The organism is Streptomyces naganishii JCM 4654 (assembly GCF_014650575.1).
GTDB lineage: Bacteria > Actinomycetota > Actinomycetes > Streptomycetales > Streptomycetaceae > Streptomyces > Streptomyces naganishii.
In genome coordinates this window covers 169,940-225,284 of sequence record NZ_BMVF01000010.1, presented here as the reverse complement: position 1 = coordinate 225,284, position 55,345 = coordinate 169,940, and the positions used below count along the sequence as shown (strand labels likewise).

The 55,345-nt window shown below is 73.0% G+C and carries 53 protein-coding genes and 3 pseudogenes (2 of these 56 cut by a window edge); 23 read left to right on the top strand and 33 right to left on the bottom strand.

What is annotated here, in order from left to right:
- On the bottom strand, positions 1-986 hold the beginning of the coding sequence (locus IE217_RS20305) for a bifunctional FO biosynthesis protein CofGH (protein WP_190179319.1). 1,600 nt of this gene lie to the left of the window's left edge; 986 of the gene's 2,586 nt are visible here — the first part of the coding sequence; the start codon lies at positions 984-986; its stop codon lies off the left edge, out of view.
- Between the two features lie 113 nt (positions 987-1,099).
- On the opposite strand from IE217_RS20305, the gene IE217_RS20300 reads away from it, so the two are divergent.
- Positions 1,100-1,495, top strand: a complete 396-nt coding sequence (locus tag IE217_RS20300) for a nitroreductase/quinone reductase family protein (protein ID WP_190179318.1) — start codon at positions 1,100-1,102, stop codon at positions 1,493-1,495.
- Positions 1,496-1,498: 3 nt separating this feature from the next.
- Here IE217_RS20300 and IE217_RS20295 read toward each other — a convergent pair whose 3' ends face one another.
- From IE217_RS20295 to IE217_RS20270, 6 genes and pseudogenes are all read right to left on the bottom strand, one after another.
- A complete protein-coding gene (locus IE217_RS20295; RefSeq protein WP_190179317.1) occupies positions 1,499-2,950 on the bottom strand; it encodes an aldehyde dehydrogenase family protein in 1,452 nt (483 codons plus the stop codon).
- Positions 2,947-4,692, bottom strand: a pseudogene (locus IE217_RS20290) (N-acyl-D-amino-acid deacylase family protein); the annotation flags it as partial. The gene IE217_RS20295 and the pseudogene IE217_RS20290, both read right to left, overlap by 4 nt.
- Before the next feature lie 25 nt (positions 4,693-4,717).
- Positions 4,718-5,836, bottom strand: a complete 1,119-nt coding sequence (locus tag IE217_RS20285; RefSeq protein WP_190179315.1) for an LLM class flavin-dependent oxidoreductase — start codon at positions 5,834-5,836, stop codon at positions 4,718-4,720.
- A 120-nt stretch (positions 5,837-5,956) separates the two neighbouring features.
- A complete protein-coding gene (locus tag IE217_RS20280; protein WP_190179314.1) occupies positions 5,957-6,727 on the bottom strand; it encodes an SDR family NAD(P)-dependent oxidoreductase in 771 nt (256 codons plus the stop codon).
- 8 nt (positions 6,728-6,735) lie between these two features.
- Complete coding sequence (locus IE217_RS20275) at positions 6,736-7,644, bottom strand: LLM class F420-dependent oxidoreductase (protein WP_190179313.1); 909 nt, start codon at positions 7,642-7,644, stop codon at positions 6,736-6,738.
- 62 nt (positions 7,645-7,706) lie between these two features.
- The gene (locus tag IE217_RS20270; RefSeq protein WP_190179312.1) at positions 7,707-8,966 is read right to left on the bottom strand and encodes an amidohydrolase family protein; all 1,260 of its coding nucleotides are present in this window, start codon (positions 8,964-8,966) and stop codon (positions 7,707-7,709) included.
- A gap of 208 nt (positions 8,967-9,174) precedes the next feature.
- Between IE217_RS20270 and afsR the strand changes: the two genes are divergently transcribed.
- Both afsR and IE217_RS20260 read left to right on the top strand, forming a co-directional pair.
- Positions 9,175-12,168 (top strand): SARP-family global regulator AfsR, encoded by a 2,994-nt coding sequence (afsR, locus tag IE217_RS20265; protein ID WP_190179311.1) that lies wholly within the window; start codon positions 9,175-9,177, stop codon positions 12,166-12,168.
- A 240-nt stretch (positions 12,169-12,408) separates the two neighbouring features.
- Positions 12,409-12,597, top strand: a complete 189-nt coding sequence (locus tag IE217_RS20260; RefSeq protein ID WP_190179310.1) for a hypothetical protein — start codon at positions 12,409-12,411, stop codon at positions 12,595-12,597.
- Positions 12,598-12,664: 67 nt separating this feature from the next.
- On the opposite strand, the gene IE217_RS20255 is transcribed toward IE217_RS20260, so the two are convergent.
- The gene (locus IE217_RS20255; protein WP_190179309.1) at positions 12,665-14,266 is read right to left on the bottom strand and encodes a FadD3 family acyl-CoA ligase; all 1,602 of its coding nucleotides are present in this window, start codon (positions 14,264-14,266) and stop codon (positions 12,665-12,667) included.
- 110 nt (positions 14,267-14,376) lie between these two features.
- On the opposite strand from IE217_RS20255, the gene IE217_RS20250 reads away from it, so the two are divergent.
- From IE217_RS20250 to IE217_RS20240, 3 genes are read left to right on the top strand one after another with little or no spacing between them, the layout of a single operon-like run.
- A complete protein-coding gene (locus tag IE217_RS20250) occupies positions 14,377-15,531 on the top strand; it encodes a lipid-transfer protein (protein WP_190179308.1) in 1,155 nt (384 codons plus the stop codon).
- A gap of 10 nt (positions 15,532-15,541) precedes the next feature.
- On the top strand, positions 15,542-15,958 hold the full coding sequence (locus tag IE217_RS20245) for a Zn-ribbon domain-containing OB-fold protein (RefSeq protein ID WP_190179307.1): 417 nt from the start codon (positions 15,542-15,544) through the stop codon (positions 15,956-15,958).
- Complete coding sequence (locus tag IE217_RS20240; protein WP_190179306.1) at positions 15,955-16,728, top strand: enoyl-CoA hydratase/isomerase family protein; 774 nt, start codon at positions 15,955-15,957, stop codon at positions 16,726-16,728. The genes IE217_RS20245 and IE217_RS20240 overlap by 4 nt, the downstream gene beginning before the upstream one ends.
- Positions 16,729-16,776: 48 nt before the next feature.
- Here the strand turns inward: IE217_RS20240 and IE217_RS20235 are convergent, their stop codons facing one another.
- From IE217_RS20235 to kbpA, 3 genes are all read right to left on the bottom strand, one after another.
- Positions 16,777-17,328, bottom strand: a complete 552-nt coding sequence (locus IE217_RS20235) for a hypothetical protein (protein ID WP_190179305.1) — start codon at positions 17,326-17,328, stop codon at positions 16,777-16,779.
- Between the two features lie 216 nt (positions 17,329-17,544).
- The gene (locus IE217_RS20230; RefSeq protein ID WP_190179304.1) at positions 17,545-19,884 is read right to left on the bottom strand and encodes a serine/threonine-protein kinase; all 2,340 of its coding nucleotides are present in this window, start codon (positions 19,882-19,884) and stop codon (positions 17,545-17,547) included.
- A 199-nt stretch (positions 19,885-20,083) separates the two neighbouring features.
- The gene (gene kbpA, locus IE217_RS20225) at positions 20,084-20,812 is read right to left on the bottom strand and encodes an AfsK-binding protein KbpA (RefSeq protein WP_190179303.1); all 729 of its coding nucleotides are present in this window, start codon (positions 20,810-20,812) and stop codon (positions 20,084-20,086) included.
- A 134-nt stretch (positions 20,813-20,946) separates the two neighbouring features.
- Here kbpA and IE217_RS20220 point away from each other — a divergent pair, with 134 nt between their 5' ends.
- Positions 20,947-21,582 carry a TetR family transcriptional regulator gene (locus IE217_RS20220; RefSeq protein ID WP_190179382.1) on the top strand — a complete coding sequence of 212 codons (636 nt, stop codon included), beginning with the start codon at positions 20,947-20,949 and terminating at the stop codon, positions 21,580-21,582.
- Positions 21,583-21,752: 170 nt separating this feature from the next.
- Here IE217_RS20220 and IE217_RS20215 read toward each other — a convergent pair whose 3' ends face one another.
- Positions 21,753-23,162: an MFS transporter gene (locus IE217_RS20215; protein ID WP_190179302.1), complete on the bottom strand. Its 1,410-nt coding sequence runs from the start codon at positions 23,160-23,162 to the stop codon at positions 21,753-21,755.
- 138 nt (positions 23,163-23,300) lie between these two features.
- On the bottom strand, positions 23,301-23,753 hold the full coding sequence (locus IE217_RS20210) for an Lrp/AsnC family transcriptional regulator (protein ID WP_190179301.1): 453 nt from the start codon (positions 23,751-23,753) through the stop codon (positions 23,301-23,303).
- A gap of 82 nt (positions 23,754-23,835) precedes the next feature.
- On the opposite strand from IE217_RS20210, the gene IE217_RS20205 reads away from it, so the two are divergent.
- The gene (locus IE217_RS20205) at positions 23,836-24,468 is read left to right on the top strand and encodes a LysE family translocator (protein WP_190179300.1); all 633 of its coding nucleotides are present in this window, start codon (positions 23,836-23,838) and stop codon (positions 24,466-24,468) included.
- A 92-nt stretch (positions 24,469-24,560) separates the two neighbouring features.
- Here IE217_RS20205 and IE217_RS20200 read toward each other — a convergent pair whose 3' ends face one another.
- Positions 24,561-25,040, bottom strand: a complete 480-nt coding sequence (locus IE217_RS20200; protein ID WP_190179299.1) for a nitroreductase family deazaflavin-dependent oxidoreductase — start codon at positions 25,038-25,040, stop codon at positions 24,561-24,563.
- Positions 25,040-26,239, bottom strand: a complete 1,200-nt coding sequence (locus IE217_RS20195) for an acyl-CoA dehydrogenase family protein (protein WP_190179298.1) — start codon at positions 26,237-26,239, stop codon at positions 25,040-25,042. Before IE217_RS20195 ends, IE217_RS20200 begins: the two co-directional genes overlap by 1 nt.
- Positions 26,240-26,371: 132 nt before the next feature.
- Here IE217_RS20195 and IE217_RS20190 point away from each other — a divergent pair, with 132 nt between their 5' ends.
- On the top strand, positions 26,372-27,544 hold the full coding sequence (locus IE217_RS20190) for a thiolase C-terminal domain-containing protein (protein ID WP_190179297.1): 1,173 nt from the start codon (positions 26,372-26,374) through the stop codon (positions 27,542-27,544).
- A 28-nt stretch (positions 27,545-27,572) separates the two neighbouring features.
- The gene (locus tag IE217_RS20185; protein ID WP_190179296.1) at positions 27,573-28,238 is read left to right on the top strand and encodes a pyridoxine/pyridoxamine 5'-phosphate oxidase; all 666 of its coding nucleotides are present in this window, start codon (positions 27,573-27,575) and stop codon (positions 28,236-28,238) included.
- 14 nt (positions 28,239-28,252) lie between these two features.
- Here IE217_RS20185 and IE217_RS20180 read toward each other — a convergent pair whose 3' ends face one another.
- Together IE217_RS20180 and IE217_RS20175 are read right to left on the bottom strand one after the other, a co-directional pair.
- Positions 28,253-28,465: a DUF397 domain-containing protein gene (locus IE217_RS20180; RefSeq protein WP_190179295.1), complete on the bottom strand. Its 213-nt coding sequence runs from the start codon at positions 28,463-28,465 to the stop codon at positions 28,253-28,255.
- A complete protein-coding gene (locus IE217_RS20175; protein ID WP_190179294.1) occupies positions 28,462-29,340 on the bottom strand; it encodes a helix-turn-helix domain-containing protein in 879 nt (292 codons plus the stop codon). Before IE217_RS20175 ends, IE217_RS20180 begins: the two co-directional genes overlap by 4 nt.
- 325 nt (positions 29,341-29,665) lie before the next feature.
- Between IE217_RS20175 and IE217_RS20170 the strand changes: the two genes are divergently transcribed.
- The 4 genes and pseudogenes from IE217_RS20170 (at position 29,666) to IE217_RS20155 (ending at position 31,773) form a co-directional block, all read left to right on the top strand.
- Positions 29,666-30,532, top strand: coding sequence for a helix-turn-helix domain-containing protein (locus IE217_RS20170; protein WP_190179293.1), 867 nt, complete (start codon positions 29,666-29,668; stop codon positions 30,530-30,532).
- Positions 30,533-30,599: 67 nt separating this feature from the next.
- Positions 30,600-30,947: a hypothetical protein gene (locus tag IE217_RS20165; RefSeq protein WP_190179292.1), complete on the top strand. Its 348-nt coding sequence runs from the start codon at positions 30,600-30,602 to the stop codon at positions 30,945-30,947.
- Positions 30,944-31,201 carry a hypothetical protein gene (locus IE217_RS20160; protein WP_189705949.1) on the top strand — a complete coding sequence of 86 codons (258 nt, stop codon included), beginning with the start codon at positions 30,944-30,946 and terminating at the stop codon, positions 31,199-31,201. Before IE217_RS20165 ends, IE217_RS20160 begins: the two co-directional genes overlap by 4 nt.
- Before the next feature lie 3 nt (positions 31,202-31,204).
- Positions 31,205-31,773, top strand: a pseudogene (locus IE217_RS20155) (Uma2 family endonuclease).
- Between the two features lie 15 nt (positions 31,774-31,788).
- Here the strand turns inward: IE217_RS20155 and IE217_RS20150 are convergent.
- The 4 genes from IE217_RS20150 to IE217_RS20135 form a co-directional block, all read right to left on the bottom strand.
- Positions 31,789-32,652, bottom strand: coding sequence for a GNAT family N-acetyltransferase (locus IE217_RS20150; protein WP_190179291.1), 864 nt, complete (start codon positions 32,650-32,652; stop codon positions 31,789-31,791).
- 117 nt (positions 32,653-32,769) lie between these two features.
- The gene (locus IE217_RS20145) at positions 32,770-33,381 is read right to left on the bottom strand and encodes a GNAT family N-acetyltransferase (protein ID WP_190179290.1); all 612 of its coding nucleotides are present in this window, start codon (positions 33,379-33,381) and stop codon (positions 32,770-32,772) included.
- A 4-nt stretch (positions 33,382-33,385) separates the two neighbouring features.
- Positions 33,386-33,868 (bottom strand): Zn-ribbon domain-containing OB-fold protein, encoded by a 483-nt coding sequence (locus IE217_RS20140; protein ID WP_229865428.1) that lies wholly within the window; start codon positions 33,866-33,868, stop codon positions 33,386-33,388.
- Positions 33,856-34,308 carry a DoxX family protein gene (locus tag IE217_RS20135; RefSeq protein WP_190179288.1) on the bottom strand — a complete coding sequence of 151 codons (453 nt, stop codon included), beginning with the start codon at positions 34,306-34,308 and terminating at the stop codon, positions 33,856-33,858. Before IE217_RS20135 ends, IE217_RS20140 begins: the two co-directional genes overlap by 13 nt.
- 201 nt (positions 34,309-34,509) lie before the next feature.
- Between IE217_RS20135 and IE217_RS20130 the strand changes: the two genes are divergently transcribed.
- The 4 genes from IE217_RS20130 to IE217_RS20115 all read left to right on the top strand — a co-directional run bounded on the left by IE217_RS20130 (position 34,510) and on the right by IE217_RS20115 (position 39,674).
- Entirely contained in the window at positions 34,510-35,733 is a 1,224-nt protein-coding gene (locus tag IE217_RS20130) for a flavin-containing monooxygenase (protein ID WP_190179287.1), read from the top strand.
- 138 nt (positions 35,734-35,871) lie between these two features.
- Positions 35,872-38,184 (top strand): acetate--CoA ligase family protein, encoded by a 2,313-nt coding sequence (locus tag IE217_RS20125; protein ID WP_190179286.1) that lies wholly within the window; start codon positions 35,872-35,874, stop codon positions 38,182-38,184.
- Positions 38,181-39,005, top strand: a complete 825-nt coding sequence (locus IE217_RS20120; RefSeq protein ID WP_229865427.1) for an enoyl-CoA hydratase/isomerase family protein — start codon at positions 38,181-38,183, stop codon at positions 39,003-39,005. Before IE217_RS20125 ends, IE217_RS20120 begins: the two co-directional genes overlap by 4 nt.
- Positions 39,006-39,068: 63 nt before the next feature.
- Positions 39,069-39,674, top strand: a complete 606-nt coding sequence (locus IE217_RS20115) for a flavin reductase family protein (protein ID WP_229865425.1) — start codon at positions 39,069-39,071, stop codon at positions 39,672-39,674.
- 57 nt (positions 39,675-39,731) lie between these two features.
- Here the strand turns inward: IE217_RS20115 and IE217_RS20110 are convergent, their stop codons facing one another.
- Both IE217_RS20110 and IE217_RS20105 read right to left on the bottom strand, forming a co-directional pair.
- A complete protein-coding gene (locus tag IE217_RS20110) occupies positions 39,732-40,205 on the bottom strand; it encodes an SAM-dependent methyltransferase (RefSeq protein WP_190179285.1) in 474 nt (157 codons plus the stop codon).
- A 382-nt stretch (positions 40,206-40,587) separates the two neighbouring features.
- Positions 40,588-41,013, bottom strand: a pseudogene (locus IE217_RS20105) (MFS transporter); the annotation flags it as partial.
- Positions 41,014-41,060: 47 nt separating this feature from the next.
- Here IE217_RS20105 and IE217_RS20100 point away from each other — a divergent pair.
- From IE217_RS20100 to IE217_RS35265, 3 genes are all read left to right on the top strand, one after another.
- A complete protein-coding gene (locus IE217_RS20100; protein WP_190179284.1) occupies positions 41,061-42,470 on the top strand; it encodes a recombinase family protein in 1,410 nt (469 codons plus the stop codon).
- A 593-nt stretch (positions 42,471-43,063) separates the two neighbouring features.
- Positions 43,064-43,312 (top strand): recombinase family protein, encoded by a 249-nt coding sequence (locus IE217_RS34765; RefSeq protein WP_229865424.1) that lies wholly within the window; start codon positions 43,064-43,066, stop codon positions 43,310-43,312.
- A complete protein-coding gene (locus IE217_RS35265; protein ID WP_308432745.1) occupies positions 43,278-43,430 on the top strand; it encodes a helix-turn-helix domain-containing protein in 153 nt (50 codons plus the stop codon). Before IE217_RS34765 ends, IE217_RS35265 begins: the two co-directional genes overlap by 35 nt.
- Before the next feature lie 21 nt (positions 43,431-43,451).
- Here the strand turns inward: IE217_RS35265 and IE217_RS20090 are convergent, their stop codons facing one another.
- Together IE217_RS20090 and IE217_RS20085 are read right to left on the bottom strand one after the other, a co-directional pair.
- Complete coding sequence (locus tag IE217_RS20090) at positions 43,452-44,081, bottom strand: class I SAM-dependent methyltransferase (RefSeq protein WP_190179283.1); 630 nt, start codon at positions 44,079-44,081, stop codon at positions 43,452-43,454.
- Positions 44,082-44,156: 75 nt separating this feature from the next.
- Positions 44,157-44,657 (bottom strand): glycine-rich domain-containing protein, encoded by a 501-nt coding sequence (locus IE217_RS20085; RefSeq protein ID WP_229865422.1) that lies wholly within the window; start codon positions 44,655-44,657, stop codon positions 44,157-44,159.
- A gap of 320 nt (positions 44,658-44,977) precedes the next feature.
- Here IE217_RS20085 and IE217_RS20080 point away from each other — a divergent pair, with 320 nt between their 5' ends.
- Positions 44,978-45,751, top strand: coding sequence for a helix-turn-helix domain-containing protein (locus IE217_RS20080; protein ID WP_190179282.1), 774 nt, complete (start codon positions 44,978-44,980; stop codon positions 45,749-45,751).
- 241 nt (positions 45,752-45,992) lie between these two features.
- On the opposite strand, the gene IE217_RS20075 is transcribed toward IE217_RS20080, so the two are convergent.
- From IE217_RS20075 to IE217_RS20060, 4 genes are all read right to left on the bottom strand, one after another.
- On the bottom strand, positions 45,993-46,493 hold the full coding sequence (locus IE217_RS20075) for a GNAT family N-acetyltransferase (protein WP_190179281.1): 501 nt from the start codon (positions 46,491-46,493) through the stop codon (positions 45,993-45,995).
- 75 nt (positions 46,494-46,568) lie between these two features.
- Positions 46,569-47,618, bottom strand: a complete 1,050-nt coding sequence (locus tag IE217_RS20070) for a Zn-dependent alcohol dehydrogenase (RefSeq protein ID WP_190179280.1) — start codon at positions 47,616-47,618, stop codon at positions 46,569-46,571.
- Positions 47,619-47,630: 12 nt separating this feature from the next.
- On the bottom strand, positions 47,631-48,794 hold the full coding sequence (locus IE217_RS20065) for an acyl-CoA dehydrogenase family protein (RefSeq protein ID WP_190179279.1): 1,164 nt from the start codon (positions 48,792-48,794) through the stop codon (positions 47,631-47,633).
- 46 nt (positions 48,795-48,840) lie between these two features.
- Entirely contained in the window at positions 48,841-49,755 is a 915-nt protein-coding gene (locus tag IE217_RS20060) for an SDR family NAD(P)-dependent oxidoreductase (protein WP_190179278.1), read from the bottom strand.
- A gap of 86 nt (positions 49,756-49,841) precedes the next feature.
- On the opposite strand from IE217_RS20060, the gene IE217_RS20055 reads away from it, so the two are divergent.
- Positions 49,842-50,768 carry a cyclase family protein gene (locus tag IE217_RS20055; protein ID WP_190179277.1) on the top strand — a complete coding sequence of 309 codons (927 nt, stop codon included), beginning with the start codon at positions 49,842-49,844 and terminating at the stop codon, positions 50,766-50,768.
- Positions 50,769-51,184: 416 nt separating this feature from the next.
- On the opposite strand, the gene IE217_RS20050 is transcribed toward IE217_RS20055, so the two are convergent.
- The 4 genes from IE217_RS20050 to IE217_RS20035 form a co-directional block, all read right to left on the bottom strand.
- Positions 51,185-51,670, bottom strand: a complete 486-nt coding sequence (locus IE217_RS20050) for an ATP-binding protein (RefSeq protein ID WP_190179276.1) — start codon at positions 51,668-51,670, stop codon at positions 51,185-51,187.
- A 494-nt stretch (positions 51,671-52,164) separates the two neighbouring features.
- Complete coding sequence (locus IE217_RS20045; RefSeq protein WP_190179275.1) at positions 52,165-53,049, bottom strand: acyl-CoA dehydrogenase family protein; 885 nt, start codon at positions 53,047-53,049, stop codon at positions 52,165-52,167.
- Positions 53,050-53,054: 5 nt separating this feature from the next.
- A complete protein-coding gene (locus tag IE217_RS20040; RefSeq protein WP_190179274.1) occupies positions 53,055-54,191 on the bottom strand; it encodes an acyl-CoA dehydrogenase family protein in 1,137 nt (378 codons plus the stop codon).
- Positions 54,191-55,345: the 3' portion of an amidohydrolase family protein gene (locus IE217_RS20035; protein WP_190179273.1), read on the bottom strand. 48 nt of this gene lie beyond the right edge of the window; 1,155 of the gene's 1,203 nt are visible here — the last part of the coding sequence; its start codon lies beyond the right edge, outside the window; it ends in the stop codon at positions 54,191-54,193. Before IE217_RS20035 ends, IE217_RS20040 begins: the two co-directional genes overlap by 1 nt.

Below are 55,345 nucleotides of genomic sequence, written 5' to 3'. Positions count from 1 at the left end.
CGTTCGTACTCGGCGTCGACCAGGTTCGGCGGGGCCTGGAGGCAGGCGGAGGGGCCCATGATGTGGCGGGCGACGGCGACGGTGGCGATGAGGTCGTCGAGTTCGGCGTCCGGCATGCCGCGCATGGCCGTGTCCGGCTTGGCGCGGAAGTTCTGGATGATGAGTTCCTGGATGCCGTGGTGGGCCCGTGCGACCTTGCGCAGCGCGAACAGGGACTCGGCGCGCTCCTCGTGGGTCTCGCCGATGCCGATGAGGATGCCGGAGGTGAAGGGGACGGAGGAGCGGCCGGCGTCCTCCAGCACCCGCAGCCGTACGGCGGGTTCCTTGTCCGGGGAGCCGTGGTGGGGGCCGCCGGGCTCGGACCACAGGCGGGTGGCGGTGGTCTCCAGCATCATGCCCATGCTCGGCGCGACGGGCTTGAGGCGCTGGAAGTCCGTCCACGTCAGCACGCCCGGGTTGAGGTGGGGCAGCAGGCCGGTCTCCTCCAGGATGCGTACGGAGACGGCGCGGACGTAGGCGATGGTGTCGTCGTAGCCGTGCGCGTCGAGCCATTCGCGCGCCTCGGGCCAGCGGTCCTCGGGCTTGTCGCCGAGGGTGATGAGGGCTTCCTTGCAGCCGAGGGCGGCGCCCTTGCGGGCGATGTCCAGCACCTCGTCGGGGGACATGAACATCCCGTGCCCGGCGCGGCGCAGCTTGCCGGGGACGGTGACGAAGGTGCAGTAGTGGCACTTGTCCCGGCACAGCCGGGTCAGCGGAATGAAGACGCTCTTGGAGTAGGTGATGACGCCGGGCCGCCCGGCCGCCTCGAGGCCCGCGTCGCGCACCCGGGCGGCGGAGGCGGCGAGGTCGTCGAGGTCGTCGCCGCGGGCCTGGAGCAGCACGGCCGCCTCGGCGGTGTCGAGCGCGACGCCCTCCCGGGCACGCCTGAGCGCGCGACGCATGGAGTTCTCGGTGGGTCCGGTTCCGGAGGCCGCGGAAGTCGTCATCCCCTGAGCATACGATCGCCGTGATCAGCACCGGAGGGAGTCACCGGTTCCCACCCGTCCCCCACCCGACCCACAATGGGCGGTGACCGGACGCCGACGCAGGAGGCCCGCAGATGTCCCGCACCGCCGACCGCAAGCACCGGGCCGTCACGGCCCTCCAGCGCCATGTCGTCAATCCGGTGACGCGCCGGCTGCCGTTCCAGACGCTCCTGGAGACCACGGGCCGCACCTCCGGGCTGCCCCGCCGGACCCCCCTGGGCGGCCGGCGCACCGGCGACACCTTCTGGCTGGTGTCGGAGTTCGGCGAGCGTTCGCAGTACGTGCGCAACATCCGCGTCCACCCGGAGGTGCGGGTGCGCATCCGGGGCCGCTGGTACGCGGGCACCGCCCACATCCTGCCCGGCGACGACCCCGTGGCCCGGCTGCGCACCCTGCCCCGGTACAACAGCGCGGCGGTGCGGGCGCTGGGCACGGACCTGCTGACAGTGCGGGTGGACCTGCGGCGGTGAGCCTCAGCCCGGCCAGACGATCGACTGCACCTCGCTGTAGGCGTGCAGGGCGTACACGCCGACGTCACGGCCCACTCCGCTCTTCCTGAAGCCGCCGAAGGGCGCCTCCATGTTGCGGCCGACGGTGTTGACGCCGACGCCACCGGTGCGCAGCCGCCGGGCCACGCGGAAGGCGCGGGCCACGTCCGCCGACCAGACGTAGTCGATCAGGCCGTAGTCGCTGTCGCCGGCCAGGGCGACGCCCTCGTCCTCGTCGTCGAAGGGGACGACCGTCACCACCGGGCCGAAGATCTCCTCCCGGCACACCCGCATGTCGTTGGAGCAGTCGGCGAGGAGGGTGGGGGCGACGTAGAACCCCCGCTCCTGCGGGGGGCGTTCGCCGCCGGTGACGACCACCGCGCCCTCCTTGCGGCCGAGTTCGACGTACGACTCGACGCGGTCGCGGTGGGCCGCCGAGATCACCGGGCCGACGACCGTCCCCGGCTCCCGGGGGTCTCCCACCGGCAACCGGCCGGCGTACCCGGCCAGTCGCCGCACCAGGCGGTCGTACACCCCGCGCTGCGCCAGCACCCGGGTCGGGGCGGTGCAGATCTGGCCGCTGTAGAAGGAGAAGGTGGTGCCGATGCCGGCGACCGCCGCGTCGACGTCCGCGTCGTCGAAGACGAGGGCCGCGCCCTTGCCGCCCAGCTCCATCAGGGTGCGTTTCATGTCCCTGCCGCACACCTCGGCGATGCGCCGGCCGACGGCGGTGGAGCCGGTGAAGCTCACCATGTCGACGTCCGGGCTCCCCACGACCGCCTCGCCGACCGCGACCGACCGCCCCGACACCACGTTGACCACTCCGGGCGGCACGCCCGCCGCCTGAAGGGCCTCGGCCATCCGGTAGACGGACAGCGGGTCCTGCGGGGCGGGTTTCACCACCACCGTGTTGCCCATCGCGAGCGCGGGCGCGATCTTCCCGGCCGGGTTGGCCCAGGGGTTGTTGTAGGAGGTGACGCAGGCGACGACGCCGACCGGCTGGCGCACCGCGAGCGCGCCCAGCACGGCCGCCGGGCCCATCGGCCCGGCCTCGTTGATCTGCGGCTCGACCGCCCACTGGGCCGGCTCCACGCGCGCGTACCGGCGGAAGCGGGCCGCGGCCACGCCGACCTGCATCGCGCGCGCGGTCGCCGTGGTCGCGCCGGTCTCCGCCACCGCCAGTTCGGTGTACGGGCCCATGCCGGACCGGATGGCGCGGGCCGCCCGCGCGAGGATCTCCGCCCGCTCCTGAGGTGCCGTGCGCGACCACGGCCCGAACGCCTCGCGGGCCGCCGCGCAGGCCGCCCGCGCCTGCTCCGGGGAGGCCTCGGGCGCCAGGCCGACGACCGCCTCGGTCGCGGGGTCGACGACCTCGTAGTGGCCGCCGTCCGGCTCCACCCACTCCCCGCCCACGAACAGCCGTTGCGGCTCGCTCACCGGGTGCTCACCGTCCTGGTGTCCCGCCCCGAGCGCAGCACCCTGCCGGGCACGGCGCCGGTCACCTCGTCGTCGCGGATGGCCTCGACACCGTTGACCCAGACCGCGCGCACGCCCAGCGCCCTGGAGTCCAGCCGCGGGCTGTCGCCGGGCAGGTCGTGCACCAGGGTGGCCGGGCCCGCGTCGATCCGCTCCGGGTCGAACAGGACCAGGTCGGCGTGCCAGCCCTGCTGGATCCGGCCGCGCTCGCGCAGCCCGAACAGCCGCGCCGGCTCGTCGGTGAGCATCCGCACGGCCTGCTCCAGCGTGGCGAGCCGGCGGCCGCGCAGGCAGTCGCCGAGGAAGCGGGTGGTGTACGGCGCCCCGCACATGCGGTCCAGGTGGGCGCCGGCGTCGGAGCCGCCGAGCAGGACGTCCTCGTGCTGCCAGGTCTGCGCGCGCAGGGACCAGGACGCGGGGTCGTTGTCGGTGGGCATGGGCCACAGGACCGTACGCAGGTCGTCGGCCGCGCAGATGTCCACCAGGCAGGCGAAGGGGTCCTGGCCGCGTTCGCGGGCGATGTCGCGGACCACGCGGCCGGTCAGTCCGTCGTTGCGGGCGCTGTAGGTGTCCCCGATGACGTACCGCCCGAAGTCCGCGAGCCGCCGGAAGACGCCCGCCTCCTTGGAGCGGGCCCGCCGCAGCATCTCCTCGCGCACCTGTGGATCGCGCAGCCTGGTGACGCGCTCGGGCAGGGGCAGGCCCAGGATGTCGCCCCAGCCGGGGATGAGGTTGAGCGCGCAGAACGTGCCGAGCGACATGTTCATCGGGGTGAGGATCGGCATGGTGAGGGCCACCACCCGGCCGCCCGCCTTGCGGGCGCGTTCGCTGGCCAGGAGCTGGCGGGGCACGCGTTCGGGGACGGAGGCGTCGACGGTGAGGACGTTCCAGTTCAGGGGGCGTCCGGCCGCCGCGCTCAGCTCCGCCAGCAGGTCGATCTCGGCGTCGCTGAACTGGTCCAGGCAGCCGGCGACGATCGCCTCGATCTGGGTGCCCTCGTGCTCGCCCACCGCGCGGGACAGGGCGAGCAGTTCGGCGGGGCGGGCGTGGCGGGAGGCCACCGGCCGGCCGTCGCCGTCGGAGTGGGTGGCGGACTGGGTGGTGGACAGGCCCCAGGCGCCCGCGTCCATCGCCTCGTGGAAGAGGGCGAGCATCTGGTCCAGTTGCTCGGATGTGGGCTGCCCGCCGACCGCCTCGGGTCCCATCACGTACCGGCGCAGCGCGCAGTGGCCCGCCATGAAGCCCGCGTTGACCGCGATGCGGCCCTCCAGCGCGTCCAGGTACTCGCCGAAGGAGTGCCAGTTCCAGGGCGCGCCCTCCTCGAGCGCGACCAGGGACATGCCCTCCACCCTGGACATCATCCGCCGGGTGTAGTCGGCGTCCTCCGGGCGGCCCGGGTTCAGGGGCGCGAGGGTGAAGCCGCAGTTGCCGGCCGCGACGGTGGTCACCCCGTGGTTGAGGGACGGGGTGGCGTAGGGGTCCCAGAACAGCTGGGCGTCGTAGTGGGTGTGCGGGTCGACGAAGCCGGGGGCGAGGACGAGTCCGGCCGCGTCCGTCCGCGTGCGGGCCGGTTCGGTGACCGTGCCGAGGGCGGCGATCCGGCCGTCGCGCACCCCCAGGTCCGCGGTGTACGCGGGCGCGCCCGTGCCGTCGACGACGGTCGCGCCCTTGATCACGTGGTCGAGCATGTCCCCTGCGCCCTCCTTCGCGCCCTCCTCCTGGGCCGCTTCACGCCGCCTGGCGGAAGCGGGTCGTGCGGTGCACCGGGTCGGTGTCGATCTTCGGCACGACGTGCTCGCCGATGAGCCGGATGGTCTGGAGGGTCTCCTCCTTCGGCACCCCGACCGGCAGCCCGAAGCTGAGCTGGTCGGCGCCCGCCTGCTCCCAGCGCTTGCACTGCCGCAGCACCTCGTCGGGGTCGCCGCAGATCAGCAGCTCCTCCTCGATCAGCACCTCCACGAACTCCGCCGTGTACTCGGGCAGCGTCTCGGGCCAGACGGGGAAGCCCTCGGGGCGGGGGAAGGTGTCGTGGTAGCGGAAGACGAGGGAGGGCAGGTAGTGCAGTCCGCCGTTCACCGCGATCTGGATGGCCTCGTCGTGGGTGGGGGCGCAGATGGCGGTGGTGGTCACCATGACGTTGTCGTTGACGAAGTCGCCGACCGGTTCGGCGTCCACGACCGCCGTCTTGTACTGCTCCAGCACCCACTCCATGTCGGAGACCTTCTGGATGCTGAAGCCGAGCACGCCGAGCCCCTTGCGCGCGGCCATGGCGTACGAGGGCGGGGACCCGGCCGCGTACCACATCGCCGGGTGGGACCTGCCGTACGGCTTGGGCAGGACCTTGCGCGGCGGCAGCTGCCAGTGCTTGCCCTGGAAGCCCTGGTACTCGTCCTGGAGCCACATCTTGGGGAACTCGGCGATCGTCTCCTCCCAGATCTCCTTGGTGTGGTTCATGTCGGTGATGCCGGGGAGGAAGCCGAGGATCTCGTGCGAGCCGGCGCCGCGTCCGCTGCCGAACTCGAAGCGGCCCTCGCTGAGGTGGTCGAGCATGGCGACCTTCTCGGCCACCTTCACGGGGTGGTTGACCTGGGCGAGCGGGTTGAAGATCCCGGAGCCGAGGTGGATGCGCTCGGTGGCGTGGGCGAGGTAGCCGAGGAAGACGTCGTTGGCGGAGAGGTGGGAGTACTCCTCCAGGAAGTGGTGCTCGGAGGCCCAGGCGTACTTGAAGCCGGAGCGGTCCGCCTGGATGACGTACTCGGTCTCCTCCATCAGTGCCTTGTGCTCGGCGAGCGGGTCGGTCTCGGCGCGCTTGCCCACGTATCCCTGTACGAAGAGCCCGAATTCCAAGGCGGTTCACCCTCCCCAGTTCCCAGTTGCACGTTTCTGACGGACCGTCAGTTTCGTTCGTTGGCCGACTGTGACACCGGGCGCGCGGACCGTCAATAGCGGACGGCCGGCGGCCGGCGCTCAGACCACCGTGACCCCGGCCAGCCAGCCGCCGTCGATCACGAAGGGCTGACCGGTGATGTACGAGGAGTCGGCGCAGGTCAGGAAGAGGGCGAGCCGGGCCACCTCCTCGGGCCTGCCGATCCGCCCCAGCGGCACGAGCCGGCGGTAGAGCTGGTCCAGGGCCCGGCTCGTCTCCTCGGCGTCCGCGTCCGGGTCCAGCCGGGCCGGGTTGGACATCGGGGTGTCGATCGCGCCCGGGCAGACGGCGTTGACCCGGATCCGGCGCGGAGCGAGCTCCAGGGCGGCGACCCGGGTGAGCCCGAGGATCGCGTGCTTGGTCGCCGCGTAGGCGCCCACGGCCGCCATGCCCGTGATGGCCGTGTAGGAGGCGGTGTTGACGATCGTGCCCCCGTCCTCCATCTCGGGCGCCACGCTCCTGATCCCGAGGAAGCAGCCCACCTGGTTGACCTGCACCACCTGGAGGAACTCCTCCAGAGGCGTGTCCACCAGGGAGTTGAAGCGCAGGATGCCGGCGTTGTTGACGAGCCCGTCCACGCGGCCGTACGCGCCCTTGACCGCCCGCACGGCCGAGCGCCAGTCGTCCTCGCGGCCCACGTCGAGGTGGACGTAGAGCGCCCCGATCTCCTTGGCCAGGGCCTCGCCCCGGTCGTCGAGCACGTCGGCCACTGCCACGCGCGCGCCCTCGGCGGCGAACAGCCTGGCCTCCTGCTCCCCCTGCCCGCGCGCCGCGCCGGTGACGATCACGACACGGCCGTCCAGCTTGCCCATGGCTCTCCTCAGTCGAGACAGGGGGCGACCTCGGCCCCGAACGCGGATATCTGGTCGGTGAGTTCGGTGCGGCTGCGGCTGCGGAAGCGCACCTGGATCCGGTGCACGCCCATCGCGCGGTAGGCGCGCAGGGACTCGGCGAGCGCCTCCGGCGTCCCGGTGAGGGTGCGGTGCCCGACGTCCCAGGCGGGCGTGCCGACGTGGAGGGGCTCGGTGATCGCGCCGATCACGAAGGGCTGTCCCGAGATCCCCGCCTTCTCGCGGAGCTCGCGGATGCGGGCGATCTGCGCGGGCAGCCGGTCGCGCGGGTCGCCCTGCGGCAGCCAGCCGTCGCCCTTGAGCGCTGCCCGGCGCACGGCGGCGGGCGAGGAGCCGCCCACCCACAGGGGTACGGCGCCCTGCGCGGGCCGGGGGCGCTGGCCGAGGCCCTCGAAGCGGTGGAACTCGCCGTGGTGGGAGGGGAACTCCTCGGGGCCGAGGGCGGCCCGCAGCGCGTCGACGCACTCGTCGAGCAGCGCGCCGCGCCGGGCGAAGTCCACGCCCAGCGCCTCGAACTCCTCGCGTACGTGTCCGGCGCCCACGCCGAGGATGAGGCGCCCGCCGGAGAGGTGGTCGACGGTGGCGTACTGCTTGGCGGTGATCAGCGGGTGGCGCAGCCCGACCACCGCGACATGGCTGAGCAGCCGGACGCGCTCGGTGACGGCCGCGAGGTGGGCGAGGGTGGCGACCGGGTCGTACCAGACCGTGCTCATCGCGGCGGCGAGCCGGCGCGGAATGGCCACGTGGTCGCAGCTCGCCAGGTAGTCGAAGCCCGCCCGCTCGGCGGTCCGGGCGATCTCCACCAGGTCCTCCGGGCCCGCGGCCGCCTCCCAGGGTTCGGCGTAGAGCGTGGACTGGGACTGGACGGGCAGCTGCATGCCGTAACGGAGGGGCCCGGCGGCGTGTCCGGCGGTGAGGCCGGCGGTGGGCCCGGCGGTCGTCACCGGGCACCGCCGGGCCACAGGCCGTCGTCGGTCAGGCCGAGGAGACCGATGGCGTTGCCCCGCACGATCCGCTCGACCACGTCCGGGGCGAGGTGGCCCATCTGGGCCTCGCCGATCTCACGGGACTTCGGCCAGGTGGAGTCGGAGTGGGGGTAGTCGGTCTCGTACAGGACGTTGCCCGCGCCGATCGCGTCCAGGTTGCGCAGGCCGAAGGCGTCGTCGAAGAAGCAGCCGTAGACGTGCTCGGCGAACAGCTCGGACGGCGGGCGGTGGACCTTGCCCGCCACCCCGCCCCAGCCGCGGTTCTCCTCCCAGACCACGTCGGCGCGCTCCAGGATGTACGGGATCCAGCCGATCTGGCCCTCGGCGTACATCACCTTCAGGCCGGGGAAGCGCTCGAACTTGCCGCTCATCAGCCAGTCGACCATGGAGAAGCAGCAGTTGGCGAAGGTGATGGTGGAACCCACGGCGGGCGGGGCGTCCTTGGAGGTGCTGGGCATGCGGCTGCTGGAGCCGATGTGCATGGCGACGACGGTCCCGGTCTCGGCGCAGGCGGCGAGGAAGGGGTCCCAGTCGTCGGTGTGCACCGAGGGCAGGCCCAGGTGCGGGGGTATCTCGGAGAAGGCGACGGCGCGGACCCCGCGCTCGGCGTTGCGCCGGACCTCGGCGGCGGCGAGCCCGGCGTCCCACAGGGGGATGAGGGTCAGGGGTATGAGGCGTCCGTGCGCCTCGGGTCCGCACCACTCCTCCACCATCCAGTCGTTGTAGGCCCGCACGCACAGCAGGGCGAGGTCGCGGTCGGCGGCCTCGGTGAAGGTCTGGCCGCAAAAGCGCGGGAAGGTGGGGAAGCACAGGGCGGACTGGACGTGGTTGACGTCCATGTCGGCGAGGCGGTGCCCGACGTCGTACGAGCCCGGGCGCATCTGCTCGTAGGTGATGACCTCCAGCCTGATCTCGTCCCTGTCGTACCCGACGGCGGTGTCGAGGCGGGTGAGGGGGCGGCGCAGGTCCTCGTAGACCCACCAGTCGCCGAGCGGGCCCTCGTCGCCCAGGTCGCCCATGACCGGCTTGAAACGGCCGCCGAGGAAGGTCATCTCCTTCAGCGGGGCGCGGACGATGCGCGGGCCGGTGTCGCGGTGGCGGCGGGGCAGGCGGTCCCGCCAGACGTCCGGCGGCTCCACGGTGTGGTCGTCCACCGAGATGATCAGGGGAAACGCGCTGTCGTGCGCGTCCGCGGGGGTCTTCGTCGTCTCCATGGGCGTCACCGTAGCGCCGATCTGACGAACCGTCAGCTACCGCGCCGGGGCCGTACGGCGGTGACGTCCGCGCCCGCCGGTACGCGGGGCATGTGAGGGCTTTGTGAACTCCCGTGTGCCGCCGTGTGATCGGCGTCTCCGGCGGCTGACGCCCGCGGCCGGAACAAGGCAAACTGACGTGGTTGGTCGGAATGTCTAGGGGGACGGCATGGACGGTGTACCGCGGGACTCCGGCGCCGCGCCTGGTGGCCCGGACGGCGGGCCGCGAGTGCCGGAGCAGCGGCGTGCGGACTCCCCGGCGGAGCCGGACCGGCTGCGCTTCGGCGTGCTCGGCCCGGTGCGCGCCTGGCGGTGCGGTCAGCCGCTGCCCACCGGTTCCCCCCAGCAGCGGGCCCTGCTGGCCGCGCTGCTGCTGCGCGGGGGCCGTACGGCGACCGCGTCGGAGCTGATCGACGCCGTGTGGGGCGAGGAGCCGCCCTCGCAGGCGCTGGCGGCGCTGCGGACGTACGCCTCCCGGCTGCGCAAGGTCCTCGATCCGGGCGTGCTGGTCAGCGAGTCCGGCGGGTACGCGGTGCGCGGGCTGGGCGAGGGCGCGCTGGACCTCGCGGTCGCGCAGGAACTCGCGGCCGAGGGCGAGAAGGCGCGGTCGGCGGGGGACCTGTGCCACGCGCGCGAGGCGCTGGGGCGGGCGCTGGACCTGTGGGAGGGCGAGCCGCTGGCCGGGGTGCCGGGTCCCTACGCCGAGGCCCAGCGGGTGCGCCTCGAGGAATGGCGGCTCCAACTGCTGGAGTCCCGCCTCGAGATGGACCTGGAGCAGGGCTACCACGCGGAGGCGGTCTCCGAGCTGACCGCGCTGACGGCGGCCCATCCGCTGCGGGAGCGGCCGCGCGAGCTGCTGATGCTGGCCCTGTACCGCAGCGGCCGGCAGGCGGAGGCGCTGGCCGTCTACGCCGACACCCGCCGGCTGCTCGCCGACGAGCTGGGCGTGGACCCGCGGCCCGAGCTGCGCGAGCTCCAGCAGCGGATCCTGCGGGCCGACCCGGTGCTCGCCGAGCCGCCCTCTCCCGTGGCCGCGGCCCCGGTGGCGGCCGTCAGGCCCGCGCAACTGCCCGCCACCGTTCCCGACTTCACCGGGCGGGCGTCCTTCGTCGCCGAGCTGGGCGAGGTGCTGGCCTCGGCGGAGGGCCGCGTGATGGCGGTGTCCGCGCTCGCGGGCATCGGCGGGGTGGGCAAGACCACGCTCGCCGTGCACGTGGCCCACCGGGCACGGGCCGCCTTCCCGGACGGACAGCTCTACGCCGACCTCCAGGGCGCGGGGCCCAGGCCCGCGGAGCCGGAGACGGTGCTCGGCGCCTTCCTGCGCGCCCTCGGCACGGCGGACTCGGCGGTGCCGGACTCGCTGGAGGAGCGGGCGGCGCTGTACCGGTCGGTGCTGGACGGGCGCCGGGTGCTGGTGCTGCTGGACAACGCGCGGGACGCGGCGCAGATCAGGCCGCTGCTGCCGGGCACGGAGGGGTGCGCGGCGCTGGTGACCTCGCGGGTGCGGATGGTGGACCTCGCGGGCGCGCACCTGGTGGACCTGGACGTGATGTCGCCCGAGGAGGCGCTCGAGCTGTTCACGCGGATCGTCGGCGCCGAGCGGGTGGCCGGCGAGCGCGAGGCCGCTCTCGACGTGGTGGCGGCCTGCGGTTTCCTGCCGCTGGCCATCCGGATCGCGGCGTCCCGGCTCGCGGCCCGGCGCACCTGGACGGTGTCGGTGCTGGCGGCCAAGCTGGCCGACGAGCGGCGGCGGCTGGACGAGCTCCAGGCCGGCGACCTGGCGGTGAAGGCGACCTTCGAGCTGGGGTACGGGCAGCTGGAGTCCGCCCAGGCGCGCGCCTTCCGGCTGCTGGGCCTGGCCGACGGCCCGGACATCTCCCTGGCGGCCGCGGCGGCCGCGCTGGACCTGCCGGCGGACGACACCGAGGACCTGCTGGAGGCGCTGGTCGACACCTCGCTGCTGGAGTCGGCGGCGCCCGGCCGCTACCGCTTCCACGATCTGGTCCGGCTCTACGCGCGTGCATGCGCCGAGCGCGACGAACACCCGCCGAGCGAGCGGGACGCGGCGCTGTCGCGGCTGCTGGACTTCTACCTCGCCACCGCGGCACGGGTGTTCGCGATCGACCGGCCCGGGGACCGGCTGGTGGACCACCTGGAGGAGACCGGCGCGGTGGGGCTGGAGTTCGCCGACGGGCCGGCCGCGCAGGACTGGCTGTACTCGGAGGCCGTGCCGCTGCTGGCCTGCGTACGGCAGTCCTCCGGCGGCGCCGCGCTGCGGCGGGCGGTCGACCTGCTGTGGGCCGCGGTCGACCTCGCCGAGTCGGGGGCCAACGCGCGGGAGTACGAGGCCGCGGCGGCCGCCCTGCGTGATGCGGCCCGCGCCGCCGGGGACGCCCGCACGGAGGGGCGGGCCGTGCTCGTGCTGGCCAACGCCCGTCACTGGTCGGGGCAGTTCGACCAGGCGGACGAGGAGGCGCGGCAGGCGCTGGCGCTGTCGGAGGCGGCGGGCGATCCGCTGCCGTGCTGCTGGGCGGCGAACATCCTCGGCGCGTTCAACTTCTACCGGGGCCGGTTCGCCGAGGCGGAGGAGTACCTGGAGCGGGCCATCGCCGACTTCCGCGCCTGCGGCGACCTGTCCGGCGCGGCCGCCGCCCTGTGCAACCTCTCCCGGCTGCACCTGGAGACCGAGCGCGCCGACAGCGCGGTGCACCTCGCCCGGCAGGGCATGGAGATGTACGAGCAGCTCGGGCACTCCCTCAAGGCCGCCAACGGCCACTACGCGCTCGGCATGGCCCTCGCCAAGGGCGGCCGCCCCGCCGACGCCGGCGCCCACCTCGGCGAGGCGCTCCAGGTGTTCCGGGCCAGCAGGCAGCGGCTGTGGGAGGGCATGGCCCTGTTCCGCCTCGCCGAGGTCGACCTCCTGACCCGCCGCCCCGCCCAGGCCGCGGCCAACGCCGAGATGGCCCTGGCCTCCCTGCGGGGCATCGGCGGCGCCTGGCGCCGGGGCAACGTCCTCACCGTCCTCGGCAAGGCCCTCACCGCCCTGGGCCAGCGGGGCCGGGCGCAGGCCTGCTGGCGCGAGGCCCTGGAGATCTACCAGCAGCTCAACTCCCCGGAGGCGGCGGAGGTCCAGAACCTCCTGACACCGGCCGCGGCAGCCTGAGCCCCGGGGCGGGGCCAAGGGTTGGCGGGTGGGCTGTGTGGGGCGTTCATCGTTCGTTTATCGGCTCACGGCAGGGTGGTTGTCACCGGATCGTCGCGTCGGGGGGCAGGCGAAACGGTGGTGAGGTCGCCGCGCTCGCGATCTAGAGTGGCGACCGCAGTGGGCCCGTCCGGCCGCCCTCGGGGGAGTGGCCGGGCGGGCCCTCGACAACGCAGGCACATTTCAGGGGAGTTCATCACCATGAGCGACACCAGCAAGGACGAGCCGGCCGTCAGGCCGCTCAACACGCACATCACCGACGCCGAGGCGAACGCCGGAATCACGCCGCTCAACACGCACATCACGGACGTCGAGCAGGCCGCCGGCGACAGCGGCGACGGCGGCACCGTCACGCCGGACAACACCCACATCACGTCCGAGCCCAAGTAGGGGTGAGGGAGCGGGCGCCCGCGCGGGCCGCGGCGGATCCGGGGGGAACCGCCGCGGCCCGCGCCGTTCACGTCCGCCGCCGCAGCTCCCCCTTGACCACCTTGCCGCTCGCGTTGCGCGGCAGCAGCCGTACGAACTCCACCGACCTCGGCACCTTGTAGTTCGCCATCTCGCGGCGGGCCCAGGCGATCAGGTCGTCGGCCGTGAGGACGGCCCCCTCGCGGCGGACCACGTAGGCCCGGCCCACCTCGCCCAGCCTGGCGTCGGGGACGCCGATCACCGCCACGTCGGCCACGTCCGGGTGCAGGCCCAACTGCTGCTCTATCTCCGCCGGGTAGGCGTTGAAGCCGCCGACGACGTACATGTCCTTCACCCGGTCGGTGACCCGCAGATTGCCCGCCCCGTCCAGCACGCCCACGTCCCCGGTGCGCAGCCAGCCGTCCGGCGTGAGGACCTCGGCGGTGGCCGGCTCGTCCTCGTAGTAGCCGCGCATGACGTTGAAGCCGCGCACCAGGATCTCGCCCGGCTCGCCCGCCGGGACCGGGGAGCCGGAGGCGTCCACCACCCGCACCTCGGTGCCGGGGATCGCCCGGCCCGAGGTCGAGGCGATCACGCGGGGCGCGTCCCCGCGCCGGCACATCGTGACGATGCCGCTCGCCTCCGACAGCCCGTACGCCGTCAGCACCGTCTCCACGCCCAGTTCCCCGCGCAGCCGCTCGACCAGCCGCAGCGGCACCACCGCCGCACCGGTCACCACCAGCCGCAGCGCCGACAGGTCGTGCGCGTCCCGCGCCGGATGGTCCAGGATCGACTGGTGCACGGTCGGCGGCCCGGGCAGCACCGACACCCGTTCCGCCGCCACGTTCGCCAGCACCGCCGCCGCGTCGAACACCGGCTGCGGGATCATCGTCGCGCCCCGCATCAGGCAGGCGATCACGCCCGCCTTGTAGCCGAAGGTGTGGAAGAAGGGGTTCACGATCAGATAGCGGTCGCCGTGCCGCAGTCCCGCGAGGTCGCTCCAGATCTCGTACGCCCGCAGCGTCTGCGCGTGCGTGATCACCGCGCCCTTGGGCCGGCCGGTCGTGCCCGAGGTGAAGACGATGTCCGAGGGCATGTCCCCGGTCACCGACCCGGCCCGCTCCCGCACCCGCGCCGCGCTCACCGCGTCCCCGCCCGCCAGGAACTCCTTCCAAGTGCGGAAGTCGGCCGGGGCGTCGTCCGAGAGCACCACCACCTCCTGAAGCGCGGGCAGCCCCGGCAGCGGCCCCTCGCCGGGCCCCTCCCCCGCCGCCCTGCGCAGCGAGGCGACGTAGGAGGTGCCGAGGAAGGTGCCGGTCACGAACAGCAGCCGCGCCCCGCCGCGCCGCAGCACGTACGCGGCCTCCCGGCCCTTGAAGCGGGTGTTCAGCGGCACGAGCACCGCGCCCGCCGACACCGCGCCCAGGGCCGCGACCGTCCAGTCCAGCGAGTTCGGGGCCCAGATCGCGACCCGGTCGCCGGCCCCGACCCCGCGCGCCAGGCAGGCCGCCGCCGCCCGCTCCACCCGCGCGCCGAGCTCCGCGTACGAGACGCGGGTACGGCCCTCCACCACCGCCTCGGTGTCCCCGTACCGCCGGGCCGCCGCACGGACCAGCCCGGGGATGCTGCCCCACTCCTCGTCACCGCGCACCGCCGGCCTCCCGAACGCGACGAAACCCGTACCTGACTGACCGTCAGATTAACGGTAACCTGACGGCCTGTCAGCAGCGGCGGACGCAGCCGGCCAGCGGAGGTGCGCGCATGCCAGGACCCGGTCTCAAGGACGCCACGGCCATCGTCGGAATCGGGCAGACGCCCTTCGCCAGACGCCTCCCGGAGGACGAACGCACCCTCGCCTGCCGGGCCGTGCTCGCCGCCCTGGACGACGCCGGCATGGCCCCCGGCGAGGTCGACGCCCTCGCCTCCTACACCATGGAGGAGACCGACGAGGTGGAGCTGGCCAAGGCCCTCGGCCTCGGCGATCTCACCTTCTTCAGCAAGGCGGGCTACGGCGGCGGGGGTTCGTGCGCGACCGTCGCCCACCTCGCCACCGCGATCGCCGCCGGCCAGGCCACCGTCGGCGTCGCCTGGCGCTCCCGCAAACGCGGCAGCGGGCCCCGCCCCTGGACCGGCGCCACCGCGCAACTGCCCACGCCCGCCCAGTGGACGCGCCCCTTCGGCCTGCTGCGGCCCGTCGACGAGATCGCCGTCCTCGCCCGGCGCTACATGCACGAGTACGGCGCCACCCGCGACCACCTGTTCAACGTCGCCCTCGCGTGCCGCAACCGCGCCAACCAGAACCCGGCCGCGATCATGTACGACCGCCCGCTCACCCGCGAGATGTACATGACCTCCCGGTGGATCAGCGAACCCCTCTGCCTCTACGACAACTGCCTGGAGACGGACGGCGCGCTGGCCTGCGTGGTGGTGAGCCGCGAGCGCGCCCGCGACTGCCGGCACCGCCCCGTCCTCGTCCACGCGGCCGCCCAGGGCCTGCCCGCCCAGCACCACGGCATGGTCAACTACTGGAACGACGACCCGCTCAGCGGCCCCTCCTGGGCCGCCGCCCGCCACCTGTGGAAGCACGCCGACCTCACCCCGGCGGACGTGGACGTGGCGCAGATCTACGACGCGTTCACCCCCCTCGTGCCGCTCTCCCTGGAGGGCTACGGCTTCTGCGGCCGGGGAGAGGGCGGGGCGTTCACCGAGGGCGGCGCCCTGGAGACCGGCGGACGGCTCCCCCTCAACACCGCGGGCGGCGGGCTCTCGGAGGCCTACGTCCACGGCTTCAACCTCATCACCGAGGGCGTGAGGCAACTGCGCGGCACCAGCACCGCCCAGGTCCCGGGCGCCGCCGCCTGCCTGGTCACGGCCGGCGAGTGCGTCCCCACCTCCGCCCTGCTGCTGACGAACTGAGGAGACCGGCATGCTCGAACCCGTCACCGACGCCGACGGCGCCCCCTTCTGGCAGTACGCCGCCCAGGGCGAACTGCGCGTGCAGGCCTGCGCCGACTGCGGCGAGGTCCGCTTCCCGCCACGCCCCTGCTGCCCGCACTGCCGGTCCTTCGCGAGCGAGTGGCGCGCGGCCTCGGGGCGCGGCCGGATCTGGTCCTGGGCCGTGCCGCATCCGCCGCTGCTGCCGGACTACGCCGAGCAGGCGCCGTACAACGTGGTCGTCGTCGAACTCGCCGACCACCCGCGCATCCGGCTCGTCGGCAACGTCGTCAGCGAGGTGGGCGCGCGGCTCGACTCGGTGCCCCCGCAGCGCCTCGGGATAGGCGCCCGGGTGACGGCCGTCTTCGACGCGTCCGGCCGGCCGCAGTGGGTCCTGGAGCGCCCGTGAGCCTCGGCGTCCGCACCGACGAGGAGTCCGGCGTCGCCGTCGTCACCCTGGACCGGCCGGACCGGCTCAACGCGATCGACCTCGCCCTCGCCACCGAACTCACCGACTGCTGGCGGGCGTTGCGCTTCGACGACTCCGTACGGGCCGTCGTGCTCACCGGGGCCGGCGAGCGGGCGTTCTGCACGGGCGTCGACCGGGACGCGGTGGTGCCGCAGCCCGCCTCCCCGTACATGCTCGACGACCCGCTGCTGCGGATCGGGCCCAAGGCGAACGACCTGTGGAAGCCGGTCATAGCCGCCGTGCGCGGAATGGCCTGCGGGGGCGCCTTCTACCTGCTGGGCGAGAGCGACTTCGTCGTCGCCGACACCACCGCCGCCTTCTTCGACCCGCACACCACTTACGGCATGGTCAGCGCCTACGAGTCCGTGCTGGCGGCCGGGCGGATGCCCTACGGGGAGGCCGCGCGGATGATGCTCATGGGGACGGCGGAGCGGATCTCCGCCCACCGCGCCCACCAGATCGGGCTGGTCTCCGAACTGACCGAGCCCGGCGGGGCGCTGGCGGCCGCCGTGCGCTGCGCGACCGTCGTCGCCGGGTATCCGGCACAGGCGGTGCAGGGGACGGTACGGGCGCTGTGGGCGGCCGGGGAGGCCGCACGCGCGCAGGCCTACGCGCAGGCGCCGCACCTGATCGCGCTCGGCAACCTGCCGCCCGCGCGGCAGGCGGAGCTGTTCGCGGGGCGGCGGGGCGGGGACTTCCGGGTGCGCTGAGACACCGGGTGCGCTGAGCCACCGCCGGTCCCCCGTCGACGGCGGCCCTCAGCCGACGGCGGCCGCCGTGGGCGCGACCTCGCAGTGGCCGAGCCGGGCGAGGACGCCGGGATCCGCCTCCACCCGCAGGGTCGCGGCCGCCTTCGCGGCCACCTTGGTCACCTCGTAGCGGTGGCCGAGTTCGGCGCCGTCCCGGCCCAGGAAGGTGACCTGGACGCCGAACGACCCGGTGCGGTCATTGGGGTTGCGCACCTCGGCGGTCGTGTACGGCTTCTGGGCGGTGGCGCAGCTCACCAGCCGGGCGGACGCGTCCTGGAGCGGGCGCGCGGTGCCCCGGCCGCCGGAGGGCGTCGCGGTCGCGCGGTACGCGGGCCGGCTGCGGTACGTGCCGCCCGTACCCGAACCGCCCGTGGACGACCCGCGGGACGACGTGGAGGTGTCGTGGTCCTGGCGGGAGTTGCTGCATCCGCCCCCACCGCTCCCGCTCCCGCCCCCGCCTCGGTGCCTGCTGTGCGAGTGCCCGCGCGAGAAACCGGTGAGTGCGAGCACCACCACCGCCAGCACCGCCGTGAACCTGACCCTGCGCCCCCATGTCTTCACGCCGGTCACCCTATCGGCGCAGCGGGCGGGCCGCCGGGCTCCTGTGGCGAGGGGCGCGCACGAACGGTAGCGTCTTGGGTGCGAGCGGTGAGGAACCGGCCGCTCACCAGGACCGACGGCCGCCGTCCGAGCCCTTCCGTGAACCCGTACGACGGCCGTCACCAGACCCCGCCGGGGACGCGCCCCACGCGGTACGGGCCCCCCCGGGGACGCGCCTCACGCGGTGCGGGCCGTCCCGGTCCCCTTCTCCGCGTCCAGGGCGTACACGCAGCGGTCCTTGCTGCACGCGTACACCACACCGTCCCTGACCACCGGGGAGCCGGTGATCTCGCCGCCGGTGGCCAGCTTCCAGCGCAGCCGGCCGTCGTCGGCCTTGAGCGTGTAGAGCAGGTGGTCGGTGGAGCCGAAGTGGATGCGGCCCTCGGCGACCGCCGGGGAGCCGACGATCTCCCCGCCGGACTGGAAACGCCACTTGGGCGTGCCCGTCACCGCGTCCAGCGTGTAGAGGCCCTTGCCGCTGCCCACGTGGACGTGGCCGGCCGCCACCAGCACCGGGTCGACCGAGGCGCGGGACTCGGTGGCGATGCGCCAGCGGTCGCGGCCGTCGGTCGCGTCGAGGGCGTAGACCGTGCCGAGGTAGTCGGCGAGGTAGATGCCGCCGCCGGTGACGGCCGGGCCGGGGGCGAAGGCGGGCGGGCAGAGGAAGACCGCGGGCGCCTCGAAGTGCCAGCGGACCCGGCCGCCGGCGGCGTCCAGCGCGACCACGCGGGTGCCGGCCGAGACGTAGACGTAGCCGTCGGGGGCCGGGGTGAGGCGGACCGGGACCCCGCCGCAGGAGGCCGCGTCGCCGATGGGGTACGACCAGCGCTCCTCGCCGGTGCGGGCGTCCAGGGCGCGCAGCCGGGCGTCCTGCCAGACGTAGACCGTGCCGTCGTGGACGACGGGGCCCGCCTCGGGGGACTCGAAGTCGCTCTGGCAGCCGGTGATCTCCCACAGCTTCTGGCCGCCGGCCGCCTCCCAGGCCTGGACGCCGCCGCCCCGGGTGCCGGTGACGACCGTGCCGCGGTCGGCGGTGAGCGAGTACACCCAGGCGTCCGTCTGCACCCGCCACAGGTCGGAGCCCCCGCGGGCGTCCAGGGCGAACAGGGTGGGCCCGTCGGAGGCGTGCACGCGCCCGTCCGCGACCGCCATCGACCAGGCCACGTCCCGCGTCTTGAAGCGGCGCCGGCCGGTCGCCACGTCCAGGGCGTGCACCTCGAAGGAGGTGACGTAGACGAGGTCGCCCGCGACGGACGGGGTGCCCCAGACGTCGTTGGACATGCGGAAGCGCCAGGGGCGCCAGCCCGAGGCGGTCTCCGGGGGCGCCGGAGGCGCGGCCGTCAGGGCGGGGTCGGCGCCGTTCACGCCGGGGCGGGGCCTGGACCAGGTGGCGGCGAGGCCGGCCTCCGGCGGGGGCGCCTTGACGGCGGCCGCGCGGGCGTCGGCGACGCGCGGTCCGGGGCCGATCGGCACCTGGGCGCCGGCCAGCCGCACCGGTCCGGAGTCGCCGCCGACCGGCGCGGGCAGGGGCGGCGCGGGGACGACCGGGTCGTGCGAGGGGGGCGGCGGGACCTGGGGCCGGCCGCCGCTGCGCGGGCCGGGCGCGGGCCGGCCGGACGGGCGGCCGCCGCGGCGGGACTCGATCAGGCCCACCGCGCGCTCGGGCAGCCAGGCGGAGGCGGTGCCGCTGTCGTCGGAGCCCGAGCCGAACAGGTGCGGGGCGAGCTGCGCCTGGAGGTCGGCCGGGGTGGGGCGGGCCGTGACCTCCATCTGCATGCAGGACTCGATCAGCGGGCGCAGCTCGTCCGGCAGTCCCTCCAGGTCGGGGCCCTCGCGCAGCAGCATGAAGACCGTCTCGACCGGGTTGGCGCCGTGGAAGGGCGGGTGGCCGGTGGCCGCGAAGACCAGCATGGAGCCGAGCGAGAAGACGTCGCTCGCGCCGGTGACGCTGCGGGAGTCCTTGGCCTGCTCGGGGGACATGTAGGCGGGGGTGCCGACGGCGACGTTCGTCATGGTCAGGCGGGTGTTCGAGACGCCCGAGGCGATGCCGAAGTCGATCACGCGGGGGCCGTCCTCGACGACGAGGACGTTGGACGGCTTCAGGTCGCGGTGCACCAGCCCGGCGCCGTGGATGGACTGGAGGGCCTCGGCGACGCCCGCCGCGAGCCAGCGCACCGCCTGCGCCGGCAGCGGACCGCACTCGGTCACTATCTCCTCGAGGGAGGGCGCGGGCACGTAGGCGGTGGCCAGCCACGGCACGGCCGCGCGCGGGTCGGCGTCGACGACGGCGGCCGTGTAGAAGCCGGAGACCGCCCGCGCGGCCTCGACCTCGCGCGTGAAGCGGACCCGGAACAGCTGGTCCTCGGCCAGCTCGGTGCGGACCGTCTTGATCGCCACGCGCCGGCCGGACGCCGAGCGCGCGAGATAGACCAGCCCCATGCCGCCGGCACCCAGCCGTCCCAGCACCTCGAACGGCCCGATCCGCCGCGGATCGTGCTGCGTCAGCTGATCCACCACTTGCCTGCCACCTCCCCGTACGAGCCGCGTCACCCACATATGTACGCGACCCCCGTGCAGCGTCTCACCACCGCACCGCCGTGGCGGCACGCACCCTGATTCTTCCTGTCCCGGGCACTGGTTGCGAACCCGGCGACGAATCGGGATGTCCTGCCGCAAAATCCCCGCAATCCCCCACTTCCGGCGCGGGTGAGGGCTCTCACCTCTGCAGTACGGCGAAGGACGCCCCCTGATTGTCGGCGACGACGGCCGCTGTTCCGTAGGACGTCTCGAAGGGTGACACCTGTACCCGGCCGCCCAGCCGGCTCACGGCCCCCAGGGCCGCCTCGGCGTCCTCGACGCGGAAGTGGACGAGGAAGTGGGGCGGCATCTCGGGCGGGAAGACGTCCGTGACGGGCGCGCGCCCGAAGTCGGGCTCGGCGTCCCGGCCGAAGAGGGCGTCGTGGAAGAGGCCGCCGTAGAAGGCGTTGGCGGTGCCGGTGTCCCGGGCGTAGAGCTGGGCCCAGGCGAAGGTGCCCGGCTCGTGACGGCGGCCGAAGCCGGGGTGGCTGCCGGGCTGCCACAGGCCGAAGACGGCGCCGTCGGGGTCGGCGGCCAGGGCGGCGGTGCCGAATTCCCCGACCTCGCGGGGTTCGCCGACGACCTGGCCGCCCTCCGCGCGGATCCGCCCGGCCAGCGCGGCCACGTCCGGGGTGGAGAAGTACACGGTCCACACGGTGGGCATCCGGCCGTCCGTCTTCGGCGCGAGCGCGGCGACGGGCCTGGCGTCCAGGCGTGCCAGTACGAAGTCGCCGTACGCCGCCTTCTCCTCGAAGGTCCACCCGAAGAGCTCACCGTAGAACCGCTTGCCCGCCTCTACGTCGGGAAGCTGTGCGTCCGCCCAGCAAGGGACGCCCTCTGTGTATGCGGATGCCCTGTTTTCGGCCATGCGCTCAACCTAACCGGGGCGCCCGCGGGCCGCAGACCAGGCACACCAGCCTCTCCACACCCGCGCACCCCATTTGCAGTCGGCCGAATCGCGCTCCCATCACCCCTCGGTAAGCTGACGGCATGACAGGACAAGTGCGTACCGTCGACGGCCGCGTGGCCGGCCGGCGTGGGCAGGCGACGCGGCAGAAGCTGCTCGACTGCCTCAGCGAGATGCTCAGCTCCTCTCCCTACCGGGACGTCAAGGTCATCGACGTGGCCCGCAAGGCGGGCACTTCGCCGGCCACCTTCTACCAGTACTTCCCGGACGTCGAGGGCGCGGTCCTCGAGATCGCCGAGCAAATGGCCGCCGACGGCGCCGGGTTGACCGAGCTGCTCGAGGGCCGCTCGTGGGCAGGCAAGGCGGGCTGGCAGACGGCGCAGGAACTCGTCGACGGGTTCCTGGAGTTCTGGCGCAGGCACGAGGCGATCCTGCGCGTGGTCGACCTCGGGGCGGCCGAGGGCGACAAGCGCTTCTACAAGCTCCGTATGAAGATCCTGAACGCCGTGAACAACTCCCTCGCGGACACGGTCGCCGAACTCCAGTCCAAGGGCAAGGTGGACAAGGACGTGAACCCGGCCGCGATCGCCGGTTCCCTGGTCGCCATGCTCGCCGCGGTCGCCTCCCACCAGAAGGGCTTCTCCTCCTGGGGCGTGAAGCAGGCCGAACTCAAGCCGAACCTGGCCCTGTTGGTCTACCTGGGCATCACGGGCCGCAAGCCGACGAGATAGCCGCGCCCCGGGTTCTTATCCCCAAGTCCTGTCTGGCAGGCGGCGGTTCCGTACAGCGGACCGCCGCCTGCCGCTGTCTGCGGCCGGGGCCCCCGGCCGGCCGAAGTCCCGTGGGCCGGTCGGCCGCAGTCCCGTGGGCCGGTCGGCCGAAGTCCCGTGGGTCCCGCCAGTCACTGCTGTGACGCCCCCGGTGGCGGCGCCGTCGCGGTGCCGGGGGCCGCGGGACGAGCGGTGCGCGGCAGCAGGGCCGCGGCGGTCAGTCCGCCGAGGCCGACGACCGCGAGTGCCGCCATCGCCGCCGCGTACGCGCCCTTGCTGAGCCCCGACACCAGGATCGTGCCGGCCACGGCCGTGCCGAGCGAGGAACCGAGGTTGGAGACGCTGCGCGACAGGCCGGAGATCTCGCCCTGCCGGGCCTCGGGGAAGCACGACTGGACCACGTTCACCGACGGGGTGAGCATCACGCCCAGGCCCAGCCCGATCAGCAGAAGACCGGGGGCGAACGCCCAGGCTCCGGGCTTCCAGGCGACCAGGGCCAGGAGCACGGCGATGCCGGAGATCGTCACGACGAAGCCCGTCATGATCAGGCCGCGCTGGGTGTGCAGCCGGGCCAGTCTCCCCGCGGCGAGCGAGGTGGCGAGGATGCCGAGGGTCGCGGCGGTGAAGATCACTCCGGTCTCGACCGCGTCGTAGCCGCGGACGACCTGCAGATAGGCGGCGACGGTGAACGAGACGCCCATCAGCATCAGCCACTGCGTGTTCTGGGTGACCAGACCGAGGTTCGAGGTGCGGTCGCGGAACAGCGCGGTCGACAGCAGCGCCTCCCGGCCGGCGCGTTCGCGGCCGCGCACCCAGGCGAGGAAGCCCGCCAGCACCAGCGCACCGGCCAGCAGCAGGCCCAGCGCCAGCCAGCCGTTGTTGTCGACGGCCAGGATGCCGGTCACCAGCAGCACCAGGCCCGCCGCCGACAGCACGGCCCCGACCGTGTCGAAGGGCCGGGCCGGGTCGGGCGGCAGCGGATCGGCGAGTCCGCGGCTGAGCGCCACGATCACCACGATCACCAGTGCCTGGAACACGAAAGCGGCCCGCCAGCTGATCGCGCTCGTGATCAGCCCGCCGATCAGCGGACCGGCGGCCGCCCCGATGCCGCCCATCGCCATGATCGCGCCGAACGCGCGCGCACGGGACGCGGTGTCGGTGAACAGCAGCGTGGTCAGGATGTAGACCGGCGGGATCAGCAGCGCCGTGCCCACACCCTCCAGGATCGAGTTCCCGAGGATCAGCACACCCAGCCCAGGGGCGGCCGCGCTGAGCACCGCCCCCACCCCGTACACCGACAGCCCCGCCACCAGGCAGCGCTTGCGGCCCCATTTGTCGGTCAGCTTCCCGCCCGGGATCATCAGCGCGGCCATCACCAGCAGGAAGACCGTGATCGCCACCTGCACGCCCTGCACGGTGGTGTCCAGGTCCTTGCTGATGTCGTTGATCATCACGTTCATGTTCGAGCCGGCGAAGCTGCAGATGAACTGTGCCAGCGCCAGCGGGGCAAGCACCCGCCGGGCTCCCGCCACCGCCGCCATACCGCCACCTGCCCATCCCACCGCGACCCGTGTGCCGTGAAACGGCGCTTGCGTCCGCGAACAGCCCGGCACTCACAGGATGCGGCCGCCGCGACGCCGCCGCACGGCCAGACCACCACCGGAGGGGTGCCGACGACGTCAGGAGGGCAACGGCCGGTCCTTGACCACGTGCTTCATCACCAGGGTCGAGGTCAGCCGCTGGACGCCCGGCAGGGTGGCGAGACGTTCGTCGTACAGCCGCTGGAAGGCGGCGAGGTCCGCCGTCGCCACCCGCAGCAGGTAGTCGGGGTCGCCGAAGAGCCGCTGCGCCTCCAGTACGTGCTCCACCTCCCCGACCGCCCGCTCGAACTCCGCGACCGTGTCCCGGTCCTCCTGGCGCATCGAGACGAAGACCAGCGCCTCGAAGGTCAGCCCCACGGCGGCCGGGTCCACCACCGCCCGGTACCCGCGCACCGCCCCCGACCGCTCCAGCTCGCGCAGCCGCCGGTGGCACGGCGAGACGCTCAGCCGCACGCGCGCGGCCAGCTCGGTCACGGTCAGCCGCCCGTCCTGCTGGAGCTCGGCAAGGATTTTCCGGTCCATGTCGTCCACGGGGTGGATTATCCCCGCAGCGGGCGATCCACGGGCAAATTCAGGGAGCACTTTCGCGCCGATCGCGCCTAATGTTCCCGTCATGCACGCCGGAACGCTTCTCTCCTTCCTCGCCGTCGACCTCCTGCTGGTCTGTGTGCCGGGCGCCGACTGGGCGTACGCCATCACGGCCGGGCTGAGGGACCGCTCGGTCGCGGTGGCGGTGGGCGGGCTCGTCGCCGGCTACGCCCTGCACACCCTGCTGGCCGCCGCCGGCCTCGCCGTACTGGTCGCGGGCTCCCCGGACCTGCTCACCGCCCTGACGGCGGCGGGCGCCGGCTACCTCGTGTGGCTCGGCTGGGGCGTGCTGCGGCGGCCGTCCGCCGTGCCGGCGGCGGAGGCGGAGGCGGGGACGCCCGCCGCGACCGCGCCCCGCGTCTTCCTGCGCGGCGCCACGATCAGCGGCCTGAACCCCAAGGGACTGCTGCTCTACCTCTCCGTCCTGCCGGCGTTCCTCACCACCCGGGGCACCCGGCTGCCGGTCGCCGCGCAGACGGCCGCCCTCGGCCTCCTGCACATGGCGTGCTGCGCCGCCGTCTACCTGACGGTCGGCACCCTGGCCCGCGCGGTACTGCGGGCACGCCCGGCCGCCGCACGCGCGGTCACCCGGACCTCCGGTGCCGCGATGCTGGGAATCGGCGCGTTCCTGCTGGTGGAGCGCCTGGCGACGCTGTGACGGGCGGACGGCGCCTTGCCGCACTCGAGGGAGGCCGCCTCCGCACGACCCGAGGAGGGGGCCACCTCCGCGCGCTTCACCTGCCTACGGGTTCACTTCCGCATGATCCGGAAGACGCGGATCTCCCGTGTCACCCGAGTCTGGTACGCGGCGTACGGCGGCCACAGGGCGAGCGCGGTCCGCCAGGCGGCCGCCCGCTCCTCACCGGTCAGCAGCTCCGCCCGTACCGGGAAGTCCTCGCCCCGCAGGCTGATCTCGGCGTCGGGGTGGGCCAGCAGGTTGTGGCTCCAGGCCGGGTGTTCCGGCCGCCCGAAGTTGGAGCCGATCAGGAGCAGGCCGCGCCCGTCCTCCTCCGGCACACAGGCCAGGGGTGTGTGGCGGGGCAGTCCGGTGCGGGCCCCGGTGGTGGTCAGGACCAGGGCGGGCAGCATGCCCGCGCTGAGCAGCGTCCGCCCGCCGCTGAGCCGGTGCACCGCGCGGTCCAGTGCGGGCACGACGTGCGGGGCGAGCCGGGCGAAGGCGCGCGTGGACGAGACCTTCTGCACGGCCCGCCGCGCACCGTCCTGGAGCATCACACCGCCACCTCCTGCCGCTCGAACAGCCCGGCCGCGCGGGCGGCGTGCTCCCGCAGCCGGTGCACGGGGCCGAACAGCAGTTCGTCACCCGCGGCCCGCTTGAAGTACAGGTGTGCCTCGTGTTCCCAGGTGAAGCCGATCCCACCGTGCAGCTGGATCGCCTCCGAGGCGGCGAGCCGCAGCGCCTGGAGGGCCTGGGCGAGCGCGAGGCCGCCGGCGCGTTCGCCGTGGCCGGCCGCCCAGGCCGCGTAGCAGGCGGCCGAGCGGGCGGCCTGGACCTGGACGTACACGTCGGCCAGCCGGTGCTTGAGGGCCTGGAAGGAGCCGACGGCCCGGCCGAACTGCCGGCGCTGCTTGACGTACTCCACGGTCAGCTCCAGCGCCCGGCCCGCCGCGCCGACCGCCTCGCAGGCGAGCACGGCGGCGGCCGCGTCACCGGTGCCGGCGAGGGCGCCCAGTACGTCGGCGCCTTCGCCGCCCGTCTCGTCCGCGCCCAGCAACTCCGCCCGCACGTCCCGCAGTTGTACGAGTCCCTGCGGGCGGGTGGCGTCCAGAGCGGTCCGCCGGGTCCGTACGACTCCCTCGGCGTCCCCCGTCACCAGGAAGAGCAGGGTGCGCGAGCGCGCGAACCCGCCGGTGTGCGCGGCGACGACGAGCAGGCCGGCCCGGTGACCGTCGAGGACCTGGTCCACCTGCCCGTACAGCCGCCAGCCGCCCTCCGCCCTCCGCGCCTGCACCCCGCCCGCGCGGCCGCCCCCGGCCCAGTCGCCGTCGTTGCCGCCGGTCAGCGCCAGCGCGGTGGTCAGGGCGGGGCCGGGCACGGCGAGGGCGGCGGTGAGGGTGCCGGCGGCGACGCGCGGCAGCAGACCGGCGCGCTGGGCGGGGGTGCCGAGGCGGACGATCAGCGGGGCGGCGAGGACCGAGGTGGCGAGCAGGGGCGTGGGCGCGAGCACCCGTCCCGTCTCCTCGCAGGCGAGGGCGAGTTCGGTCGTGGAGCAGCCGGCGCCGCCGAGGGACTCGGGGAGGGCGAGCCCGGGCAGGCCGAGTCGCTCGGCGAGGGCGGTCCACAGGGCCGGATCGTGGCCGTCCGGGGTGTCCACGGCGGCGCGCACCTCCTGCGGCCCGCACCTCTTGTGCAGCAGTTCGCGCAGGGTGCGGCGGATCTCGTCCTGCTCGGCGGTGAGGCGGGCGTCCATGGCTCTCCTCCGGAAGTCCCCTCCGGAAGTCCCTCCGGAACTGACGGACCGTCATATTAGGGTGGCGGGATGCGGATGCCCAGAGCGCGGACCACTGCCGTCGGGGCCGGTATCTGATGTAGCGTCAGATTCATGACGACGTCCGGGAACCGCAAGGTCGCCGTGGTCGGTGCGGCTCTCTCCGACTGCGGACGGGTGGACGACACCACCGCGTACGCCCTGCACGCCCAGGCGGCCCGCCGCGCGCTGGCGGACGCCGGGCTGGACCGGGACCGGGTGGACGGGCTGGGCTCGGCGGGCCTGGGCACCCTGGCCCCGGTGGAGGTCGCCGAGTACCTGGGCCTGCGCCCCACCTGGGTGGACTCCACTTCGGTCGGCGGGTCGACGTGGGAGGTGATGGCGGCCCACGCGGCGGACGCGATCGCGGCCGGCCGGGCGAACGTGGTGCTCCTCGTCTACGGCTCGACCGCCCGCGCCGACATCAGGGCGGGCCGCCGCACCGGCACCCTCTCCTTCGGCAACCGGGGCCCACTGCAGTTCGAGGCGCCCTACGGACACACGCTGGTCGCCAAGTACGCGATGGCGGCCCGCCGCCACATGTACGAGTACGGCACGACGATCGAGCAGCTCGCCGAGGTGGCGGTGCAGGCGCGGGCCAACGCCGGGCTGAACCCGCAGGCCATGTTCCGCGACCCGATCACGGTCGACGACGTGCTGTCCGGCCCGCTGATCGCGGACCCCTTCACCAAGCTGCACTGCTGCCTGCGCTCGGACGGCGGCGCGGCGGTCGTGCTGGCGGCGGAGGAGTACGCCCGCGACTGCCGTACGGACCCCGTGTGGGTGCTCGGCGCCGGGGAGCACGTGTCCCACACCACGATGTCCGAGTGGCCGGACTTCACCGTGTCCCCGGCGGCGGTGAGCGGCCGCCTCGCCTTCGAGCGGGCCGGGGTGCGCCCGCAGGAGATCGACTTCGCGGAGATCTACGACGCCTTCACCTACATGACGCTGGTGACCCTGGAGGACCTGGGCTTCTGCGGGAAGGGCGAGGGCGGGGCGTTCGTGGAGAAGGGGCGGCTGCTCGTCGAGGGCGGCGGGCTGCCGGTGAACACGGACGGCGGCGGCCTGTCCGCCCAGCATCCGGGCATGCGCGGGCTGTTCCTGCTGGTGGAGGCGGTACGGCAACTGCGCGGCGAGGCCGGCGAACGGCAGGTCCGCCGCACCGACGGCACCCTGCCCCGGCTGGGGCTCGCCTCCGGCACGGGCGGCTGGTTCTGCTCGTCGGGGACGGTGGTGCTGGGACGGTAGGCGGGGCCGCCCCGGCGATACTCAACGTATGGACACCGATCTTCACGAGCTGTTGCGGGGGCTTCGGGTGTGGGAGCCCGGGGTGACCGAGCTGCCGCCCTTCGACCCGGCGGCGGCGCCCGCGGAACCGCTCGCCCTGTTCACCCGGTGGTTCGCGGACGCGGTCGCGGCCGGGGAACGGGAGCCGCACACCGTGTCGCTGGCGACCTCGGACGAGGAGGGCAGGCCGGACGTGCGGATCGTGATGCTGCACGGCGCGGACGCCGACGGCTGGTCCTTCGCCACCCACGCCCACAGCCGCAAGGGCCGCCACCTCGCGGCCCGCCCGGAAGCCGCGCTGGCCTTCTACTGGCCGCTCCGGGGCCGCCAGGTCCGGGTGCGCGGCCCGGTCGCCGTCGCCCCGCCCGAGCAGGCACAGGCCGACCTGCACGCGCGCTCGGCGGGCGCCCTGGCCGCCGCGCTCACCGGCCACCAGAGCGAAGTCCTCGGCTCCTTGGAGGAGTTGGCGCGCGCCTCGGAGTCCGCCTGGGAGCGGGCCCGTTCCGCCCCGCACACCGAGGCCCCGTCCTGGACCCTCTACCGCCTCCACCCCACCGAGGTCGAGTTCTTCCAGGGCGAGACGCACCGCCGCCACGTACGCCTGCGCTACCGCCGCACGGACACCGCGTGGACCCGCGAACTCCTGTGGCCCTGACCGGGCCTCCCCCGTCAGCTCCCGGACGCGTACGCCACGAAGTCCGCCCACGCCTCCGGCGCGAGCGCGAGCCGGGGGCCGACGGCCCGGTACTTGGAGTCACGGACGTGGATGGCGCCGGAGGTGGTGGCGACCTCTACGCAGGAGTCGCCGTCGGTGCCGTCGCTGTAACTGCTCTTGAACCATGCCGGTTCGGAGACATCACCGGCGGAGACCTTGCGGATCATGCTTCTCCCAGCAGTAGTTGCTCGATGAAGGCCAGCGACTCCCGGGGCGTGAGAGCCTGCGCCCGGATGGTGCCATACCGCAGCTCAAGGATGCGCAGTTGCTTCGGGTCAGAGGTCGGCCGGCCGTTGAACGCGCCATCGGAACGCCCCACCGCCGTACCGTCCTGAAACTTCAACACCTCGATCCTGCCGTCCACCCCGGGGTGAGCGTCGGTCTTCGTCGGCATCACCTGAAGTGTGACGTTGTGCAACCGCCCAACTTCCAGCAGACGTTCGAGTTGCTGTCGCCACACCATTGTGCCTCCGACCTCTCTCCGCAGCGTCGCCTCTTCCAGCACGAAGCTGATTGAGGGGGCCGGGTCCCTTTCGAAGACCGACCGCCGGGCCATACGGGCGGCCACCATGCGCTCGACATCATCCGGCGAGTACGGCGGCTGTGCCGCCTGAAAGAGCGCCCGCGCATGTTCTGGTGTCTGCAACAACCCACTGACGCTGTTGCACACGTACAGCCCGATCTCGACCGCCTGCGCCTCCAGTTTCGCGAGGTCCCGAACTGTTTTCGGATACCGGACCTTCTTCACGTCCTCCCAGGCCGCGGCCATGAGCCCACCCGCCCCCAGCACCTCGTCAGCCTTGTCCAGGTACTCCTGTCTCGGGATCCGCTTCCCACTCTCGACCTTGTAGACCAGGTCCTCTCCGTACCCGATCGCGGCTCCGAACTCGCCGGCGCGCATGCCCACCGCCTCGCGCCGCAGCTTCAGTTGCCGCCCCACGGTGGCGACGACGGCCACGCCCCACTCGTCGTCCGGGTCCACCTCCCACCCGGGCTCGTCAGCCTCGGTCGTGAGCTGCCGGACCTCGCCGTCCACCGACATGCACGCACCCCTCCGTCGTACCGCTTCGTATCAGCCGGACTACTCACAGTACGCACAACCGGAACGTGACAGCCCAGTCTCCGGTCCGACCTGCGCTCCCCATGCACTACGAACTGGGGAGAAAGCACCCCGCCAAGCCCCACCCCTCCCTCCCGCCGGGCAAACTCACTCCGGCGAGTGAATATGCCCAAGTGGGCTGGATTCGGCACGGGTTGCCTGCCTTACGCTCAGCGCGACAAGGCACCACCCCCAGACATGCGACGGCCCTCGCCGGGACTGGCATCCCAGTGCGAGGGCCTGACCACCGAGGAAGTAGGGCTTCCCGATGGACACCGAAAACCCTAGCGCGCCCGCGCCCGCCCAGTCCCGTATCCGGGCCAAGAACCACCCCGACGGGCGGCCGTTCGCCGGCGTCAGGCACGACCACGTCCGCCACACCGAGAACTTCACGGTGATCGGGAATGACCTGGCCCAGCACAAGGAACTGTCCCTGCTCGCCATCGGACTGGCCTGCTACATCCAGTCGGTGCGGCCGGGCACCGCCGTCGACATCAAGACCCTCGCCACCCGCTTCCCCGAGGGCCCCACCCGCATCGCCGCCGCCCTACGCGAACTCGAAGCGCACGGCTACCTGCGCCGCACCCGCGAACGCACGGCCACCGGCCGGATCGTCACCCGCACGGTCTCCTGCAACAGCCCAGGCCACAGGGCCGCCCGCGGGACGACCACCCGCAAACCCGCCCGGCGCACGGCACCGGACGAGCCCGCGCCCCGCAAACGCCTCCCCGCCGTCCCCCAGCCCTCGTGCCCCGCCCCCGCCCTCCTCCGGACGGCCGCCGACGTCCTCACCGGCCTCCGTCGCGAGGACCCCCGCCTGCTCCTTTCCGCCACGGACACCGAGCGCCTCGCCCCGGGCGTCGCCGCATGGCTGGAACGCGACCTCACGCCCACCGCCGTACGCCACGCCCTGACCGCCAACCTGCCCAACGAACCCCTGACCCGCCCCGCCGCCCTCCTCGCCCACCGCCTGACCGCCCAACTCCCACCCCCACCACCCTTCCGTCCTCAGACCCCACCGATCCCCGAACCCCGCCACCCCTTCCAGACCTGCGACAACTGCGACCGCGCCTTCCGCTCACCGGCCCCAGGACTCTGCCGTGACTGCCGCACTCCCCACACCACCGCTTCCTGAGACCGTTCTGTCCCGTTCTCTTCCAGCAGGCCCGATACTCTGGCCAGTGCACCCCCAGGAGGACACCATGAGCACTCAGGCCGATCACGGGCACGAGCTGATTCCGCGTCCCGAACTGACTCCTGATGCCCTGCGTGCAGCCCTTACCGTCGTTGCCCCGGGCCGCCTGGAAGAGATGCAGGCCATGAAGGACGAGGCTTTCGCCAAGGCAGTCGAGTGGCAATCACTCAGCCCGGTACAGAGCTGGGTCCTGATCTGGGCCAAGGAGATCGAAATCGCCCGTCGGCCGGACCTCTCCACCCGGTACGCCCGGGCGAAGAACAATCTGGAACACAAAGATCCGGACATCGCGCAGGAAGCCCTCCGTGAGTTGAGCGCGGTCCTCGACGAGGCCCTGAAAGCAGTGCGCGAGTGAGCTGGAAGTGGGAGTACGCCTTCGGCGCCGAAGAAGCCGCTCGTACTGCCCCTGCGGACTTCCTCACCGCCGTGGAACGCAAGGCCGACGAACTTGTCAGGGCGGCCGAGGCCCTCCACATTCACGGCCGGGCCCACGAAGGAATCGACCCGAAGGGCGGCGAAATCATCGTCTCCGGCGGTTGGTTCGGTTACCAGGTTGTCGTACGCAGCGAACGCGTTTACGTCGTCCAGATCACCTACCTGGGCTTCTGAGCCTTGTCCTCACACGTCTACCAGACCTTGCGCGCCTTCGTTCAGTCCGTGGACGACGCCCTCCCCGGCCGGTTCGAGATCGCCGGGGAAGGACTCGTTCACGATCTGAGGGACCCCGGCGGTCTGCATGCGCTGACCACTGTGCGCATCCGGAAACGCCTGGAGAAGGCGATGCCGCAGGAAATCGTGGCCCACACGGGAGTGCCATACGTGGAGGACGAATCCGAAGGCATCATGCGCCGCCCCGACATCATGGTGATCGCCGAGGCGGACATGGAGGGAGAAGGGCCCTTCGACCTCGTACGCTCGTCGCCGCCATTGAGATCGTCTCCCGGTCCAACCCGGACAACGACTGGGTCACCAAGATGCGCGACTACCCCCTGATCGGCATCCCGGTCTACCCCCGCACCGGCACCGGCGCCGTTCTCACCGACATCCACCCCACCCCCGACGGCCCCCGCTACGCCACTCGCAAGGACTTCGTCTACGGCGAGGACGTCACCATCGGGGACTGGACCATCTCCACCGAGGGTCTGCCTCGCTACGAAGAAGGAGGCGGCGAGCGGCGATGAGGGCCGCCGGCCGGGTCAGCCGGTGAAGGTGTGGACCGCGAAGTCGGAGACCGGGCGGTACCCGATTCGCTGGTAGAGGCTGTTGCTGGTGGGGTTGGCGAGGTCGGTGAAGAGGAGGACCTCGTTCGCGCCGGAGGACCGGGCGGAGCGGCTGACCTCCGTCGTGACGGCGCCCGCGTAGCCTCGGCCGCGCAGTCCGGCCGGGGTGTAGACGCCGACCACGCGCACCTGGCCGGCGACCTTCGGGGACGTACCCGCCATGGCGACGGGCTCCCCGCCGGGCTCCTCCCAGAAGGTCATGTCGCCGCGCTCGACCCGGTCGTCCGCCCACTCCAGCGGGTCCCGGGCCGCGGTCTCCCCCACGGCGGCGCAGAACTCCTCGTACCACCGGGCCAGGCGGTCGCGGTCGGCCGCCCCGGCCACCCGCGCGCGGCCCGGGGGCACCGGTCCGGGGGCGGTCAGCTCGCCGAGCCGGTACAGCCGCATCCGCTGGTGGACGGCGCTCGTGGCACCGGTGCGGCGCTCCCAGGCGGCGGCGAACGCGGCGGCGGTTTCGGGGTCGGCGTTGACGCCGGACAGCGTCCGGCCCGCCTGTGCCAGTACGTCCGCCAGCGCCTCGGCCTCCTCCCCGGTCAGCGAGGTCACGGCGAGCGGGTGCGGTGGCGTACGGAAGAAGGTGGCGCGGACGCCGTCCGTGTCCTCCAGCACGCCGAACTCCGGTGCCGCGTCGCCGTACACGCGGCCGCCGCGGGCGCGCAGGCTCTCCGTGACGGTGAGGTGCACCGTGTGCCGGGCGGGGCGGGAGCGCAGGAAGTCACCGGCGCGGGACAGGAATTCCTCGAGGTCGCCGGTCAGGTACCAGTCGTGAGTAGTGGGCATGCCCCATGGTCCGTGCCCTGTCTCCCGCGCGCCTCCGAATTTCGCCGGGTGGAGGCAGCCGTGGCCACGGTCGCGGATCCGTCGTGGTCGCGGTCGCGGCTTCGGGTGCGGCCTCGGTCACCGCTTCGGGTGCGGCTTCGGGGCCGGGTCCGTGGCGAGGCGGGCGTGCAGGTGGGCGTCGCGCCAGGCGTCTTTGCGGCCCGCCTGGAAGACCGCGCCGCGCATGGTCCCCTCGTAGCGGAAGCCGCACCGCTCGGCGACCCGGCAGGACACCTCGTGGCCGACCGCGTGGTCCAACTCCATGCGGTGCAGGCCGAGTTCGCCGAAGCCCCAGTCGGCCACCAGACCGAGGGCCCGGGTGGCCACGCCGTGGCCGCGCGCCTCGGGCAGCACCCAGTAGCCGACTCGCGCGGTGGCCATGAAGGGGCGGATGTCGTTGATCCCGATGTGGCCGAGGGGCGTACCGCTGCCCGCGTCCTCGATCACGAAGGACGCGGCGGAGCCCTCCAGCGCGCGTGCGGTGCGCACCCGCAGCGAGTCCTCGGCGGCGGCCCGGTCGGTGACCGGGGTGATCGGGGTGTTCCAGCGGCGGAACTCCGGGTCGGTGTTGCCGCGCAGCCACGCCTCGACGTCCGCGCCGGAGTCCGGGTCCCAGGGGCGCAGCAGCAGCCCGTTCCCGGTCACGCGCGCGGTGGACAGGATCTTGAGGTCGCGGAGGTTGGCGGTCATCGATTCATTGAACAACGCCCCGCGCCCGTCCGCCGCCGGAAACCGGACGGAACACCGGCACCATGTACTCCCCCCTCTCCCCGTGTTCCCGCCGCTCCCCCACCGCCCTGAACGCCACCTCCAGGTCCATCCCGGCCCACAGGCCCCCGCCTCCGTCCCCGGCGCCCACCACCTCCGTCATCATCCGCGGCCCCTCGGGCAGTTCGACCACGGCGGCGACGTAGGGCGTACGGGCCGAGAAGGGCGGCAGGTCGTTGCGGTGGACGACGGACCACGTGTAGAGGGCCGCCCGGCCGCTCGCGGGCTCCCAGGTCACGTCCTCGCTCCAGCAGTACGGGCAGAACTCGCGCGGCGGATGGTGCGCGAGCCCGCACGCCCCGCAGCGCCGCACCAGCAGCCGCCCCTTCGCCGTCGCGTCCCAGTAGGCGCGGGTGAACGCGTCGGGCTCGGGCAGGTCGAAGCGGTCGGCGCCGGTCACCCGAACCACCCCGCCGCGGCGTCCACCGACCAGGTCTGCCAGCACATGCCGAACAGCCCCACCACCGAGATCAGGGCCATCATCGAGTTCTGCCCCTGCTCGGCCCAGTCGTGGATCATGAGCGTGAAGTAGAGGAGGTTGAGGACGAGACCTCCGACCAGCGCGACCGGGGTCAGGAACCCGGTCACCAGACCGGCGCCGACCGCGAGTTCGGCGTACACGACGACGTACGCCATCGCCTTCGGCCGGGGCGCGACGACCGCCTCGAAGCCGGACCGCACGGCCGGCCAGCGGTGCTTCGCGGCCACGTCCGCCGCCCAGGCGATGCCGGTGCCGCGCTCGAACCAGCCCTTCCTGTCCTTGTGCCGCCAGCTCTCCAGCCACCACAGCCCGAGTCCGACGCGCAGCACGGCCAGCCACTGCGGACCGGTGAGCCAGATCGTGTCCATGGGATCTCCCGCCGACGCCGACGAACGGCATCTGACGGTACGTCAGCTCAATCCCGTCCGCCAGACCGCCCGCCAGACCGTCCGCCAGACCGCCGCTCCTCCCCACTCATCTCCCTTTCACCACTCACCCGTGATCAATCCGCAACCAATTCCGGTCTTGACCGAGACCCATCAACGGGGTGCCGGATTACGCTCGCGCTCATGACCGACTCGTCCGACTCCTCCACACCCTTCACCGCACCGCACGCCGACCGCCCCGTCTACGTCATCGGCGGTGGCCCCGGCGGTCTCGCCGTCGCGTACGCGCTGCGCACGCGGGGCATACGCGCCGTCGTGCTGGAGCGGTCCGACCGGGTCGGCGCCTCCTGGCGCGGCCACTACGACCGGTTGCGCCTGCACACCACCCGGCGCCTGTCGGCCCTGCCCGGGCTGCCGGTACCCCGCCGGTTCGGCCGGTGGGTGGCACGCGACGACGTGGTCCGCTACCTGGAGAAGTACGCCGAGCACCACGAGCTGGAGATCGTCACCGGGGTCGAGGTGTCCCGCGTCGAGCGCACCGCCGACGGCACCGGCTGGCTGCTGCGCGCCAGCGGCGGGCGGGAGCTGACCGGCGGCGCGGTGGTCGTCGCCACCGGCCACAACCACACGCCCCGTGTGCCCGACTGGCCGGGCCGCGACACGTACTCCGGCGAGTTCCTGCACGCGTCCGCGTACCGCGACCCCGGCCCCTACGCCGGCCGGGACGTCCTGGTCGTCGGAGTCGGCAACACCGGCGCCGAGATCGCCGTCGACCTGGTGGAGGGCGGGGCCGCGCGGGTGCGGCTGGCCGTGCGCACCCCGCCGCACATCGTGCGCCGCTCGACGGCCGGGTGGGCCGCGCAGTACACGGGTGTGCTGTGCCGCAGGCTCCCGGTCGCCCTGGTCGACCGGCTGGCCCGGCCACTGGCGAAGCTGAGCGTGCCGGACCTGTCGGCGCACGGCCTGCCCCGGCCCGAGACGGGCCTGTACTCACGGGTCAACGAGGGTTCGATCCCGGTGCAGGACGTCGGCCTGATCGACGCGGTGCGTCGGGGTCGGGTGGAGGTCGTGGCGGCGGTGGACGGTTTCGAGGACGGCAAGGTCGTCCTCGCCGACGGCAGCCGTATCGAGCCGGACGCCGTCATCGCGGCCACCGGCTACGTGCGCGCCCTGGAGGGCCTGGTGGGCCACCTCGGCGTACTGGACTCGCGCGGCAGACCCGCGGTGCACGGCGCGCACACCCCGCCCGGCGCGCCCGGCCTGTACTTCACCGGCTTCACGAACCCGATCAGCGGCATGCTCCGCGAACTGGCCATCGACGCGGAGAAGATCGCCAAGGCGATCGCCAAGAGCGCGGGCGGGGAAGGGGATGGGGACGGGCGGGGGATCTCCCGGCTTCCCGGGTGACCCGGGGCATCTCCCCCGGTTCTTTGCCTGCACGACCATTTCCTGACGCTGTGTCAGTTCAGTAATCTGACATGGCGTCAGTTGTGTGTGTCGCTGTCGCGCTGCCACGTAGCCGTCAGGACAGGAGCGGGCGGAACGATGCTTGGATCAACCCACGGCACCCTGACCACCGACTCCCGCCGGGCCCGCGTCCTCGCGTGCGAGCAGCCGCGGTCCGGGCCGGTCACCGTCCACGGCCGGGCGGTGGACGCCCCCGGCAATCCCGGCGCACCCGGCGCGTCCGGCGCACCCGGCGCGTCCGGCGCACCCGGCGCGTCCGGCAACACGGTCGCCGCCGAACTCGACGTCAGCGGCCGCCCGCTGCACGCCGACGTGCCCGACCTGGACCGCTTCTTCCGTCCCGAGTCCGTCGCCGTGATCGGCGCCTCGGACGCCGAGGGGCGGCCCAACACCGGCATCACCCGGCAACTGCTCGCCTGGGCCGAGCGCGTGGGGGCACGGCTGCACCCGGTGCATCCGAGCCGCGGGGCCGTGTTCGGCGTCCCGTGCGTGCCGTCCGTCGCCGCCCTGCCCGAGCAGGTCGACCTGGCCGTGCTGCTGGTCGCCGACCCGCTGCCCGTGATCGCGGAACTCGGCGAGGCCAAGGCGAGGTTCGCGGTCGCCTTCGCCTCCGGGTTCGCGGAGACCGGCGAGGCCGGGGCGCTCGCGCAGGACCGGCTCGCGGCGGCCGTACGGGAGTCCGGGATGCGGCTGCTCGGGCCGAACACCAACCTCAACGCCTTCGAGGAGTTCCGCACCGACCTCGACGGCCCGGCCATCGCCCTGATCACCCAGTCGGGACACCAGGGGCGGCCCGTCTTCGCGCTCCAGGAGCTCGGCATCCGGCTCTCCCACTGGGCCCCCACCGGCAACGAGGCCGACCTGGAGACCGCCGACTTCATCTCCTACTTCGCCGAGCGTCCCGAGGTCGGCGCCATCGCCGCGTACGTCGAGGGCCTCAAGGACGGCCGCGCCTTCCTGCTCGCGGCCGACCGGGCCGCCCGGCGCGGGGTGCCCGTGGTCGCGGTCAAGGTCGGCCGCACCGAGGCCGGCGCCCGCACCGCCGCCTCGCACACCGGCAAGCTGACCGGCGCGGACGACGTCGTGGACGCGGCGATGCGGCAGTACGGCGTGATCCGCGTCGACGGCCTGGACGAACTCCAGGACACCGCCGCCCTGCTCGCGCGGGCCCGCCCCCCGCTCGCCGACGGTGTGGCCGTCTACTCCATCTCGGGCGGCACCGGCGCCCACGTGGCGGACCTGGCGTCCGCGGCCGGGCTGCGGCTGCCGCCCCTGTCCGACGCCCGGCAGGCCGAACTGCACCAATGGATACCGGAGTTCCTGAACGTCGCCAACCCCGTCGACAGCGGCGGCCACCCGGTCGGCGACAGCCGCGGCCGGAAGATCATCGACGCGATCCTCGCCGACCCCGGGATCGGGGTGCTGATCTGCCCGGTCACCGGCCCCTTCCCGCCGCTGAGCGACCGGCTCGTCCGCGACCTCGTGGACGCGGCCGAGCGGACCGACAAGCTGGTGTGCGTGGTGTGGGGCTCGCCGGTCGGCACCGAGGCGGCGTACCGCGAGGTGCTGCTCGGCTCCTCCCGCGTGGCCACCTTCCGCACGGTGGGCAACTGCCTCACCGCCGTACGCGCCTGGCTCGGCCACCACCGTTTCGTACGCGAGTACCGCTCCCCCTTCGACGAGGCGCCCCGCACCACCTCGCCGTCCTTCCGCAAGGCGTCGGCGCTGATGCGGCCCGGCGAGCAGCTCAGCGAGCACGCGGCCAAGCAGCTGCTGCGCGCCTACGGCATCCGGGTGCCGCGCGAGCAGCTGGTGACCAGCGCGGCGGCGGCTGTGCGCGCGGCCGGGCAGGTGGGCTACCCGGTGGTGATGAAGGCCTCCGGCGCGCGGCTCGCGCACAAGACCGAGCTGGGCCTGGTGCGGATCGGGCTGACCTCGGCCAGCCAGGTACGGGACGCCTACCGGGAGCTGACCGACACCGCCCGTTACGAGGGCGTGGAGCTGGACGGCGTACTGGTGTGCCAGATGGTCGAGCGGGGCGTGGAGATGGTCGTCGGCGTCACGCACGACGAGCTGTTCGGGCCGACGGTGACCGTGGGGCTCGGGGGCGTACTCGTCGAGGTGCTGCGGGACGCGGCGGTGCGGGTGCCGCCCTTCGGCGAGGAACAGGCGCGCGCGATGCTCGCGGAACTGCGGGGGCGGGCCCTGCTGGACGGGGTGCGGGGGCGGCCGCCGGCCGATGTGGAGGCGCTGGTCGAGGTCGTGCTGCGGGTGCAGCGGATGGCGCTGGAGCTCGGCGGCGACCTCGCCGAGCTGGACATCAACCCGCTGGTGGTCCTGCCCAGGGGCCAGGGCGCGGTGGCGCTGGACGCGCTGGCGGTGTGCCGGTGACGCGGGAGACGGGGGCCGTGGGCGTACGGCGGGAGGTCCGCGGGCAGGTCCTGCACCTGACCCTCGACCGCCCCGAGGCCCTGAACGCGCTCGCCCCCGCCGACCGGGACCGTCTGATCGCCCACCTCGACGGCGCCTGCGCCGACCCGGACGTACGGGCGGTCGTCCTGACGGGGACGGGCCGCGGCTTCTGCGCGGGAGCGGACCTGCGCGCCGGCGCCGGGGGCGGGGACCGGGTGGCCGTGGACGTGGCCCGGGCGGCCGGGGACGTGGCCCGGATGCTGCGCCTGGGCGCCCAGCGGCTCATCGCCGCCGTACTGGACTGCGAGAAGCCGGTGATCGCGGCGGTGAACGGCGTGGCGGCCGGGCTCGGCGCCCATCTCGCGTTCGCCTGCGATCTGGTCCTGGCGGGGGAGTCCGCGCGGTTCGTGGAGGTGTTCGCGCGGCGCGGGCTCGTACCGGACGGGGGCGGCGCGTACCTGCTGCCCCGGCTCGTGGGCCAGCGGCGCGCGAAGGAGCTGATGTTCTTCGCGGACGCGCTGCCCGCGGCGGACGCCGAACGGCTGGGCCTGGTCAACCGGGTGGTCCCGGACGGGGAGCTGGCGGCGACGGCGGGGGCGTGGGCGGCACGCCTGGCCGCCGGGCCGACGCGCGCGCTGGCGCTCACCAAGCAGCTGGTGAACGCCTCCCTCGACGGCGACCGCGCCGCCGCCTTCGCCGCCGAGGCCGCCGCGCAGGAGGTCAACATGACGACGGCGGACGCCCGGGAGGGCGTGGCGGCCTTCGTGGAGCGCAGGGAGCCGAAGTTCACCGGCCGGTGAGGTCCGCCGGGCCGGTCCTGGGGCTTACTATCTGACGCTGCGTCAGCTTCAATGGTGGACGTGATGGGACAAGCAGGAATGGCCGAGGCCGCCGTCCGCTATCTCAGGCTGAGGACGGGCGCGGGCGCCGAGCGGCCCGTGGACCCGCTGCCCCGCCCGGAGCTGCGCTGCGTGCGCGAGGACGAGCGGGCGCCGGTCGACCAGGGCGAGTTCCGGCGCGTGCTCGGGCAGTTCGCGACCGGCGTGACCGTGGTGACGGCCCCGGCGGCCCCCGGCGAGCCCTCCCCCGCCGGCTTCGCCTGCCAGTCCTTCGCATCCCTCTCCCTGGACCCGCCCCTGGTCGCCTTCATGGTCGGCCGTACGTCGTCGACGTGGCCGCGCATCGCCCGCGCCGGCGTCTTCTGCGTCAACGTCCTCGGCGCCGGGCAGGACGCCCTGTGCCGCGCCTTCGCGGTGAGCGGCGCGGACAAGTTCGCGGGCGTCGCGCACGACGCGTCCCCGGTCTCCGGCTCCCCCCGCCTGTCGGGCGCACTGGCGTGGATCGACTGCGCGATCCACGCCGTCCACACCGGCGGCGACCACCTGATCGTGGTGGGCAGGGTGAACGCCCTGGGCACAGACGCCGACACCGAACCGCCTCTGCTGTTCCACCGGGGCCGCTTCGTCTGATCGCAGGCGGGCTCTTGATCGACGGGAGCACGAGTACGGAACCGCGCTCCTGCCGGGTCAGCCCTTCTTCTCGGCCCAGTACTCCTTGAGCATCTCGCCGGGCCACTCGGGCTCGCGGATCTCGCCACGCGGACCCATCTCCGCGAAGTACGGCGCCAGGTCGTAGACCGGGGTTCCGTCGACCGCGTCCAAGTCGGTCACGTGCAGATCCAGGCCGTCGACCTCGAGCAAACGCGGGAAGCTGGTGGCGAGTTGGTTCGGCCGCCGGTGGTTGCGGTGCGCGAAGGTGCCGGAGGGCTTCCAGCGGGGGTCGTTCCGCGGACTGCGCGCGTGCAGGGCGACGTCAGCCGGCGTCGCCCTGCTGAAGTGCCAGGTGACGACCAGGTGGGAGAAGTCCGCGAGGCCCTTCACCACGTCGAGCGGAAACCTCTGATCCAGGCGGATGACGGATTCGACGCCGCCCCAGTGATCGTCGGCCACTTCCTCGCGCCCACCGACCACGATGCCGATGGGCTCGATCTCCAGCACCATTGAGTCCCCCTTCGTCCTTCGACGTGTCGCGATCAATCTACGGCGCACAAATAGGCGGTGGCCCTTGACGCCAACTCGACGGCGACCGGGATGCCCCGCCGACGGTACGGCGACAGGAGCTGACGCATCTCGACGACCCGCTGCCGGGCGCGTCCGGAGCAAATGCCTTCGTCCATCGCATCGAGTGCGCTGGACCAGGTGGCACATGCCTCTTCCACGCTGCCGGCCGACAACTGCGAACCGCCACCAGGTCGATCAGGCCCTTGCGGTGGCCGACGATCACGCCGGGCGACGACCGCTGTTCCTGTTCGTCAACGTCAGCGCCACTCATGTTCCCCACGGTCACTACCTGGGTCGAGCGACGACACGACCGCATCCCAGGCGGCAGCCCTGTCGTATACCGAAGCGCATCCGGGCCGACTGCTGGACGGGCCCGGACGGTCCAGGACAGCACCGGCAGGAAGATCAGCTGCCCGGAGGCGAAGGCGGAGGTGAGGATGCCGCTGACCACCCCGCGCCGCTGCGTGAACCAGCGGTTGGTGACGGTGGCCGCGAAGGCCAGCGCCATGGAGCCGGAGCCGAGGCCGACCAGCAGGCCCCAGCACAGCCACAGCTGCCAGGGCGCGGTCATCCACACGGTCAGGCCCGCGCCGACGGCGATCACGGTCAGCGCGGCGGCGACGACCCGGCGGATGCCGAAGCGGTCCATCAGCGCGGCGGCGAAGGGCGCGGTGAGCCCGTACAGGGCGAGGTTGAGCGAGACCGCCGCGCCGATTGTGCCGCGCGACCAGCCGAACTCGTGGTAAAGTATTGGGGCACAAAGGCGGTGAGCAGGAACAAGGGGGGGCACGACAGGTGGGCGTCACCATCTACGTACGACTCAGCCTCGATCAGCACGGCGACGAGTTGGGCGTTCAGCGGCAGGAGGCCGAGTGCCGGGCCTACGCCGAAGCCCGTGGCTGGGCCGTACGCGAGGTGATCCCGGACAACGACATCAGCGCCACCTCGGGCAAGGTCCGCCCGGGGTTCGAGCGACTGTTGGCCTCCAAGCCGGACGCGATTCTCTGCTGGCACACTGATCGACTCGTACGCAAGACGGAAGACCTGTTGCGAGTGATCGCACTCGGGGTCAACGTCCACGCCATCCACGCCGGACACCTGGACCTCTCGACTCCGGCTGGTCGAGCTACGGCCAAGACGGTCACTGCGTGGGCGGAGTACGAGGGTGAGCAGAAGGCACTACGGCAGAAGGCATCGAACCTTCAGGCGGCCAAGAACGGCACGCCGCACAAGACAGGCTTGCGGCCGTTCGGATACGCCGACGACTACGTGACCATGGTCGAAGCTGAGGCGGAAGCGATCCGCAAGGGTGCCGAGATGGTTCTTCAGGGCGAGACCCTGGCGGCTGTCGCTCGCTTCTGGACCGACCTCGGTCTGCTCGCTCCCCGCTCGTCGTCCGGCACGGCGAAGGGCGACGCGAAGGGGTGGGGCGTAGGCGGAGTGAAGAAGGTGCTCATCTCCCCTCGGTACATCGCTCAGGCCACCTACCACGGCGAAGTGGTGGGCGAGGGACAGTGGCCCGCGATCCTGGACGAGGCGACTCACTACGCCCTCGTGTCGGCACTGACAAACCCCAAGCGCTTCACGGGTGGTGCACGTACCGGCTCAGCCCCTCAGACCCTGCTCGCCGGACTGGCTACGTGTGAGCGCTGCGGGGAGACCGTGCGAGGCGGCATGTACCGAGGGACTCCGGTCTACCGCTGCGGACAGAAGCACGTACGCGTACCCCGTGAGCTGGCCGACAAGCGAGCCGGTAACGCCGTCCTCGCGCGAATCGTCTTCCCCGGCTTCCTGCCCTGGGTTCTCTCCGCTCGGCAGGAGGAGGGAGACGACTCGGCCCACCTCCACCAGGAGGCGCAGACCCTGCGGGAACGGCTCGACGGGTTGGCTGTGTCCTACGCCTCCGGAGCCATCACCCTGTCGCAGATGACGGCCGGTACCGAGGCGATCCGGGCCAGGCTCGACGAAATCGACGAGAAGCTGTCCGGTGTCACTGGCCTGCCCCCGATCGACCCCGTCTCGGGCATTACTGACCTGATTCAGGACTGGCCGATCACTCCGCTCCCCGTCCGCCGGGCGTGGGTCAAGTTCGTCACCACGATCACGATGCACCCCAACGGCTTCAAGAAGGCGGCGAAGATGACCGCGGACGACTACATGACCGTGGAGTGGAACCACACCTCCGACGACGAACCCGACGCGTAACCGGACCCGCTCGACATGGAGACACATGTCCCGCCGTCCGGTGGGGGTCGCTGGCGCACCCGTGTGCGCCTCACAGGAAGGAGCCTCGAACCAGTGGTCATCAGCTTCGGTCATGACCGCCCGTGGGGCAGGGTCTTCCAACGCGAGTTCCAGCGCAAGGCACAGGAGCCCTGGCACCCGCTCGCCCACCGCGTTCTCTTCGCCGCCCTTGGATGGGCCGACCGGCAGGGACACGCAGCGTTCGACCCTGGGAAGCTGGCTGTCCTGCTCGGCAAGCACGGCAGGCCTCTGTCCGACCAGAGCACGAACAACGCGATCAGTCGCGCCAAGAAGTGGGATCTCGTATCGCCCCGGTCCGGGGCGGCTTGCCTTGTCCTGCCCCCTCACCTCTTCCAGAAGGGGAAGGGTGCGCCCGTACCGTGCCGACTCCATCAGGGCCGGTGAGCACATACCGCAGGTGCGGCCAGCACACACCGGACGTGTAGTGACATGGACGATGACCTGCGGAAAGGTTCGCTCCCTCACTTCTCTGTCTGCCCTCCCGGATGTGGAAGCCGGACCGGTTCGCCCGGTCCCTCATCGACCTTGTGACCATGGTCGACACCCTTCGAGGGCGAGGCATCGGGTTCCAGGTGCTCACGGGTGCACTGGCCGACATCGACCCCGGTACGGCGGATGGTCGTTCCATGCTTCAGGTGGTCGGAGCCATGGGGGAGTCTGAGCGCAGCCTCATCAAGGAGCGGGCCCGCGCCGGACTCGACGCAGCCAAGGCGCAGGGGCGTACGGGCGGACGCCCGACCGTGGTCGATGAGGATGTGCTCACCGTGGCCCGTGGTCGATGAGGATGTGCTCACCGTGGCCCGTGCCCAGAAGGCGATGGGCGACAGCGTGAGCGCCATTGCCAAGGCTCTCGGGATCTCCCGTGCCACCCTCTACCGCCACCTTGACGAGAGCGCCTGAGACAGGCCCACAGCCGCGCGATCACGCCCCCAGAGCCCGGACAAGCATCGTGCCCACAGCCCGACCCTTTGGCGGATCGATCAGCGACACGCGCACGTCAGAGAAGCCGTGCCCCGTCAGGATGCGCCCCCACTCATCCGGGGTGCGGTCGTGCCGCAGTCCGGCTTTGACAGGCTTGGGCCCCTGACTGCCTGGAGGCAAATGCGAGAAGGCCAGGATGCCGCCCGCCGTCATGCGCGAGCGGATCAGCGGGAGCAACGTGTCCGGATCGACGAACCACACGGCACCAAAGATCGAGAGCACGACATCGAATCTCTCGTCCGTCTCGTTCAGGAACGCAGTCGCCTCCGCCGTACAGAACTCAAGGCCCGGCAGATGGCCCCAGCGCTCCCGCGCGACCGTCTCGCGGGCGGGGGCGATGTCCACCCCTTGGCCTGTCGCGCCAAGCGCCACGAGGTGCGCGAGGTTACTACCGCTCCCCGAGCCGAGTTCCAGCACCCGGCGTCCGGCCACGGGACCCAGAACGCTCTCGTCCGGCCCGTGATCGGGGTACTGGGTCCAGTTCAGCCAGGTCGCATCGCCTCTGGCGTTCACGGTCCTGCGTGGCTTGCTCCCGGCTGCGTACCTGTCCCAGGACTCAGCCAATGACATGCGGTGATCCTTTCCGGCAAGAGGGGCCCACCCCCAACGTACGAAGGTAGGCCCCAACTCATTTGCCGCCCGCAACTACTTGGGCGAGTCGTGGCACCCGGCGTGGCACTGGTTGCAGTCGGCCGCGTCCTCCATGCCCCACAGGTCGGGGTCGATCTCGAACCCGGCCGCCTTGATGGCCTTGATCGTCTGTTCCAGGACGAGCGGGCCGCCGGCCTTGGGGTCGTGGCCGTCCAGCGTCGCCTTGTCGTCGCTGACGCACTGGACACCAGCCGCCGCCCCCGGGAGTTCCGGCACGTGGTGGATGTACCGGCCGAAGTGCCGGCTGGTGAAGTGGTGGTACGGGACCGAGTCGAGCATGAATGAGTGCCATGCCTCGTCCACGGGCTTGGACGGACCCATGAGAAGGTCCGCGTTCTCGCCGCAGGTGACCAGGTAGGCGATGGCCTGTCCGAACTTGGCCTCTGCCAGTTCACGCGTGTTCTCCGGGTTGCGGAGGAGGAGGGCTACCTCCCGCTCCCACACGTCCGGAGTGACGTACGCCTTCGGGTCGCGGATCACTACTGCCGTGCTCATGCTGGCTTGCCTCCACGTAATTGGGGGACCGTGGTGCTCCGGTCATGTCGCCCACCCCTGCACTTAGAACATTGGCACGGCGGCATCTGGCCAGTGGCGAGGGGTTCTCCGCCCTCACCCTCGTAGAGAGTTCGTGGCTTGGTCTGCGTGCCGTCGGCTCTCACCGTGTAAGCGCTGATGCGGATGGACATGACGCCATGTTCCGGACCGGTCACGACCATTGCGGCGGCGTTCAGGGCGTCCCTCGGGCGTCATGTCGCCATCACCCCGAAGGCGTCAAACCGGTGTCATTGGAAGCGTGGCGTGGCTACCCTCGGATCATGACGACTTCGGCCGAGCGTGAGCGAATTCCCAACGACGTGCTGACCTCCGTACGCAAGTCGATGAATCTCAGCCAGGACGAGTTCGCCCGGGGCTTACGTGACGCAGGCGAGGAGCTGGGGGAACCGAACGACGCCTCCAAGCGACTCGTGCAACGCTGGGAGTCCGGGGAGACCAGGACATGCCGCCCCCTGTACGCGCGGGCACTGAAGCGGTTCACCGGCCGCATGCCTGAGTCGCTGGGATTCGCGATCCCGATGGCACGCGTCCACTCGGACGGGGCAGGAGGTCACGACATGGAGGCTGGGGAAGTCGGCACGGCTGACGCTGGCGCAAGCCCGGAGCCGCAGCCGCAGAGCGAGTACGCGGGCATCTGGCTGTCCCGGTACGAGTTCTACTCGTCCAGCCGTGACGAGACGTTCGACTGCAAGCACCACGTCGTGATCGTCCAGCACGGTAACCGGCTGACAGCTCAGAGCCTGCCCGGAGCGTCGACCAACCCGGGCAGCCCGTTGTCTCTGGATCTCACGATTGACCGGAACGTCGTCACTGGTACGTGGACCGAGCAGACGGCAGCCGACGGGTACTACCAGGGCGCCCGATACCACGGTGCCATTCAGCTGCTCATCGAGCCGACAGGCCGACGCATGGCGGGCAAGTGGGTCGGGTTCGGCAAGGACTTCGATGTGAACACGGGCCCGTGGGAGCTGCGCCTACTCGACCGATCGACGGGTCGCGCGAGCATCGAGCGGTACTCGACCACACCGCAGTGAGAGATCGTGGCGCTGACCTGCGGGAGCCACCCTGTGCGAGCGCCTGACCGCCGAATCCGCCTGACGGCGGCGACGAACCACGCGCGGTGCACGTCCGCCGCCGGAGCGGCTGTTCCTCTGCGCCCAGGCGGCCCTGGGAGTGACCCCGACCGCCTACCGGCGCACCTTCCGGGCGGGCGGCTCCCCCGGCGACGAGGCGGCGCCCCGCCGGGACCGCGGACTGCGGCTGTAGGACCAGGGCCTACGGCCGCAGGGCCAGATCGCGCCGGTACCAGTCCCCCCGCTTTCCGCCGAGTTCCGCCGGATCGGCCGGGCCGGTCAGGACGAAGCCGTTCCTCACCAGCACCTTCCGGGACGCGGCGTTGTCCAGGGCGGCGGCCGCCCGCAGGGCGCGCAGCCCGTACCGCGACACCGCCAGTCCGCACAGCTCCCGGACGGTCGCGGTCGCCACACCACGTCCGGCGGCATGCTCCGCGACCCGGTATCCGAGCACCGCGACCCCGTCCTCCATGTCGACGAGATTGAACCTGCCGACCACCGAACCGGCCTCGTCGACGAGCACGTGGAAGGCGCACACCCCCGCCTCCTGCTCGGCGAGCAGGGCGCCGAACCGCTCCCCGAACCGCTCGAAGAACCCGTCCCCGCGGTCGGGGACGGAGGCGGCGAAGTACCCCCGGTTCTCCCGCTCGAACGCCAGCACCGCCGGGGCATGACCTGTCCGCAACCGCTGCAACTCGGGCATCGCCCGACTCTACCGGTCGCCGGGGCGGCCGCACCGCTCGCCGGGAGCGTGAGCACCGTGCCCCTGGAGGGGTGCCTAAAACGTGAGCACCGCCCGGGCCACCCTTCCCTGTCTCGCGGCCTCGCAGGCCTCGGGGAAGTCGTCGACCGGGCAGGTGTGGGTGACCAGTTCGTCGAGGAGGAGGTGGCCGGTGCGGTAGAGGGCGGTGTAGCGGGGGATGTCGTGCTGGGGGCGGGAGGAGCCGTAGCGGCAGCCGAGGACGGACTTGTCGAGGTAGAGGGAGGAGACCAGGAAGCTCGCCTCGGCGGTGGCCGGGGGGACGCCGAGGAGGATCGCCTGGCCGTGGCGGTCGAGGAGGTCGATCGCCTCGCGGATCAGCTCCACGCGGCCCACGCACTCGAAGGCGTGGTCCGCGCCGGTGGGCAGGACGTCCCGCACGTCCCGGGTCGAGGTGAGGAAGTGGGTCGCGCCGAAGAGGCGGGCCGTCTTCTCCTTGGCGGGGTTGGCGTCCACCGCCACGATCCGGGTGGCGCCCGCGATCCGCGCGCCCTGGAGGACGTTGAGGCCGATCCCGCCGGCGCCGATGACGAGCACGCCGTCCCCGGGCCGCACCCGGGCCCGGTTGAGCACCGCGCCCACGCCGGTCAGCACCCCGCAGCCGATCAGCGCGGCGGAGGTCAGCGGGATGCCCTCGGGGATGCGGACGGCCTGCACCGCCTTCACCACCGTGTGCTCGGCGAAGGCCGAGTTGGACGCGAACTGGTACACCGGGCGCCCGCCGCGCGTGAAGGGCCGCCCGGGCCGGCCGATCGCCTGCCGGCACATCGTCGGCCTGCCCCGGTCGCACTCGGCGCACGTACCGCAGTTGGCCAGCGTGGACAGGGCCACATGGTCCCCGGGGGCCACATGCGTCACGCCCGCGCCGACCGCCTCCACCACCCCCGCGCCCTCGTGCCCCAGCACCACCGGCACCGGGAACGGGATGGTGCCGTCCACCACCGACAGGTCGCTGTGGCACAGCCCGGCCGCCGCCACCGCCACCCCCACCTCGCCCGGCCCCGGGTCCCGTACCGTCAGGTCGTCCACGACCTCGGCCCGTGTGCCGTCGAACACCACCGCGCGCATGCCCGAGCCCCCTCAGTCCTTCGGTTCCCTCGGCAGGCCGAGCACCCGCTCGGCGATGATCGTGCGCTGGATCTGGTCCGAGCCGCCGTAGATCGTGTCGGCCCGGGAGAAGAGGAACAGGTGCTGAGCGGCGTCCAGTTCGTACGGCGCGGACGGCGACCAGTGCGCCGGTCCCGCGCTCGCCGCCGCGCCCCGCACCAGCATCGCCAGTTCGCCCAGCCGCTGGTGCCAGGACGCCCACAGCAGCTTGGCCACGCTCGGCGCGCCCGCGCCGGCCGGGCCGTCCTCGCCGCCCAGGGTGCGCAGGGCGTTCCAGCGCATCGTGCGCAGTTCGGCCCACTGGCCGATCAGCCGGTCGCGCACGACGGGGTCGTCCGCCGCTCCGCTGTCCAGGGCCGCCCGTACGACCTCCGCCAACTCCCTTGCGAAGCCGATCTGCTGGGCCAGCGTGGAGACCCCGCGCTCGAAGCCGAGCAGGCTCATCGCGACGCGCCAGCCGCCGCCCTCGCCGCCGACCAGGTGCTCCACGCGCGCGCGTGCCCCCTCGAAGCGGACCTCGTTGAAGTCCCCGGCGCCGGTCATCTGCCGGATGGGCCGCACCTCGATCCGGCCGGGCTGGTCCATCGGCACCAGCAGGAAGCCGAGCCCGTGGTGGCGCCGCGAGCCGGGCTCGGTCCGGGCCAGCACGAAGCACCAGTCGGCCTCGTGCGCCAGCGAGGTCCAGATCTTCTGCCCGGTCACGCGGTAGCACGGCTCGCCGCCGCCCGTGTCGCGCACGGCGGTGGTGCGCACGCCGGCCAGGTCGGAGCCGGCCTCCGGCTCGCTGTAGCCCTGGCACCACAGCTCCTCGCCGGCCGCGATCGGCGGCAGGAAGCGGGACTTCTGCGCGTCGGTGCCGTGGGCGAGGAGGGTCGGGGCGAGCAGGTTCTCGCCGATGTGGCCGCAGCGGGGCGGGGCCTGGGAACGGGCGTACTCCTCGGCCCAGGCGACCTGCTGGGTGAGGGTCGCGGTGCGGTTGCCGTAGCCGGACTCCGGCCAGCCCAGGCCGATCCAGCCCGCCCCGCCGAGGGCGCGCTCCCAGTCGCGGCGGCCGGTCGCCGCGCCCGCGTGCGCGGCGAGCCAGTCACGGGCCTCGACGCGGAACGCCTCGTCTTGCGGTGTGAACCCGAACTCCATGCTCGCCGCCTTGGATAGAGGGCCATGTGTGCCGACCGCGCCGCGCTCAGACCGCGTTGGGCCGGGCCTTGCTCCTCGCCGCCCGCTCCATCTCCCGCACCTGCTCCAGCAGCGGCATCGGGTCGGTGCCCACCGTGCCGGGCAGGAACTCCGCGATGCGCTCGGGCGTCCACGCGCCCTCCGCGTAGGCCGCGCGCAGCTCCCTCGGCTGGGACCAGACCGCCAGTTTGGGTCCGGCGGCCGTGTAGACCTGGCCGGTGATGCCCTGCTCCCTGGCGCGGTCGGAGAGGAGGTAGACGACGAGGGCGGCCACGTCCTCCGGCTCGCCGATCTCCTTGAGCTCCGTGGGAACGTTCGCCGACATCCGCGTACGGGCCACCGGGGCCACCGCGTTGGCGGTCACGCCGTACTTGTGCAGGCCGAGCGCCGCGCTGCGGACCAGGGAGATGATCCCGCCCTTGGCCGCGCTGTAGTTGGCCTGGGAGACGGAGCCCTGGTGGTTGCCGCTGGTGAAGCCGACGAGGGTGCCCGAGCACTGCTGCCGCATCACGGCGGCGGCCGCGCGGAACACGGTGAAGGTGCCCTTGAGGTGGGTGGCGAGGACCGGGTCCCACTCCTCCTCGGACATGTTGAACAGCATCCGCTCGCGCAGGATCCCGGCCACGCACACCGCGCCGTCCAGCCGTCCGTAGGCCGCCACGGCGGTGTCCACGACGCGCCGGCCGCCCGCCATGGCGGACACGTCGTCGGCCACGGCCACCGCCTGGCCGCCCGCCGCCTCGATCTCCTTCACCACGGCCTCGGCGACCTCACCGGCCGGTCCGGCCCCGTCGACCGCCACGCCGTAGTCGTTGACGACCACGCGCGCGCCCTCGGCCGCCGCGGCGAGCGCGACCGCCCGGCCGATGCCCCGCCCGGCGCCCGTCACGGCGATCACCTTGCCTGCCAAGAAGTTCCCCACGCCCGGCCCCTTCCCGCGGTTTCTGACGGACCGTTAGATTCTATGTCCGGCCGGACGGCCGCGGACAAGCCCCGGGGAGGACCGAGATGTCACTGCCGGACGCGTTCCACGACATCGCCAAGCGCGTGAACAACTGGGGCCGTTGGGGAGCCGACGACGAGATCGGCACGCTCAACCTGGTCACCGGTGAGGTGGTGCGGGAGGCGGCCCGGTGCGTGCGCAGCGGCCGGCGCGTGCCGCTCGCGCTGCCGCTGAAGCAGGACGGCGTGCAGACCGGGGTGATCCCGGGGCGGGTCAACCCGCTGCACGTGATGGTGCAGATCAACCAGGAGCTGTTCGGGCCGGGCACGGTCGCGTGCAGCGACGACGCGGTGACCATGGGACTCCAGGCGGGCACCCACTGGGACGCGCTGTCCCACGTCTCGCACTCGGGCCGGCTCTACAACGGCCGCCCCGCCGCGGGCGTCACCGCGCACGGCGGCGCCGCGTTCTCGGGCATCGACAAGGCGCGGCACCTGGTCTCGCGCGGGGTGCTGCTCGATGTGGCCCGCGCGCGGGGCGTCGACCGGCTCGAGGGCGGCCACGCGGTCACGCCCGAGGACCTGGACGCGGCCGAGGAGCTGGCCGGGACGCGGGTGCGGGCCGGTGACGTCGTGCTGGTGCGGACCGGGCAGATGCGGGTGTACCTCGCGGGGGACGCGCACGGGTACGCCTATCCGTCACCGGGTCTTTCGGTGCGTACACCGGAGTGGTTCCACGCCCGCGACGTCGCCGCCGTCGCCAACGACACGCTCACCTTCGAGGTGTTCCCGCCCGAGATCGACGGGCTGTGGCTCGCCGTGCACGCCCTGGACCTGGTGGAGATGGGCATGCCGCAGGGGCAGAACTGGAATCTCGAGGAGTTGTCCACAGCCTGTGGACAAGAGGGGCGCTACGCCTTCCTGCTGGCCGCGACCCCCGAGCCCTTCGTGGGTGCCACGGGCGCACCGGTCGCCCCGGTGGCCGTTCTGTGAGCCGGCCCCGCCGATGCGGCCCGCGCCGGCGCCGCGCACCGGTTGGTGGCGCGCACCGGTTGGCGGTGCGCCGTAGCCCGCCCCGAGCACGGCACCGCGCACCGCCATCCGGCCCCGGCGTACCGGCCCCTCCCCCTCGGCCCCCCAAGGGACCGGCCGACGCCGACCGCGCGATCCGCACTCGCCGAGGGCCTGCGACAGCCGGGCCCTCGCCGTCCCCTCACGGCGAATCGCTGCCCACAAGGGTGATCAAACGGACATGGCCCGTCAACAGCCGTACGGCGATTTACCCTTAATGCCCGGATCACAATGGGCGCGCACGGAAGCACGTCCGGCGCACGGACTTCCGGCCGGAGGGGAAAGGGGCGGCGACCCTGACACCCGGGCACCCCCGAAGCTCCGGGCAGCCGGCGGCCTCACACCGCCTCGTACGCCAGCCCCTCGCAGACGACGGGCGCCTGGCTGCCGCAAGCCGTGGGCGCCGAGGCCTCACCGGGCGGCACACACCGGTCCAGCTCGCACCAGATGCGCTTGCCCGCGCCGTCCGCGTTCCACCCCCAGCGGTCGGCGAGGCCGTCGACGAGGGCGAGTCCGCGGCCGCCGGTGGCGTCGTCGCCCGCGCAGCGCGGCACGGGGGCGCGGGTGCTGGCGTCGGCCACCTCCAGGCGCACGGTGGCCGCCTCGGCCGGCACCCCGGGCAGCGACAGCCGCAGCACGGCCGGACAGCCGGTGTGCACCACGGCGTTGGTGACCAGTTCGGAGACGAGCAGGATCACCGTCTCGGCCAGCGACTCGTCGGCCCCTATCCCCGAACCGGCGAGCCGCGAGCGGGCCCACCTCCTGGCCCGCCCCACCTCCGCGGGGTCGGGCCGGACCTCCAGCTGAACTTGAAGCACCTGCACCGCTCACACCATCCGAACCGGCGGACACATAGCCCCGCGCCGCGCGAGGGCCACGATCGTAGCCATTTTCTGCATGGCCAGAACAACGGCCAGAGCAAGCGTCACGGAACGTGACTCCCTTGCCAGACAGCATGGTTGACGTACCGTCACCGCTACAAGCGCTTCGGGCATATTCCCGCGCGAAGGAGTACCCGTGCGGCATACTGTGCGACGCTCGTCGCGGGGAGTCGAACAGGTGGGCAGAACGGGCCGCCCGACCCCGCGAACAGCGGCGCGCACCGCGGGATCCCGGGCCGCTCCAGGGGCGGCACCGGGGCGGCTCGTGCTCGGAACCACTCGCATTGCACAAAAGGTACCCGAGCCGGACGGCGACTCCGGGACGTGACGGGACGGTTCACCGTCGACGCGCGCCGAACACTCTCCGTCACGATGCTCGTGCCACGATCGACGACATTCCAGGCGGCCCGCCCGGGCGGCTCCAGCACACCACCGGCTCACCCGGCTCCGGCCACCAGATCCGCCGCGAGCAGCTCCTCACTCTCCGTCACTCCCCCGGCACGGTGGGAGCGCACCCACGCGCGCTTGAGGTGCAGATGCACCTCGGACTCCCAGGTGAAGCCCATGCCGCCGTGCACCTGGAGGCAGTCGCGGGAGCCGCGCCCGGCGGCCTCGTCGGCGAGCAGCCGGGCCGCCGCGATGTCGGCGGGGCCGGCGGTGACGGCGGCCGCGTAGACGGCGGCGCGGGCCGTCTCGGTCCGTACGAGCATGTCCGCGCACAGGTGCTTGACCGCCTGGAAGGCCCCGATGGGCTGTCCGAACTGCTTTCGCGCCCGGGCGTGTTGCACGGCCAGCTCGCACACCCGCGCGGCGGTGCCCAGTTGTTCGGCGGCCGTGAGGAGCACGGCGACGGGGTCCGGCGGGCCTACGGAGGCGGGCGCGGGCACCCGGTGCAGCGGCGTCAGCGGGTCCACCGACCGCAGGGGTACGGCTCCGGAGGCGTCCCCGAGGACCGTGTCGGAGGCGTCGAGCCACTCCACCAGGCCGCCGCCGTCCACGGCGGTCACGACCGTCTCCCCGGTGGCCGCTCCGGACACGGTCCCGGCGGCGAGGCAGGTGGCCGCCAGCGGGCCCGGCAGCAGGGCGCGCCCGGCCTCCTCGAAGGCCAGCACGGCCTCGGGCAGGCCCAGTCCCACCCCGCCGTCCGCCTCCGGCAGGCGCAGCGCGAAGAACCCGGCGGCCCCCAGTTCCCGCCACAGCGCCCGGTCCAGGCCGGGCCCCGCGACCGCCGCCCGCAGCGCGACCGCGCCGAAGCGCCGGGCCAGCAGCCGCCGCAGGGAGTCGCGCAGGGCGCGCTGGTCGTCCGTGGGGTGCAGGCGCATACGGCTCACCGTCCCTTCGGCAGGCCGAGGACGCGCTCGCCCACGATGGTCCGCTGGATCTGCGAGGTGCCGGCCGCGATCGTGTACGACAGGGAGGAGAGCCGGTCGAGGACCCAGGGCCGGTCCAGGTCGAGGCAGTCGGGGCCGAGGACGGCGGCGGCGGTGTCGTACAGCTCCTGGCGGGCGTGGGAGTACCTGAGCTTGAACACCGACCCCGCGACACCGGGCACACCGCCGCCCGCCGTCTCCGTCTCGCCCGCGTTCCACTGGACGAGCCGCCACAGCGCGCGGAACTCGGCGTTCAGCCGGCCGAGGCGGCGGCGCAGCGCCGGATCGTCCCAGCGGCCGCCCGCGCGGGCCTCGCGGGCCAGTTCGCCCAGTACCCGGCGGCAGGCGACGACCTCGCCGGCGAAGGCCGTGCCGCGCTCGAAGGACAGCGTCACCATCGTCACGCGCCAGCCGTCGTTCTCCGCGCCGACCCGGTCGGCGACCGGCACGCGCACCTCGTCCAGGAACATCTCGGCGAACTCCGCGGATCCCGCCAGGGTGCGCAGCGGCCGTACGGTGACGCCCGGCGCGTCCATGGGCATGGCCAGCCAGGTGATGCCCCGGTGCCGTGGGGCGGCGGAATCGGTGCGCACCAGCAGTTCGCACCAGTCGGCGACCTCGGCGTGCGAGGTCCACAGTTTGGACCCGCTGACCACGTAGTGGTCGCCGTCCCGGCGGGCGCGGGTGCGCAGGGAGGCCAGGTCGGAGCCGGCCTCGGGCTCGCTGAAGCCCTGGCACCAGACCTCCTCGCCGCGCAGGATGGGCGGCAGCCAGCGCTCGCGCTGGGCGGGCGTGCCCTCGGTGGCGATGGTGGGTCCGGCGTGCAGCAGGCCCACGAAGTTGGCGCCCACGTAAGGGGCGCCCGCGCGTTCGGTCTCCTCCCAGAAGATCAGCCGTGTGGTCGGGGAGGCGTCCCAGTGCACACCGGCGTACCCGGCGTCGTGGAGGGCGCGTTGCCAGCCGAGGTCGTACGCCCGGCGCGCGGGCCAGTCGTCGGGGGACGGCTTGGGCGGCAGGGTGGGCAGCACCTCGGCCAGCCACTCTCGCAGCCGCGCCCGGAAGTCCTCCTCCTGCGGGGTGTACGTCAGGTCCATCAGCGGTCGAGGTCCAGGCCGAGCATGCGGATCGCGTTGCCGCGCATGAGCTTGTGGACGGTCTCGGCGTCCAGGCCCCGCACGTGGTCGAGGGCGACCTCCTTGGTGTGCGGGAAGGTGGAGTCGACGTGCGGGTAGTCGGTCTCGAAGGTGGCGTTGTCGCGGCCGACGGCGTCCAGGGACGCCACCCCGTGCTTGTCGCGGAAGAAGCAGCAGAAGATCTGCCGGTAGTAGTACGTGGACGGCGGCTCGGGGATCAGGTCCCTGACCCCGCCCCAGGCCCGGTGCTCGCGCCACACGTCGTCGGCGCGTTCCAGGGCGTACGGGATCCAGCCCATCTGGCCCTCGGAGTAGGCGAGTTTGAGCGCGGGGAAGCGCACCAGGACGCCGCTGAAGAGGAAGTCCATCATCGAGGCCATCGCGTTGTTGAAGCTGAGCGAGGCCTGGACGGCGGGCGGGGCGTCCGGGGAGGCGGCCGGCATCTGGGAGCTGGACCCGATGTGCATGTTGACGACCGTGCCGGTGTCCTCGCAGGCCGCGAAGAAGGGGTCCCAGTGGCCGGAGTGGATGGACGGCAGGCCCAGGTGGGTGGGGATCTCCGAGAACGTCACCGCGCGCACCCCGCGGGCGGCGTTGCGCCGGATCTCGGCCACCGCGAGCTCCACGTCCCACAGCGGGATCAGGCACAGCGGGATCAGCCGGCCGCCGCTGTCGCCGCACCACTCCTCGACCATCCAGTCGTTGTAGGCGCGCACGCAGGCGAGCGCGACCTCCTTGTCGTGCGCCTCGGCGAAGGTCTGGCCGCAAAAGCGCGGGAAGGTCGGGAAGCAGAGGCTGGCCTCGACGTGGTTGAGGTCCATGTCCTTCAGCCGCTCGGCCGGGTCCCAGCAGCCGGGCCGCATCTCGGCGCGGGTGATGCCCTCCAGGGTCATCTCGTCCCGGTCGAAGCCGACGGCGGCGATGTTGCGCTTGTACGGGAACTGGAGGTCCTCGTAGATCCACCAGTCGGTGGGCGGTCCTTCGGGGTCCATGGTGATGCGGTAGCGGCCGCCCACGTAGGCGAGTTCACCGATGCCTGCCGTCAGCGGCCTGGGGCCGCGGTCGCGGTACTTCTCGGGCAGCCAGGTCTCGAAGAGGTGCGCGGGCTCGATCAC

Bases quoted from the DNA above. Each gene is read 5' to 3' on its own strand.
- IE217_RS20175 (WP_190179294.1), bottom strand. From the start codon at position 29,340: ATGTCGGTGGACGGCGAGGTCCGGCAGCTCACGACCGAGGCTGACGAG.
- IE217_RS35265 (WP_308432745.1), top strand. From the start codon at position 43,278: ATGAGGATGTGCTCACCGTGGCCCGTGGTCGATGAGGATGTGCTCACC.
- IE217_RS20250 (WP_190179308.1), top strand. From the start codon at position 14,377: ATGCCAGGACCCGGTCTCAAGGACGCCACGGCCATCGTCGGAATCGGG.
- IE217_RS20080 (WP_190179282.1), top strand. From the start codon at position 44,978: ATGACGACTTCGGCCGAGCGTGAGCGAATTCCCAACGACGTGCTGACC.
- IE217_RS20150 (WP_190179291.1), bottom strand. From the start codon at position 32,652: ATGCCCACTACTCACGACTGGTACCTGACCGGCGACCTCGAGGAATTC.
- IE217_RS20125 (WP_190179286.1), top strand. From the start codon at position 35,872: ATGCTTGGATCAACCCACGGCACCCTGACCACCGACTCCCGCCGGGCC.
- IE217_RS20245 (WP_190179307.1), top strand. From the start codon at position 15,542: ATGCTCGAACCCGTCACCGACGCCGACGGCGCCCCCTTCTGGCAGTAC.
- IE217_RS20055 (WP_190179277.1), top strand. From the start codon at position 49,842: ATGTCACTGCCGGACGCGTTCCACGACATCGCCAAGCGCGTGAACAAC.
- IE217_RS20300 (WP_190179318.1), top strand. From the start codon at position 1,100: ATGTCCCGCACCGCCGACCGCAAGCACCGGGCCGTCACGGCCCTCCAG.
- IE217_RS20145 (WP_190179290.1), bottom strand. From the start codon at position 33,381: ATGACCGCCAACCTCCGCGACCTCAAGATCCTGTCCACCGCGCGCGTG.
- IE217_RS20195 (WP_190179298.1), bottom strand. From the start codon at position 26,239: ATGGACGCCCGCCTCACCGCCGAGCAGGACGAGATCCGCCGCACCCTG.
- IE217_RS20075 (WP_190179281.1), bottom strand. From the start codon at position 46,493: ATGCCCGAGTTGCAGCGGTTGCGGACAGGTCATGCCCCGGCGGTGCTG.
- IE217_RS20135 (WP_190179288.1), bottom strand. From the start codon at position 34,308: ATGGACACGATCTGGCTCACCGGTCCGCAGTGGCTGGCCGTGCTGCGC.
- IE217_RS20170 (WP_190179293.1), top strand. From the start codon at position 29,666: ATGGACACCGAAAACCCTAGCGCGCCCGCGCCCGCCCAGTCCCGTATC.
- IE217_RS20045 (WP_190179275.1), bottom strand. From the start codon at position 53,049: ATGCGCCTGCACCCCACGGACGACCAGCGCGCCCTGCGCGACTCCCTG.
- IE217_RS20280 (WP_190179314.1), bottom strand. From the start codon at position 6,727: ATGGGCAAGCTGGACGGCCGTGTCGTGATCGTCACCGGCGCGGCGCGC.
- IE217_RS20110 (WP_190179285.1), bottom strand. From the start codon at position 40,205: ATGGTGCTGGAGATCGAGCCCATCGGCATCGTGGTCGGTGGGCGCGAG.
- IE217_RS20185 (WP_190179296.1), top strand. From the start codon at position 27,573: ATGGACACCGATCTTCACGAGCTGTTGCGGGGGCTTCGGGTGTGGGAG.
- IE217_RS20165 (WP_190179292.1), top strand. From the start codon at position 30,600: ATGAGCACTCAGGCCGATCACGGGCACGAGCTGATTCCGCGTCCCGAA.
- IE217_RS20115 (WP_229865425.1), top strand. From the start codon at position 39,069: ATGGGACAAGCAGGAATGGCCGAGGCCGCCGTCCGCTATCTCAGGCTG.
- IE217_RS20260 (WP_190179310.1), top strand. From the start codon at position 12,409: ATGAGCGACACCAGCAAGGACGAGCCGGCCGTCAGGCCGCTCAACACG.
- IE217_RS20190 (WP_190179297.1), top strand. From the start codon at position 26,372: ATGACGACGTCCGGGAACCGCAAGGTCGCCGTGGTCGGTGCGGCTCTC.
- IE217_RS20215 (WP_190179302.1), bottom strand. From the start codon at position 23,162: ATGGCGGCGGTGGCGGGAGCCCGGCGGGTGCTTGCCCCGCTGGCGCTG.
- IE217_RS20180 (WP_190179295.1), bottom strand. From the start codon at position 28,465: ATGATCCGCAAGGTCTCCGCCGGTGATGTCTCCGAACCGGCATGGTTC.
- IE217_RS20205 (WP_190179300.1), top strand. From the start codon at position 23,836: ATGCACGCCGGAACGCTTCTCTCCTTCCTCGCCGTCGACCTCCTGCTG.
- IE217_RS34765 (WP_229865424.1), top strand. From the start codon at position 43,064: ATGGTCGACACCCTTCGAGGGCGAGGCATCGGGTTCCAGGTGCTCACG.
- IE217_RS20085 (WP_229865422.1), bottom strand. From the start codon at position 44,657: ATGAGCACGGCAGTAGTGATCCGCGACCCGAAGGCGTACGTCACTCCG.
- IE217_RS20070 (WP_190179280.1), bottom strand. From the start codon at position 47,618: ATGCGCGCGGTGGTGTTCGACGGCACACGGGCCGAGGTCGTGGACGAC.
- IE217_RS20130 (WP_190179287.1), top strand. From the start codon at position 34,510: ATGACCGACTCGTCCGACTCCTCCACACCCTTCACCGCACCGCACGCC.
- IE217_RS20200 (WP_190179299.1), bottom strand. From the start codon at position 25,040: ATGCTCCAGGACGGTGCGCGGCGGGCCGTGCAGAAGGTCTCGTCCACG.
- IE217_RS20090 (WP_190179283.1), bottom strand. From the start codon at position 44,081: ATGTCATTGGCTGAGTCCTGGGACAGGTACGCAGCCGGGAGCAAGCCA.
- afsR (WP_190179311.1), top strand. From the start codon at position 9,175: ATGGACGGTGTACCGCGGGACTCCGGCGCCGCGCCTGGTGGCCCGGAC.
- IE217_RS20040 (WP_190179274.1), bottom strand. From the start codon at position 54,191: ATGGACCTGACGTACACCCCGCAGGAGGAGGACTTCCGGGCGCGGCTG.
- IE217_RS20065 (WP_190179279.1), bottom strand. From the start codon at position 48,794: ATGGAGTTCGGGTTCACACCGCAAGACGAGGCGTTCCGCGTCGAGGCC.
- IE217_RS20270 (WP_190179312.1), bottom strand. From the start codon at position 8,966: ATGGAGACGACGAAGACCCCCGCGGACGCGCACGACAGCGCGTTTCCC.
- kbpA (WP_190179303.1), bottom strand. From the start codon at position 20,812: ATGGCCGAAAACAGGGCATCCGCATACACAGAGGGCGTCCCTTGCTGG.
- IE217_RS20275 (WP_190179313.1), bottom strand. From the start codon at position 7,644: ATGCAGCTGCCCGTCCAGTCCCAGTCCACGCTCTACGCCGAACCCTGG.